43 protein-coding genes are annotated in these 51,082 nt (G+C 66.6%); 17 read left to right on the top strand and 26 right to left on the bottom strand.

Going from position 1 to position 51,082, the window contains the following annotated elements; genetic code table 11:
• The first annotated feature begins 109 nt into the window (after nucleotides 1–109).
• From benC to ACIPVK_RS15715, 5 genes are all read left to right on the top strand, one after another.
• Complete coding sequence (gene benC / locus ACIPVK_RS15735) at nucleotides 110–1,666, top strand: benzoate 1,2-dioxygenase electron transfer component BenC (RefSeq protein ID WP_407612923.1); 1,557 nt, start codon at nucleotides 110–112, stop codon at nucleotides 1,664–1,666.
• Nucleotides 1,666–2,505, top strand: coding sequence for a 1,6-dihydroxycyclohexa-2,4-diene-1-carboxylate dehydrogenase (locus ACIPVK_RS15730; RefSeq protein ID WP_407612922.1), 840 nt, complete (start codon nucleotides 1,666–1,668; stop codon nucleotides 2,503–2,505). Before benC ends, ACIPVK_RS15730 begins: the two co-directional genes overlap by 1 nt.
• A gap of 186 nt (nucleotides 2,506–2,691) precedes the next feature.
• Complete coding sequence (locus tag ACIPVK_RS15725; RefSeq protein ID WP_407612921.1) at nucleotides 2,692–4,050, top strand: MFS transporter; 1,359 nt, start codon at nucleotides 2,692–2,694, stop codon at nucleotides 4,048–4,050.
• A 99-nt stretch (nucleotides 4,051–4,149) separates the two neighbouring features.
• Nucleotides 4,150–6,828, top strand: a complete 2,679-nt coding sequence (locus ACIPVK_RS15720; RefSeq protein ID WP_407612920.1) for a LuxR C-terminal-related transcriptional regulator — start codon at nucleotides 4,150–4,152, stop codon at nucleotides 6,826–6,828.
• 38 nt (nucleotides 6,829–6,866) lie between these two features.
• Nucleotides 6,867–7,661, top strand: coding sequence for an alpha/beta fold hydrolase (locus ACIPVK_RS15715; protein ID WP_407612919.1), 795 nt, complete (start codon nucleotides 6,867–6,869; stop codon nucleotides 7,659–7,661).
• Between the two features lie 178 nt (nucleotides 7,662–7,839).
• Here ACIPVK_RS15715 and ACIPVK_RS15710 read toward each other — a convergent pair whose 3' ends face one another.
• The 13 genes from ACIPVK_RS15710 to ACIPVK_RS15650 form a co-directional block, all read right to left on the bottom strand.
• Nucleotides 7,840–8,028: a hypothetical protein gene (locus ACIPVK_RS15710; protein ID WP_407612918.1), complete on the bottom strand. Its 189-nt coding sequence runs from the start codon at nucleotides 8,026–8,028 to the stop codon at nucleotides 7,840–7,842.
• 71 nt (nucleotides 8,029–8,099) lie between these two features.
• The gene (locus tag ACIPVK_RS15705; protein ID WP_407612917.1) at nucleotides 8,100–8,660 is read right to left on the bottom strand and encodes a flavin reductase family protein; all 561 of its coding nucleotides are present in this window, start codon (nucleotides 8,658–8,660) and stop codon (nucleotides 8,100–8,102) included.
• A gap of 166 nt (nucleotides 8,661–8,826) precedes the next feature.
• On the bottom strand, nucleotides 8,827–9,681 hold the full coding sequence (gene catA, locus ACIPVK_RS15700) for a catechol 1,2-dioxygenase (protein ID WP_407612916.1): 855 nt from the start codon (nucleotides 9,679–9,681) through the stop codon (nucleotides 8,827–8,829).
• Between the two features lie 420 nt (nucleotides 9,682–10,101).
• Nucleotides 10,102–10,380: a muconolactone Delta-isomerase gene (gene catC, locus ACIPVK_RS15695; RefSeq protein ID WP_407612915.1), complete on the bottom strand. Its 279-nt coding sequence runs from the start codon at nucleotides 10,378–10,380 to the stop codon at nucleotides 10,102–10,104.
• Between the two features lie 34 nt (nucleotides 10,381–10,414).
• Complete coding sequence (locus ACIPVK_RS15690) at nucleotides 10,415–11,515, bottom strand: enolase C-terminal domain-like protein (protein WP_407612914.1); 1,101 nt, start codon at nucleotides 11,513–11,515, stop codon at nucleotides 10,415–10,417.
• Nucleotides 11,512–12,405 (bottom strand): LysR substrate-binding domain-containing protein, encoded by an 894-nt coding sequence (locus ACIPVK_RS15685; RefSeq protein ID WP_407612913.1) that lies wholly within the window; start codon nucleotides 12,403–12,405, stop codon nucleotides 11,512–11,514. Before ACIPVK_RS15685 ends, ACIPVK_RS15690 begins: the two co-directional genes overlap by 4 nt.
• A 174-nt stretch (nucleotides 12,406–12,579) precedes the next feature.
• Nucleotides 12,580–13,272, bottom strand: coding sequence for a phosphoribosylanthranilate isomerase (locus tag ACIPVK_RS15680; protein ID WP_407612912.1), 693 nt, complete (start codon nucleotides 13,270–13,272; stop codon nucleotides 12,580–12,582).
• Nucleotide 13,273: 1 nt separating this feature from the next.
• On the bottom strand, nucleotides 13,274–14,089 hold the full coding sequence (locus ACIPVK_RS15675) for a hypothetical protein (protein ID WP_407612911.1): 816 nt from the start codon (nucleotides 14,087–14,089) through the stop codon (nucleotides 13,274–13,276).
• A 326-nt stretch (nucleotides 14,090–14,415) separates the two neighbouring features.
• Entirely contained in the window at nucleotides 14,416–15,195 is a 780-nt protein-coding gene (locus ACIPVK_RS15670) for a hypothetical protein (RefSeq protein WP_407612910.1), read from the bottom strand.
• A gap of 111 nt (nucleotides 15,196–15,306) precedes the next feature.
• Nucleotides 15,307–16,737 (bottom strand): dihydrolipoamide acetyltransferase family protein, encoded by a 1,431-nt coding sequence (locus tag ACIPVK_RS15665; RefSeq protein ID WP_407612909.1) that lies wholly within the window; start codon nucleotides 16,735–16,737, stop codon nucleotides 15,307–15,309.
• Between the two features lie 62 nt (nucleotides 16,738–16,799).
• The gene (locus tag ACIPVK_RS15660; RefSeq protein WP_407612908.1) at nucleotides 16,800–17,780 is read right to left on the bottom strand and encodes an alpha-ketoacid dehydrogenase subunit beta; all 981 of its coding nucleotides are present in this window, start codon (nucleotides 17,778–17,780) and stop codon (nucleotides 16,800–16,802) included.
• On the bottom strand, nucleotides 17,777–18,925 hold the full coding sequence (gene pdhA, locus ACIPVK_RS15655) for a pyruvate dehydrogenase (acetyl-transferring) E1 component subunit alpha (protein ID WP_407612907.1): 1,149 nt from the start codon (nucleotides 18,923–18,925) through the stop codon (nucleotides 17,777–17,779). The genes ACIPVK_RS15660 and pdhA overlap by 4 nt, the downstream gene beginning before the upstream one ends.
• A 123-nt stretch (nucleotides 18,926–19,048) precedes the next feature.
• Nucleotides 19,049–20,170, bottom strand: coding sequence for a histidinol-phosphate transaminase (locus ACIPVK_RS15650; RefSeq protein ID WP_407612906.1), 1,122 nt, complete (start codon nucleotides 20,168–20,170; stop codon nucleotides 19,049–19,051).
• 119 nt (nucleotides 20,171–20,289) lie between these two features.
• Here ACIPVK_RS15650 and ACIPVK_RS15645 point away from each other — a divergent pair, with 119 nt between their 5' ends.
• A complete protein-coding gene (locus ACIPVK_RS15645) occupies nucleotides 20,290–20,682 on the top strand; it encodes a phage holin family protein (protein ID WP_407612905.1) in 393 nt (130 codons plus the stop codon).
• 42 nt (nucleotides 20,683–20,724) lie between these two features.
• Here the strand turns inward: ACIPVK_RS15645 and ACIPVK_RS15640 are convergent, their stop codons facing one another.
• Together ACIPVK_RS15640 and ACIPVK_RS15635 are read right to left on the bottom strand one after the other, a co-directional pair.
• Nucleotides 20,725–22,158, bottom strand: a complete 1,434-nt coding sequence (locus ACIPVK_RS15640) for a hypothetical protein (protein WP_407612904.1) — start codon at nucleotides 22,156–22,158, stop codon at nucleotides 20,725–20,727.
• 16 nt (nucleotides 22,159–22,174) lie between these two features.
• Nucleotides 22,175–22,495: a hypothetical protein gene (locus ACIPVK_RS15635; protein WP_407612903.1), complete on the bottom strand. Its 321-nt coding sequence runs from the start codon at nucleotides 22,493–22,495 to the stop codon at nucleotides 22,175–22,177.
• 180 nt (nucleotides 22,496–22,675) lie between these two features.
• Here ACIPVK_RS15635 and purB point away from each other — a divergent pair, with 180 nt between their 5' ends.
• The 4 genes from purB to ACIPVK_RS15615 all read left to right on the top strand — a co-directional run bounded on the left by purB (nucleotide 22,676) and on the right by ACIPVK_RS15615 (nucleotide 29,425).
• A complete protein-coding gene (gene purB, locus ACIPVK_RS15630) occupies nucleotides 22,676–24,085 on the top strand; it encodes an adenylosuccinate lyase (RefSeq protein ID WP_407612902.1) in 1,410 nt (469 codons plus the stop codon).
• Between the two features lie 271 nt (nucleotides 24,086–24,356).
• Nucleotides 24,357–25,751 (top strand): MFS transporter, encoded by a 1,395-nt coding sequence (locus ACIPVK_RS15625; RefSeq protein WP_407612901.1) that lies wholly within the window; start codon nucleotides 24,357–24,359, stop codon nucleotides 25,749–25,751.
• Nucleotides 25,752–27,920: a molybdopterin oxidoreductase family protein gene (locus ACIPVK_RS15620; RefSeq protein WP_407612900.1), complete on the top strand. Its 2,169-nt coding sequence runs from the start codon at nucleotides 25,752–25,754 to the stop codon at nucleotides 27,918–27,920.
• A complete protein-coding gene (locus ACIPVK_RS15615; protein WP_407612899.1) occupies nucleotides 27,917–29,425 on the top strand; it encodes an FAD-dependent oxidoreductase in 1,509 nt (502 codons plus the stop codon). The genes ACIPVK_RS15620 and ACIPVK_RS15615 overlap by 4 nt, the downstream gene beginning before the upstream one ends.
• Before the next feature lie 142 nt (nucleotides 29,426–29,567).
• Here ACIPVK_RS15615 and ACIPVK_RS15610 read toward each other — a convergent pair whose 3' ends face one another.
• On the bottom strand, nucleotides 29,568–30,347 hold the full coding sequence (locus ACIPVK_RS15610; protein ID WP_407612898.1) for a VOC family protein: 780 nt from the start codon (nucleotides 30,345–30,347) through the stop codon (nucleotides 29,568–29,570).
• Between the two features lie 302 nt (nucleotides 30,348–30,649).
• Here ACIPVK_RS15610 and ACIPVK_RS15605 point away from each other — a divergent pair, with 302 nt between their 5' ends.
• The 3 genes from ACIPVK_RS15605 to ACIPVK_RS15595 are packed head-to-tail and all read left to right on the top strand — an operon-like array spanning nucleotide 30,650 to nucleotide 33,251.
• Nucleotides 30,650–31,609: a metal ABC transporter substrate-binding protein gene (locus ACIPVK_RS15605; protein WP_407612897.1), complete on the top strand. Its 960-nt coding sequence runs from the start codon at nucleotides 30,650–30,652 to the stop codon at nucleotides 31,607–31,609.
• Nucleotides 31,606–32,349: a metal ABC transporter ATP-binding protein gene (locus ACIPVK_RS15600; RefSeq protein ID WP_407612896.1), complete on the top strand. Its 744-nt coding sequence runs from the start codon at nucleotides 31,606–31,608 to the stop codon at nucleotides 32,347–32,349. The genes ACIPVK_RS15605 and ACIPVK_RS15600 overlap by 4 nt, the downstream gene beginning before the upstream one ends.
• On the top strand, nucleotides 32,346–33,251 hold the full coding sequence (locus ACIPVK_RS15595; RefSeq protein WP_407612895.1) for a metal ABC transporter permease: 906 nt from the start codon (nucleotides 32,346–32,348) through the stop codon (nucleotides 33,249–33,251). The genes ACIPVK_RS15600 and ACIPVK_RS15595 overlap by 4 nt, the downstream gene beginning before the upstream one ends.
• A gap of 89 nt (nucleotides 33,252–33,340) precedes the next feature.
• On the opposite strand, the gene ACIPVK_RS15590 is transcribed toward ACIPVK_RS15595, so the two are convergent.
• A complete protein-coding gene (locus ACIPVK_RS15590; RefSeq protein ID WP_407612894.1) occupies nucleotides 33,341–34,624 on the bottom strand; it encodes a dicarboxylate/amino acid:cation symporter in 1,284 nt (427 codons plus the stop codon).
• A 141-nt stretch (nucleotides 34,625–34,765) separates the two neighbouring features.
• Nucleotides 34,766–35,440, bottom strand: a complete 675-nt coding sequence (locus ACIPVK_RS15585; protein WP_407612893.1) for a metal-dependent transcriptional regulator — start codon at nucleotides 35,438–35,440, stop codon at nucleotides 34,766–34,768.
• A gap of 327 nt (nucleotides 35,441–35,767) precedes the next feature.
• Here ACIPVK_RS15585 and ACIPVK_RS15580 point away from each other — a divergent pair, with 327 nt between their 5' ends.
• Entirely contained in the window at nucleotides 35,768–37,147 is a 1,380-nt protein-coding gene (locus ACIPVK_RS15580; RefSeq protein WP_407612892.1) for an MFS transporter, read from the top strand.
• 343 nt (nucleotides 37,148–37,490) lie between these two features.
• Here ACIPVK_RS15580 and ACIPVK_RS15575 read toward each other — a convergent pair whose 3' ends face one another.
• The 3 genes from ACIPVK_RS15575 to ACIPVK_RS15565 form a co-directional block, all read right to left on the bottom strand.
• Nucleotides 37,491–38,786, bottom strand: coding sequence for a CynX/NimT family MFS transporter (locus ACIPVK_RS15575; protein ID WP_407612891.1), 1,296 nt, complete (start codon nucleotides 38,784–38,786; stop codon nucleotides 37,491–37,493).
• A gap of 35 nt (nucleotides 38,787–38,821) precedes the next feature.
• Nucleotides 38,822–39,580 (bottom strand): SDR family oxidoreductase, encoded by a 759-nt coding sequence (locus ACIPVK_RS15570; protein WP_407612890.1) that lies wholly within the window; start codon nucleotides 39,578–39,580, stop codon nucleotides 38,822–38,824.
• A gap of 414 nt (nucleotides 39,581–39,994) precedes the next feature.
• Entirely contained in the window at nucleotides 39,995–40,837 is an 843-nt protein-coding gene (locus ACIPVK_RS15565) for an IclR family transcriptional regulator (RefSeq protein ID WP_407612889.1), read from the bottom strand.
• A 171-nt stretch (nucleotides 40,838–41,008) separates the two neighbouring features.
• On the opposite strand from ACIPVK_RS15565, the gene ACIPVK_RS15560 reads away from it, so the two are divergent.
• Nucleotides 41,009–41,962 (top strand): LysR family transcriptional regulator, encoded by a 954-nt coding sequence (locus tag ACIPVK_RS15560; protein ID WP_407612888.1) that lies wholly within the window; start codon nucleotides 41,009–41,011, stop codon nucleotides 41,960–41,962.
• A gap of 93 nt (nucleotides 41,963–42,055) precedes the next feature.
• On the opposite strand, the gene ACIPVK_RS15555 is transcribed toward ACIPVK_RS15560, so the two are convergent.
• The 5 genes from ACIPVK_RS15555 to ACIPVK_RS15535 all read right to left on the bottom strand — a co-directional run bounded on the left by ACIPVK_RS15555 (nucleotide 42,056) and on the right by ACIPVK_RS15535 (nucleotide 48,772).
• The gene (locus ACIPVK_RS15555) at nucleotides 42,056–43,477 is read right to left on the bottom strand and encodes an amino acid permease (protein ID WP_407612887.1); all 1,422 of its coding nucleotides are present in this window, start codon (nucleotides 43,475–43,477) and stop codon (nucleotides 42,056–42,058) included.
• A 590-nt stretch (nucleotides 43,478–44,067) separates the two neighbouring features.
• Nucleotides 44,068–45,408, bottom strand: a complete 1,341-nt coding sequence (locus tag ACIPVK_RS15550; protein WP_407612886.1) for an MFS transporter — start codon at nucleotides 45,406–45,408, stop codon at nucleotides 44,068–44,070.
• Nucleotides 45,405–46,451, bottom strand: a complete 1,047-nt coding sequence (locus ACIPVK_RS15545; protein ID WP_407612885.1) for an MBL fold metallo-hydrolase — start codon at nucleotides 46,449–46,451, stop codon at nucleotides 45,405–45,407. The genes ACIPVK_RS15550 and ACIPVK_RS15545 overlap by 4 nt, the downstream gene beginning before the upstream one ends.
• A 399-nt stretch (nucleotides 46,452–46,850) precedes the next feature.
• The gene (locus ACIPVK_RS15540) at nucleotides 46,851–48,086 is read right to left on the bottom strand and encodes an acyl-CoA dehydrogenase family protein (protein ID WP_407612884.1); all 1,236 of its coding nucleotides are present in this window, start codon (nucleotides 48,084–48,086) and stop codon (nucleotides 46,851–46,853) included.
• Between the two features lie 239 nt (nucleotides 48,087–48,325).
• Nucleotides 48,326–48,772 carry a MarR family winged helix-turn-helix transcriptional regulator gene (locus ACIPVK_RS15535; protein ID WP_407612883.1) on the bottom strand — a complete coding sequence of 149 codons (447 nt, stop codon included), beginning with the start codon at nucleotides 48,770–48,772 and terminating at the stop codon, nucleotides 48,326–48,328.
• A gap of 158 nt (nucleotides 48,773–48,930) precedes the next feature.
• Between ACIPVK_RS15535 and ACIPVK_RS15530 the strand changes: the two genes are divergently transcribed.
• Together ACIPVK_RS15530 and ACIPVK_RS15525 are read left to right on the top strand one after the other, a co-directional pair.
• On the top strand, nucleotides 48,931–50,124 hold the full coding sequence (locus ACIPVK_RS15530; protein WP_407612882.1) for an MFS transporter: 1,194 nt from the start codon (nucleotides 48,931–48,933) through the stop codon (nucleotides 50,122–50,124).
• 56 nt (nucleotides 50,125–50,180) lie between these two features.
• Nucleotides 50,181–51,020 carry an aldo/keto reductase gene (locus ACIPVK_RS15525; protein ID WP_407612881.1) on the top strand — a complete coding sequence of 280 codons (840 nt, stop codon included), beginning with the start codon at nucleotides 50,181–50,183 and terminating at the stop codon, nucleotides 51,018–51,020.
• The last annotated feature ends 62 nt before the right edge of the window (nucleotides 51,021–51,082 follow it).

The following is a 51,082-nucleotide window of genomic DNA, read 5'->3' as shown; positions in this document are numbered from 1 at the left end:
GCCCCGCGCCGGGGGGGGGGGGGGGGGGGGGGGCGGCCCCCCCCCCCCCCACCACCACCTTGCACCTCTTGCCGCACCACCCTGCACTATTTTGAAAAGAGCCCCCCTCATGACCTATCAGGTTGCCCTCGCCTTCGAGGACGGTATTACCCGGTTCATTAAAGTTGGACCCCGCGAAACCGTCGCCGACGCCTCCTACAAGGCACGGATCAATATCCCGCTTGACTGCCGCGACGGCGCCTGCGGCACCTGCAAGGCGTTCTGCGAATCCGGCAAGTTCGACGGCGGCGACTACATCGAGGAGGCCCTGACCGACGACGAGGCCGAGAAGGGCTTCTGCCTCCCCTGCCAGATGGTCCCCGAGTCCGACCTGGTGCTGCAGATCCCCACGACCTCGGATGTCGCCAAGACGACTGCCACCACCTACTCCTCGACGCTGACCGAGATCCGCCGCCTCTCCGAGACCACCTACGCGTTCAGCCTCGAGATCGAGAACCGCGACGAGCTCTCGTTCCTGCCCGGCCAGTACGTGAACATCGAGGTTCCCGGCTCCAATGGTCAGACCCGCTCGTACTCCTTCAGCTCCGGCCCGGAGGTCTCCACCCTTTCCTTCCTGATCCGAATCACCGACGGCGGATTGATGTCCACCTACATGCGCGACGTCGCAGCCGTCGGGGATGCGATCAACTTCACCGGCCCGATGGGCAGCTTCTTCCTGCGCGATCCCAAGCGCACGTCGCTGCTGCTCGCCGGCGGCACCGGACTGGCCCCGCTGCTGGCCATCCTGGAAAAGCTCTCGGGCATGGACACCCCCCACCCGACCCACCTGATCTACGGCGTCAACACCGACACCGACCTGGTCGAGCTCGACGTCCTGGAGGACTACAAGTCGCGCATCGACGGCTTCACCTTCGACACCGTCGTCGGGGACCCGAACAGCGACGCGGAAAAGAAGGGCTACGTCACCAACCACTTCGAGCCGCACCACCTGGTCGATGGCGACGTCGACATCTACCTCTGCGGCCCCCCGCCCATGGTCGAGGGCGTCCGCCGCCACCTGGAGGCCGAAGGCATCAAGCCGCAGAACTTCTACTTCGAGAAGTTCGCCTTGGCCGTGGCTCCCGCTGCCGAAGCCGCCCCCGTCGAGGCTGCACCGGCGGCTGCAGCTCCTGCGGCTGAGGCCGCCGAGGTTCCGGCAGCCCAGCCCGCCTACGAGATCGGCGAGGAGCACTCGACCTTCGAGGCCCAGTTCGACGCACGCATGGCCCTGGAACTGGCCGTCGTGGAACTGACCATGGGCAAGCTGACCGATGGCCAGCTGGGCGAATTCAAGGTCCTCGCGGAACTTGCGGGCAAGACCCTGGCCGGAGAGACGTTCGTGGACGCCGCGGCATTCACCGTGACCAACGACGCCTTCCACCAGTTCCTCTTCAACGCCGTCGGCAACGAGCACCTGCTGCAGGCCTACAACCGCCTGGAGGTCCCGTCCATCATGGCCAAGGTCCTGCGCCAGGAGCACTGGATCGACGGAGCCGTCGACGCGGACCACCTGGCCATCGTTGCCGCCTTCGAGCAGCAGGACATCGCCGCGGCCCGCGCCTCAATCGTTGCCCACAACGAGCACGCCAAGGCCACCATGGCCGCCGCCGAACGGGGCCAGGCCTGATGAGCGCGGACAACGCCCAGTCCAACGAGACCTTCGCGGCTCCACTGCCCGAGTCCTTCCATGCCGGACGCTTTGCCTCCAAGGTCGTTCTGATCACCGGTGCCGCCCAGGGCATTGGCTGGGCCGTGGCCCGACGGATCGCCTCCGAGGGCGGGGACCTGGTCCTGGTGGACCGCTCCCCGCTGGTCCACGACGTCGCCGAGGGTCTGCGGACCCACGGTGTCAACGCGCTGAGCGTGACCGCCGACCTCGAGGCCTTCGAAGGCGCGATGTCCGCGGTCACCGCGGCAGTGGCCGAATACGGCCGGATCGACGTGCTCATCAACAACGTCGGCGGGACCATCTGGGCCAAGCCGTTCGAGCACTACGCCCCGGAGGAGATCGGCAAGGAGATCCAGCGTTCGCTCTTCCCGACCCTGTGGATGTGCCGCGCCGCGTTCCCCGAGATGATCAAGGCCGGATCCGGCACCATCGTGAACGTCTCCTCGGTTGCCACCCGCGGTGTCAACCGCGTCCCGTATGCCGGGGCCAAGGGCGGGGTCAAGGCCATCACCTCGGCCCTCGCCATGGAAGGTGCCGCCTACGGGATCCGCGTGGTGGCCACCGCCCCCGGCGGCACCGAAGCCCCCGAGCGCCTGGTCAAGCGCGGCCCGTCCCCCGAGGGCGAGCAGGAAAAGGCCTGGTACCAGCAGATCGTGGACCAGACCGTCGATTCGACCCTGCTCAAGCGCTACGGAACCCTCGACGAGCAGGCCGGTCCCATCGCGTTCCTGGCCTCCGACGAGGCTTCTTACATCACCGGCAGCACCTTGCCGGTGGCCGGAGGAGACCTCGGCTAGATAGTTACCTTCTCTGGTGTGCAGGCGGCGGTTCCCCCCGCCGCCTGCGTGCTACCCACGGCCTGACGCCCGGTTTCCCCGGGTCACGGCTTCCACCCCGCGGCCCTTCCGCCGCGGTACTTGTCCGTGCCCCGAATACCCGCACATCGTCGTGCGCCCGGGGCCCATGAAAATATGGAGCAAATCGTGAAATCACCGGAAGCAAGCGCCACCAAGAAGCAACAAAGCACCGTTCGCTGGGTGGTGGCCATCGCGGCCATTGCCCTGATCTTCGACGGCTATGACCTGGTCGTCTACGGCACCGTCGTCTCCACCCTGCTCAACGACCCGACCCAGCTCGGTGCGATCGGCCCCGCCACCGCCGGCGTGCTCGGCAGCTGGGCCCTCTTCGGGGTCATGGTCGGCGCTCTGGTCACCGGCGCGATCGGTGACTACCTCGGCCGCCGGAAGATCATGATCGCCGGCATCATCTGGTTCTCCCTGGGCATGGGCCTGACCGCCATGGCCCCGAACGTGATCGCGTTCGGCGGGCTGCGCTTCCTCACCGGGATCGGCGTCGGGGCACTGGTTGCCACCGCCGGTGCCGTCGTGGCCGAATTCGCCCCCAAGGGCAAGCGCAACTACTACAACGCCATCGTGTACTCCGGCGTGCCCGTCGGCGGGGTCCTGGCATCACTGCTGGCCATCGTCCTGCTGGATCTTGTCGGCTGGCGCGGGCTCTTCCTCATCGGCGCGACCCCCATTCTCTTCCTGCTGCCGATGGCATTGGCGAAGCTGCCCGAGTCCCCCGAATGGCTGATGGCCCGCGGGCGCACCGAGGAAGCCCAGCGCGTCTCCATCCGCACCGGCGTCCCGATCACCGCACCGGCCCCCACCGGCGCCCACGTGCTGGTCCCCGAACCCGTTGACACCAAGATCGGTTTCCGCGCCCTGGCCTCGCGGAAGTACGCGCTGCCCACCTTGCTGCTGGGCCTCATGAGTTTCGCCGGCCTGATGCTGACCTACGGCCTGAACACCTGGCTGCCGCAGATCATGTCCCAGTTCGGCTACGGCAAGTCCTACTCGCTCGCCTTCCTGCTGGTGCTCAATGCCGGCGCCGTCTTCGGCGGATTGATCGCCTCCGTGAGCGCCGACCGCGTCGGTGCCAAGCGCGTGGTTTCCACGACGTTCTTCCTCGCCGCGGTGGCCATGGTGATGCTGACCCTGCACCTTCCCTTCGGAATCCTGCTCGCGCTGGTTGCCGTGGCCGGCGTGGGAACCATCGGCACCCAGGTGCTGATCTACGGGTTCGTGTCGAACTACTACAACTCCGCCGCCCGCGGCGCCGGTGTTGCCTGGTGTGCCGGGTTCGGCCGCCTGGGCGGCATCTTCGGACCCCTGATCGGCGGGCTGCTCATGGCAGCGGGCGTCCAGAACCACGTCGCCTTCTACGTGTTCGCCGGGGTTGCTATCGTTGGTGCATTGGTGACCGCCTGTGTGCCGTTGCGCAACTCGGAGACCCAGCTGGCTGCCGGCTACACGGCACCGGTCAAGATCGCCAAGTAACCATAGGCCGGGTGGACAACCGGTCACCGGGGGCTGCGTGAACAACGATGTTCGCGCGGCCCCCTCTTCTTACATTGAAAGGTTGGCTGGGGCGGATCCATGCATCAACAACGAACATTGGCCCTCTTGGCGCGGATGCTGCAGCTGGCCGAGGGCGGCAGCGCCCAGCTGGTGGTTGTCAGCGGCCCTGCCGGTTGCGGAAAAAGCACCCTGGTTCGACGCTTCATGGACAATAACAGGCACCTCGCCTCCTGGAGTACCGCCGGGGCGCGGTGGGAAAGGGACCTGGCCGGATCCGCCCTGCAGGAATTGCTCGGTCCAACCGATACGGCTGGTGGGGCTCCACTGCCCGAACGCCTGCTCGCCTTCATCCGCAACGCGGGAAAGCAGAGCGGAATCCTCCTGCTGGAAAACCTGCAGTGGACCGACGCCGCGTCCCTCGCGGCACTCCTGTTTGCCTGGCGTCGGCTTCGCACCGAAAAACTGCTGATCATCCTCACCCTCCGCCAGGAGGAAGCCGCCTTCCTGCCGCCGGGGGCCCGCGAGCTCCTCGAGTCACCACACAGCACCACGATCGAACTGGATCCGCCAACGGCAGCTGCCTTGAAGGAGATTTCCGTTTCCAGGCTTGGAGTGGAGCTCTCCGCGGCAGCGGCCGACCAGCTGGCCGCCTACACCGAGGGCAACATCCACACCGCCTTGGAGCTGATCCGCGAAAACCCCGATGAATCCTGGAACCACCTCAATAATCGGTTCCCGGCGCCCCGGGCAGTGACCGCAGATGTTGCCGAGCGCCTGGACGCCCTGTCGGTCCCGGCCCGGTCCCTCCTCGAGGCCGCCGCCATCCTGGGCCCCGGTCCGCGGCTGGACATGATCGTCGCACTGGCCGAGGTCGACGAACCACTGCCCCTGGTCGAAGAGTGCGTGGCTTCGGGTCTGGTGGAGGTTGCAGGCAGCGGCGGAAATCTTTCCTTGCAGTTCAAGGGGCACATCAGGCACATGGCCGTCTACCACCTGGTCCCCCTCTCACGGCGCCTGGCCCTGCACGCCGCCGCCGCCTCCCTGGGGGACAGTGCAGGCGACGCCCTGGCCCACCGCGCAGACGCCACGTTGCTCTCTGACCCGGCCCTGTCGCACCAGCTGGAGCTCTTTGCAGAGATGCAGGCCGGCAAGGGCGAGTGGTCATCCGCCGCCATTGCCCTGCACCGGGCGGCCCACCTCGCAACGAACGCTGCCGACCGCGAGCCGCTCCTTCTCAAGGCCGTCGATGCCACGGTGGCGGCCGGCGAGCTGCCCCGTGCACTGGCCTATTCAGAGGAGCTGGCCAGCCTGGCCGCCAGCCCCGAGAGCGACCTGCTCTCCGGTTACATCGCCATCCTCCAGGGACAGGCACTGACCGCCGACCGTTGGCTCTCCCGCGCGTGGACGGGTGCCGAGGAGGCCCGGCAAACCGAGATCATGGCCACCGTTTCCCAGCGCAGGGTCCTTGACTCGCTGGGCCGGCTGGATGGACTCAAGTTGGTGGAGTGGGCCGAACGGACCCTCGAGCTGGCAGATGAGGGAAGCCCCGTAGCCGTGGAATCCTCGGCCATCCAGGGACTGGGCCTGGGCATGCTCGGGCGCGGTCCCGAGGGCGAGAAGATCCTGGCACGAATGCTCGCCATCCTCCCCACCGGCGCCCAGCGCCAGCGCGCCGAAATGGCCATGGGATGGCTGCATGTGGCCGGCGACCAGGTTGAGCTGGCCAGGCACGAACTCATGATTTCCAGTTCCACCGACTACACCGAGGGTTCCCACCGGATTGCCCTGTGGGCCAGGGCGTGGCTGGCCCGGGCCGAATACTCGGCCGGGGACTGGGACCAGGCCCTGGAAACGGTGAGGGCAGGTGTCGCGTTGCAGGAACGATCCGGCATCGAGCTGGTTCGCCCGCTGCTGCACTACACCGCGGTGCAGATCCACGCCATGCGCGGCGAGCAGGAGGAAGTCGACGCCCATTTGGCCAAGGCCTGGGCCAGGACCGGCAGCTACGAGGTGATGCAGGTACCCTACCGGATGGCCAGGGCGGCGGCGGCCCGCGCCCGCGCCGACTACGACGAGGTAATCCTGGCGCTGGAACCCCTGTTGCTGCTGGACCGCTCGCGCGGGATCGACGAGCCGGGGTTCTGGCCGTGGCACGACATGTACGCCGATGCCTTGGTGCGCAAGGAACGCTTCGACGAGGCCCTGGAGTTCATGGATCCGCTCATGTCTGCTGCCCGCAAGCGTAAACACCGCTCAACCATCGCACGCTTCCTGGTGGTGCGCGGGCAGGTGCTCGGTTCGCGTGGCAACCTGGAGGGATCGCGCGACGCCTTCGAGGAGGCGTTGGCCCAGTTGCAGGGCCTCACGCTGCCGGTCCTTCGGGCAAACATCGAGTACGCCTACGGCCAATCACTGCGTCGTGCCGGAAAACGCGGTGAATCCGCAGCTCCGCTGACCCGGGCGCTGGCCGGCTACACCCAGTTGGGGGCCACGATCTACATCGAGCGTTGCAACCGCGAGCTGCAGGCCACCGGCATCAGTGTCCCGCGCCGGGATGCCGCCGACTGGTCGACGCTCACCTCCCAGGAAAAGGCGGTGGCCTCGCTGGTCTGTGCGGGGGCCAGCAACAAGAAGGCCGCCGAGGAGCTGTTCATCGGCGCGAAGACGGTCCAGTACCACCTGACCAGGATCTACGCGAAGCTGGGGGTGTCCTCGCGCACCGAGCTCGCCGCGCGGTACCGGGACTCCGACGGCTAGGCATGGGCAGCCGGGGCCCGCCGGCGTAACCTGAAACCATGGGATCCGAGGTCAGGAAGCTCAGGCTCGCCACGGGCATCGAGGTGCCGTGTTTCATCGACGGAGACGCGGATGCCAGGCCGCTGTTGTTGCTGCATGCGTGGGGAGAATCCTTCGAAAGCTTTGACCGCCTGGCACCCTTGCTCACCGGTTTCAGGGTCTACGCGCCGGACCTGCGCGGCCAGGGGGATGCGGACAAGCCGGCCGACGGCTACTCGCTGGCCGAACAGGCCGCGGATGCCGATGCGATCCTCGGGGCCTTGGACGTTGCCCGGACATTCGTCCTCGGCTCATCAAGTGGCGGGTACGTGGCCCAGGCGCTGGCCGTGGGCTACCCGGAACGGGTCGCTGCACTGGTGCTGGTGGGTGCGCCGCTGAGCCTGCGGGGGCGGCCCAGCTTCGCGGAGAAGGTCGAGGCCCTGACGGACCCCGTCAGCGCGGCGTGGGTCCGCGAATCGCTTTCCTGGTTCCCGCTGCTGCACGAGGTTCCCGCATGGTTCATCGATGACCGCGTGGACGACGGAACCAGAATGCCCGCACACGTGTGGCGGGCCATCCTGGACGGGCTGTGCGAGGCCACGCCGCCCACCGAATCGGGAACCGTGGATGCACCCGCGCTGATCCTGTGGGGCGGGCACGACCACTTGCTGTCACTCGCCGACGAGCAGACCCTGGCCGCACGCATCGCGGGATCGGTCCTGAAGGTCTATCCGGACGCCGGTCACCTGGTTCTGTGGGAATGCCCGGAAGAGGTGGCGGCAGACGCAACGGAGTTTCTTGCTGGCCTCGATTGAGTATCGGCGCTGCGACACGTGGCGAGAGCCCGTTCGGTAATTCCAGGCCCGTCGTCTCGGCCCGCCGCATCTCCCCCGACGTGCGGCTGGAACCCAGGGCAAGTACGCGAGAGGCCCAAGACAGCGTCGTTGCTGTCTTGGGCCTCTCGCAAGTGTCCGTGCTGCTCGGGACGGAAGTTTAGGCGGCAAGCATGGAGGTGTGGTGTTCCGTGGACTGCGGTCCGGATTGGGACAAATCGCGTTCGGATTCGGGCATCCACCCGGTCCAGGCCCAGTGGTTCAGTTCCCGGGCGGTTTCGGTGGTGCTCCGCAAGATGGTTGCGGGACGGTGTTCTCCTGCGGTCTTTCGCCGTGGTGAGACAAACATGGTGTGCTCCTTTGTGGCCAAGTAATGCATGGATTGATGGGTGGATGATCCGCGCCGTTGGGTGGCGAGGTTCAGTGGTTCTGCGGGATGAACGGCTGGAAGGACTTGGCGCCGGCGAACCAGCTTTTGTCTTGGCCGTCCTCGAGCCGCTCGCCAATGCGGTGGAATGCACCCGCGTGGCAGAGCAGGGGCTCCGCGGTTCCCACAGTCAGCGACCGCACTTCGCCAACCACGATGATGTGGTCGCCGCCGTCGTAGTTGTTCCATGCCCGGCATTCCAGCGTGGCTGCGTTGCCCACCAGCACCGGGACATTTCCGTGAAGGACCCATTCGGGCTCTCGGTCGATCGGTTGTCCTGAAAAGTGCCTGGCAACCTCCAGCTGGTCTGCCGAGAGGATGTTGATGGCGAAGGACGACCCGTCCAGGTGCTTGGCTGCCCTGGAACTGCGAGTCAGGGTGATCTGGGCCAGCGGCGGGTCAACCGACACCGCCGTGAACGCGGTCACCATGGCACCGTATGCGTTGCCGTCGGTTCCCTGGGTGGTGACCACCGTGACGCCGGTGGTGAATCGGCCAAATGCGCTCAGCAAGTCTTGGGCATCCGTCGACTTCAACATGGTTTCCTGGGTCATGGCGGGTTCTCTTTCAAATGAAGTACCGGGAATCGGGCACCGTCTGCGCAGTGCCTTGGGACCCGGCGGCGATGCCGCGGGCGGCATCGCGGAAAGTACGGTGGTACGACAACGGCGGGGCCCCGAATGCCTATCGGGGGCCCCGCCGCTGCGAGGTGGGGGAAACCTACTTGGCTTCGGGATCCAGCACGAAGTCATAGGTGGTCTGCACGCCGGCACCCTCGGTGGCCGGCTGGATCTCGAGCAGCAGTTCCGGCTTCACCGCGGTGGCGATGTCGTCGTCGTTGTGCGCGTCGCCCGGGAAGTACAGCTGGGCGGTGAGCAGCTCGTGGCCCGGGGCCGAGACCTTCAGGTGCAGGTGGGCAGGACGCCAGGCGTGCCAGCCGGCGGCGGCGATCAGCTGGCCGCAGGCACCGTCGGTCGGGATCTGGTACGGAGCCGGCTGCATGGTGTTGATCTGGAAGTTGCCTTCCGCGTCGGCGATGAAGCTGCCGCGCAGGTTCCATTCCGGGATGTTCGGTGCGAACTGCGAGTAGAAGCCCTCTTCGTCGGCGTGCCACAGCTCGATCTTGGCGTTCGACAGCGGGCTGCCGTCGGTGCTGCGGACCTGGCCCTGGAAGAGCAGCGGGGTGCCCTGCTCGTCGTCGCGCATCTGGATGGTGGCCGGGGACTGCTGCTCCGGGGCCTCCGGGATGTAGTACGGGCCCTCGATGGAGCCCTTGTTGCCCTCGCGGTGGTCGGTGGCAACCTCCTCGACGGAGTGCTCAAGCCACACGTCCAGGAACAGCGGCCATTCGCCGTCTTCACCGACCTTGATCAGCCATGCCTTCAGGGCGTTGAACTCGTCGTAGCTCACGCGCTCTTCGAGGACGATGTCGTTGGCGGCCTTGATCAGCTTGCTGGCCAGCAGGTTGACGCGCTCGACGTCGGCCTGGATGGCGGAGGTCTTGCCGGACTGGCGGAAACGGTCGGTGGCTGCGTTGCCTGAGGCTGCGGCGCTGGCGGTGGTTTCGGTGCTCACGAGTTGCTCCTTCTATCTCCTGTTGGAGGGGGTGTTGATGCGCTGGTTCGATATCACATGATGCGGTGATTGCAGTCACAGCGACTTTCCATGCATTCAATGTATGCCGGTTATTGAGAAGAGGGAAATACTTCTTTTCACTCCATTCAGAGCTTCAGCATATAAGTCGACGACTGCTCGGGTCGGATTTCAATCTCGGGCACGCGTAGTCGGCGTGCGGCACACCATCCTGATCACCACCCCCACCGGGGCCCAATACACTTCCACGGCCCCCGCCCTGCCCGGCTCCCCCGGCTGAACACCGCCCGGATCCGCCACCGCACCACGCCCACACCAAAAACGGTCCGCAGCACCGAAGACACGCCCCCTTGGCGTGCCTTCGGTGCCACGGACCGCGCGGCGTCCGAAAAGCGACCTGGTTTAGCGGATCGAGTTCGGGTGCTTAGCCAACGCCGTGACCTTGATCTTCATGTACGGGTACATCGGGAAACCGCTGAGGATCTGGTGCAGCTCGTCGTTGGACTCGACGTCGAACAGCGAGTGGTTGGCGTACTCGCCGACGATGCGCCAGATGCCTGCCATCTTGCCGCTGCTCTGCAGCTGGCCCGAGTATTCCTTCTCGCGGACCTGGAAATCGGCGATCTGCGCCTCGGTCAGGTGGGCCGGGAAGGTTACGTCCATGCGGGCGAGGAATATCATGTCTTCTCCTGGATTAGGCGTGATTGGTAAGGGACTAGTTCTGGCGGTAACGGGTGAGCTTGTCTTCGTCGATGGCAGCGCCGACACCCGGGACGTTGCGCACCGAGATGCGCCCGCCCTGGATGCGAATGGGTTCGGCCAGCAGGTCATCGGCCATGTCCAGGAAGTTGGACAGCTCGCCGGCGCGGCGGGTGGTGGCCTCGTGGGCAGCGCCGAAGGTCACTGTCGCCAGCGATCCGACTTGCGTGTCGATCTGGTTGCCCATGGTGACGTCCACGCCCAACCCGGTGCAAAGGCCCAGGATCTCGGTGGCCTCGGTGAACCCGCTGCGGGCGGTCTTGATGCAGATCGCGTTCGAGCCGCCGGAGAGCAGTTCGCGGGAGACGTCGCCTGCGGTGGGCACCGACTCGTCGCCCACGATGGGGATCGGGGACTTCTCCACGAGCCTGCGGCGGCTCATGGCTTCCTTGGCGTCGCAGGGTTCTTCCAGGGCGGTCAGGCCAAGTCCCTCGGTGCGGCGCAGAACCTCCATGGCCTCGTTGGCGCTCCAGCCGCGGTTGGCATCCAGGTACAGCTCCACGTCGTCGCCGAGTCCGGCACGCAGCACGTGGCAGGCCTCGATGTCCAGGGCCAGCGGGCGGCGCCCGACCTTCAGCTTGAAGGTGGTGATCCCGAATTCCTCGCCGAAGCGCAGGGCCTCGTCGAGCAGCTCCTGTGCCGGGCGGAAGCCAAGCATGTGCGAGACGCGCATCGAGTCGGTGTAGCCGCCCAGCAGCTTGTGCACCGGGGTGCCCAGCACCTTGCCCATCAGGTCCCACAATGCGATGTCGACGGCGCCCTTGGCCACCTGGTTGTGGATGGTCCGGGCCATGACCTCGTGCACCTTGCCGCGGTCGAAGGGATCGAGCCCGATCAGCTGCGGAGCGAAGACATTCTCGATGATGGTGATGATCGATGCCTGGGTCTCGCCATAGGTGTAGGGGCGCGGCGGGGCGTCCGCCTCGCCGACAAGCCCCTCGTCCGAGTGGATGCGCACCAGCACGTGCTCGGCGTCGGTGACCTGCCCGCTGGCGAACTTGAGCGGGTGGGTATAGGGAATCGAATAGGGGATCGCTTCGATGCGTAGGATCTTCACGCCGGGTTTCCTTCCGTGGGGGCTGGAGTCTCAAAGAGGTCCAAGAATTTTTTCAGCAGGGCTGTTTCGTTGTCCGTCTTCCAGGCGACCGCGAGGTCGACCGCCGGCGCGTTGCGCAATTGGCGGAAGACGATTCCCTGGAGTGCGAACATGCGCCGGGCGGTGGGGACCAGGGCAACGCCCATCCCGGCGGCGACGAATGAAAGCAGGGTCGAGGTTTCCTGGGTTTCCTGGACGATGTGGGGGCTGAAGCCGGCCTGGCGGCAGGCCTCGGTGGAGATGGCATTCACCGCGGAGGTCAGCGGGTAGGTGATGAAGGGTTCCTCGGCCAGGTCCGAGAGGTCCAGCAGCCCGCGCGAGGCCAGCACATGGTCCTCGGGCAGCGCGACGACCAGTTCGTCCTTCTCCAGGAACTTCAGGCTCAGTTGGTTCGACCGGATCGGCGGGCGCAGCACCGCGACATCCACGCGTTGCTCTTCCAAGGCGATTTCCATTTCGGGGGTGAGCATCTCCCCCTGCACGCTCAGGCGCAGGCCGGGCATGTGGACGCGGGCGGCCTGCACGATCATGGGCATCAGGCGGTAGGTCGCGGTGCCGGAGACGCCGACCCGGAGCACGCCGCTGGCACCCTGGCCCACGAGCTTGACGTCTTGTTCGAGCTTGTCGATCTCGGCGAGCAGCAAGCGGGCGCGGGTCAGGAGCAGTTCACCGGCCGCGGTGAGATCGACCTTGCGCGTGGTGCGCACCAACAGCTGGGTGCCCAGTTGCTCCTCGAGCGACTTGATCTGTTGGGACAGTGGGGGCTGGGCCATGTGCAGGCGTTGGGCCGCACGGCCGAAGTGCCTTTCCTCGGCAACGGCAATGAAGTAACGCATCTGACGTACTTCCACGTCGTCCACCTCCGGTCATGGGGCACCGATGTGCTCCACAGCCAGATTAGGACGCAAAGATTACTTATGGGAAATACATGTTCCAGCTTGATTCAGAGCTTACAAGTATCAGTGCGCGGCGCGAACGCCCCTCGGATGAGGCGCGGGACACGGAATTCGCCGCCGTTGCGGTGCCTAGGCGGTGGTCCAGGCGGTGGTCGAGTCGGAGGAACGTGCCGCCGAGATGAAGGCCTCGATCAGCCCGGCATCCTTGGTTCCGCGGCTGGATTCGACGCCGGAGGAGACATCCACGCCGGCCGGGTGCAGGATGCCGACCAGGTGCGAAACATTCCCCGGGTTCAGTCCCCCGGCCAGGATCCAGGTTCCGGCGGGGGGCGCCGCGAGAAGCTCCGAGGCGTCAAAGGTGACGCCGGCCCCGGGCTCGACCGCGTCCAGCAGGATCCGCCCGGATTCCCAGCGGTTTCGTTCGGCGTCGTCCATTGCGCGATAGTCGTCGATGGAAAGGGCACGCAGCGTCGCAAACCCCTGTGCATGGAGCGCCTCGAGATCCGCGTACGGTTCATTGCCGTGCAGCTGCACGGTGCCGACGCCCGCCCGGCGGGCGATGTCGATGACGTCCTGAACCGGCTGGTTGCGGAAGACCCCGACGGTTTCGACATGTTCGGGCACCTGCGCAACGAGCGTCTTCACGAGTTCCGGCTCGACGGTTCGCGGACTGCCGGGGGCAAATACGAAACCCACCGCATTGGCGCCCGCGTCAACGGCCGCCGCGACGGTCTCGGGTGTGCGAAGTCCGCAGATCTTTACATACAGCTCGTGATTCACTCGGTTCTTCCGCGTCGGCTCGTTGCTTGCGTTTGTCTCCATGCTACTTCTCAACACGCATGCTGAGCATCACTGCCCGCAACAGTCGGTAGTCCCGGCTCGCCATGATCTTCCTGGCATCCGCGAGGCTCACGTGGTCGTCGTCGAATCCCAGTTCCTCGGCCAGGTCGTCGGAACTTGTCATCTGGCTGCCGAAGTCCTTCTTCGGCCGGAAGAAACTCAGTGCGGGGCTCTCGTCCCGCGCCTTGGTTGCTGCCGCGTCATTGAGCATCAGCAGCACTTTCTGCTCGGTTTCCTTGCCGCGGGTGTGAAGGACGAAGTGTTCGAAGACCACCTCTGCGGGGGCGAGGAAGTCCGCCTTCACGGGCGTGGACTCCAGCACGGTGCGCTGGTAGGTGCTCATGTCCCCGTCGGTGTCCGTGGCCGAGTCGGCGCGGAACTCGGCGATCTCGTTGCCGTCCGCGTCCTCGATGTCCCACTTGGTGAACGGGTCCGCCAGCGGCTTGGCCGTGGCGTTGCAGTTGCTGCAGTCGTCCTCCTCGATGTTCCAGTCGGGAGGGTACTTGAAACTCAGGCCCTGGGTCGCGAAGGTCTTCCAGCCAGAGGTGTTGATCGCGTCGGCGGGTTTCGGGGACGGGATTGCCGACGGGTTGCCGCCGTCCCCCGCCACCGGCTGCTTGGACGGATCCTGCGGGGGGCCGAAGGGCGTCGAGTCGATGGTGCTGGAATCATCCGCTGCCCATGGCGCGACGTCAACGCATCCGGAGAGCAAGAGCATGCCCAGCAGCGAGGCAACACCCAATGCCCTGGCCATCGTCTTCGGCTTGCCGGCCGGGGTTGCATCGGGGCAATTGCTCATCGGTTGTCTCCTGGGCGCGAGTGCCAAATCGGACATCGATACCTTCCCCACTGTGCCCCATCCAGTGCACGCTTGCAAAGGCCGGCCATGCCCGGTGCGATGCGCGCACTGCGCGTGGCACCGACACTGGACACTTTCCCGGAAGTACCGACACGCATGTCAGTTAATCAGCAGTGCCGGCTCCCGCAAAATCGAGGCGACATTGGCCGCGAACCGCGCCGACAGGTCCGCCCGGCATGACCCCGGGCCGGACGCGGGCGGCAAAAGGGGGGCTTCCCGCCCGGAATCCCGACGATCCCGGACGGGTAGCCCGCGGCGGACGGGACTCAGAAGGAGCCGGCCCGGACCGAAAGCATGACCTGCTTCATCGTCCGGTAGCTCTCGCTGTCCATGAACTGCCTGGCCTCGCCCTTGGTGACGTGGTTCTGGTCCATGCCGCCGGTTTCCATGAACTCCGGCGTGGTTTGGATCCAGGTTGCTGCCCCGGCCCGCGGGTGGAAGTACGGGAGGAAGGGGTACTGATCACGCGTTGCCAGGTTGGCGTCCGAGGAGAGCATCAGCTTCGCTTGCTGCGCCTTGCGCTCGGTTCCCGTCACGGACGCCTGCGAATAATCGATCCGCACGTGCTCGAAGACCAGGCTGGTCGGCTCATAGCCGATCCCTTGGGCCGCGGCCGTGTCCAGGTCGGTGCGGCTGTACAAACCCATATCCCCGTCGGTGTCGCCCACGAAGTTCGGGAACACGTGGGCCACCCGCACCCCGTTCTCGTCCACGATGTTCCACGGCGTGTACTCGTTTTCCGGCAGCGGCGGATCATCGACCTCGCAGCCGTCGCAGGTGTAGCGCAGGATTTCCCAGTCGGCGGGATAGTCGAAGGCAATCCCGTACTTGTCGAAGGTCTGCCATTCCGACGTGTCGATGGACGCCGGCGCCTCGGGGGCAACGGCCGGGTTGGCCGAGGCCGGGCCGGGCGCGGTGAATGCGGGGACGATCCCCGGGCCGCCGATCAGCAGGGCGGAGGCCACGGCGCCGGCGGCCAACAGGAGGCGCCGGCGGCGGAAGGGCGGGTGGGCGGACAGGGTGGACGGTTTCGGTGCGTTCCTCACGGTGTGCTCCTTGGGCTCTGACTCCGGCATTTTGCCGGAAGGTACCAGTACCCCTCTTATGTCCGCCCCGTGATGCCCGGTGACCATCCGGGCATCACGAAAGGATAACGATCAGTCCAGCAGCAGCGCGGGCTCCTGCATGATCGAGGCGACATCAGCCATGAAGCGCGCCGACAGGTCCCCGTCGACCACGCGGTGGTCGAAGGATCCGCCCAGGGTGGTGATCCAGCGCGGCACCACGGCGCCGTCGACAACCCACGGCTTCTGCCGGATGGTGCCGAAGGCAACGATCGCCACTTCCCCGGGGTTGATGATCGGGGTTCCGGTGTCGATCCCCAGCACGCCGATGTTGGTCACCGTCAGCGTGCCGCCGGTCATGTCCGCCGGGGAGGTCTTGCCCGCGCGGGCGGTCTCGGCCAGGTCGTTGAGCGCAATGGCCAGCTCGCGCATGGACAGGTCCTGCGCTTCCTTGATGTTCGGGACCAGCAGGCCACGCGGCGTGGCTGCGGCGATGCCCAGGTTCATGAAGTGCTTGACCTGGATTTCCGCCCCGTTCTCCGTCTCCACCCAGGAGGCGTTGACCGAGGGGTTGCGTGCCGCGGCCCAGATGACGGCCTTGGCCAGCACCAGAAGCGGGGAGACCTTGATGCCCTCGAAATCGCGGCTCTTCTTCAGCCGGGCCACGTATTCCATGGTGCGCGAGGCATCCACGTCCACGAAGATCGACACGTGCGGGGCGCTGAAGGCGGATTCGACCATGGCCTTGGCGGTGGCCTTGCGGATGCCGCGCACCGGGGTGCGGACAACCCGGCCGTCCACTTCCTGGCCCTTGGCCGACCAGAACATCGGGGCCGCGTCGCGCTCGGCCTCGCGCTGGGCCTTGTAGGAGAAGACGTCGTCGCGGGTGATTTCGCCCTGGCCGCCGGTTCCGGTGACCTGGGCCAAATCCACCCCAAGCTCCTTGGCGACCTTGCGCACCGGCGGCTTGGCCAGGACGCGGTCCACGAATGCCGCCACCGCGGGCTTGGCGGCGGCCGTCAGGCGCGTTCCGGCATGGCCGAGTTCCGTGGCGCGGCGGGAGATCGTGTCGGCCAGCGCCGCCGGGATCGCCGGGGCGCTTCCCTGCGGGCCGGCGGCCTTGGCCGGCTTGATCGGGGCCGGGCGGTTGTTGCGGGCACGGCGCTTGACCGCGTCGGCCTTGGGTCCCGAGCCGACCAACGGGCCCGGTTCCTCGCTGGCAACGGGGGTATCTGACTCGGCGATGTCCGCCACCTCGGGCACGTTGGCCAGCGGGGCAGGGCGGGAACCGACCTCGTCCACGGAAAAGAGCGGGGCGCCTACGGCCAGGGTCTCGCCCTCGGCCGCATGCAGTTCCTTGACCACCCCGGCGTAGGGACTGGGCAGTTCGACCAGGGACTTGGCGGTTTCGATTTCCACGAAGACCTGGTTGACGACCACGGTGTCCCCGGGCTTGACTTTCCAACCGACGATTTCGGCCTCGGTGAGGCCTTCGCCGACATCGGGAAGGTTGAAGGTGCTCATCGTCTGACTCCTTTAAGAAACAATGCTGCAGCGGTGCGGTGGCGCTCGTGCGCACCACTCATTTAGTAGGCGAAGGACCGATCGAGTGCCTCGAGGACCTTGTCGATGTCGGGCAGGTACTGTTCCTCGACCTTGGCCACCGGGTAGGGCATGTGGAACCCGCCGACGCGGATGACCGGGGCCTCCAGCGAGAGGAAGGCGCGCTCGCCCACACGGGCGGCGATTTCCCCGCCGATGCCGCCGAAGGTCGGCGCCTCGTGGGTGACAATGAGCCGGCCGGTCTTTTCCACTGATTCGGTGATGGTGTCGAAGTCGATCGGGGAGACCGAGCGCAGGTCGATGACCTCCACGGAGCGGCCGTCCTCGCGGGCCGCCTCGGCGGCTGCCAAGGCGACGGGCACCAGCGGGCCGTAGGTGACGATGGTGGCGTCCTCGCCGGGCCTGATGACCTGGGCCTTGAAGGCGTCGGCGGCCGGGTTCTCGGTGTCGACCTCGCCCTTGAGCCAGTAGCGCTTCTTGGGCTCGAAGAAGATCACCGGGTCCTGGCAGGCTGCGGCCTGCTGGATCATCCAGTAGGCGTCGTGCGCGTTGGACGGGGTCATGATGCGCAGCCCGGCGGTGTGCGCGAAGAGCGCCTCCGGGGATTCGGAGTGGTGCTCGATGGAACCGATGCCCCCGCCGTAGGGAATGCGGATGACCACCGGTGCCCCGAAGCGGCCCTCGGAGCGGGCACGCATCTTGGCCAGCTGGGTGGTGATCTGGTTGAAGGCCGGGAAGACGAAGCCGTCGAACTGGATCTCGGCGATCGGCGAGTAGCCGCGGATGGCCATGCCGATGGACGTGCCGATGATTCCGGCCTCGCCCAGCGGTGAGTCGATCACGCGGTCCGCGCCGTAGGTGTCGATCAGCCCGTCGGTGATGCGGTAGACGCCGCCCAGGCGTCCGATGTCCTCGCCGATGAGCAGGGACTTGGGGTTGGAAGCCAGGACTTTGTCGAGTCCGGCGGTAATGGCCTTGGCCAGGGTCATCGTGGTGGTGCTCATCGGGTGGCCCCTTCCTCGGTGGTGTCGGCGAATCCGGCCTCGTATTCCAGGTGCCACTTGAGCTCTTCCTGGATCAAGGGGTGTGCCTCGGCATAGACGTTGGCAAAGGACTGGGCGAGTTCCGGATCCGGGAAGGCCATGGCTTCCTCGCGGACCCGGGTTGCCATCTCGTCGCCGTCGACGGTGACCTGCTTGAAGAACACCTCGTCGGCGAGCTTGTTCTCCTTCAGGTGCTTTTCAAGGCGCAACAGCGGGTCGCGTTCGACCCAAGCTTCCTCGTCGGCGCTCATCCGGTACTTGGTCGGATCGTCCGCCGTGGTGTGGGCGCTCATGCGGTAGGTGACGGCCTCGATCAAGACCGGGCCCTCGCCGCGGCGGGCACGTTCCAGGGCCCAGCGGGTCACGGCCAGTACGGCCAGAACGTCGTTGCCGTCAACGCGGATTCCGGGGAACCCGTAGCCGGCGGCGCGCTCGGCCAGGGGAACCTTGGACTGAACGTGGAACGGGACGGAAATGGCCCACTGGTTGTTCTGGCAGAAGAAGACCACCGGCGAATTGAAGCTGGCGGCAAAGACCATGGACTCGTGGACCTCGCCCTCGGTGGAGGAACCGTCTCCGAAGTAGGCAACGACGGCGGTGCCGTCCTTCTCCAGGCGTTCGGCATCCCAGCCGGCCTGGTCGCGCTGCACTCCCATGGCGTATCCGGTGGCGTGCGGCATCTGGGCTGCGAGCACCATGGTGTACATGTGGAAGTTGTTTTCCCGAGGGTCCCAGCCGCCATTGGAAATGCCGCGGAAGATCCGCAGCATCTGCGGGAAGTCGACATCGCGGGTCAGCGCGACGCCGTGTTCGCGGTAGGTCGGGAAGATGTAGTCGTTGGGCCGGGTGGCCCGGCCCGAGCCGATCTGCGCCGCTTCCTGACCACGCAGCGGAACCCACAGGGCCAGCTGGCCCTGGCGCTGCAGCGCCGTGGCTTCCTGGTCAAAACGGCGGGTGAGCGCCATGTCGCGATAGAACCCCCGCAACATTTCCGCGTCGACGTCCTGGATGTAACTGTCGTACTCGGCGTGCGAGCGACGTTCCCCCTCGGGGGTAAGTAGCTGGATCAGCGCCTGCTCCGAGGGCTCGTGCACGGTGTTGGTCATACCGAGGGCGTCCTTACGTACATGAAATATGCCCCGCACGGAATAGATTCCGCATGGGGCATATAGCGGGTTTGTCTGTTCTAGCCTAACGGTGGAAAGCCGCAAATCACGACTTACCCGCCCCTAGGAAAGCGTCGAGCCTTTTGGATAGTTCCGACAAAGCTCAAGGAAGCGGGTATTGGCCTCGTCTTCGCCGATGCTCACCCGAACGCCCTCGCCGGCGAACCCGCGCACGGCCAAGGCTTGCTCCGAGGCCAACTCCACGAATTCGGCGGTATTGGCTCCCAGCGGCAACCACACGAAGTTGCCCTCGGCCGCCGGAATCTTCCATCCAAGCTCCTCGAGGCCGGCCACCACGCGGGTACGTTCATCGACGATCTTTTGTACCCTTTCCACAACCTTGTCGTAGTGGGCCAGCGAGGCCACTGCCGCATCCTCGGCCACTGAAGAGACGGCGAACATCGTGGCGGCAACCCTGATGTTGCTGGTGACTTCCGGGTGCGATACCGAGTACCCCACGCGGAGGTTTGCCAGCCCATGCGCCTTGGAGAAGGTCCGCAGCACCATGACGTTGGGGTGGTTGCGGTAGGTGTCGATCCCGTTCACGGCTTCCGGATCCCGCACAAACTCCATGTAGGCCTCGTCGATGACGATCAGCACGTTGGAGGGAACCTTGGCAATGAAGGCTTCGACCTCGTCGCGCCGCAGCGCCGGACCGGTGGGATTGTTCGGGGTGCAGAGCAGGATCACCGAGGTGCGTTCGTTGACCGCTTCAGCCATGGAGTCCAGGTCGTGGCGCCCGTCTTCCAGCAACGGAACCTCCACCGGAAGGGCACCCGCCGTTTCGACCACGATCGGGTACGCCTCGAAGGAGCGCCAGGCGAAGATCACTTCGTCCTGGACCCCGTCGTCGTCCTGCCCAGCAAAGGTTGCCAGGATCTGGGTCAGGGCACCGAGCGAACCGGCACCGGTGACGATGTCATCGGCGGGGACCGACAGGAACTCGGCGAGCGCGGTGCGCAGCTTGGTCGACATCGGATCCGGGTAGCGATTGATGTCCAGTTGGGCGCGAATCGCATCCATGACCTCAGGGATCGGCGGCAACGGGGTTTCGTTCGAGGAAAGCTTGTAGGCATTCAGGCCCGGGATTTCCCGAGGCGGCTTGCCCGCGACGTACTTCGGCATTCGGCCAATGACGGTGCGGGGCTGGACCGGATCGAGGGGCAAGGGGTTTTCGGTGGTCATGTCCCAAAGCTTAGCCCTTGCCGTGCCGGCGGGCGCCAAGTGTTTCACCGCCATTCCCTCGGCCGGAAACGGCTGGCCCGCCCCGCCGTGGCACAGAAAGGTGTGCCAGTATTGGGTCCATGATTGCGTTCATCCTCCGGGTGGTGATCAACGCGCTGGCCCTTGCCGCCGCCGCGTGGGTTCTCCCCGGCATCACTGTCACAGCCGCTCCGTCCTCGGATGCCACCCTTGGCCTTGTCCTTGCCTACTTGGTGGTGGGCTTGGTCTTCGGGCTGGTCAACGCCGTGGTCCGGCCCATCGTGAGCCTGCTGTCGATGCCCATCACCTGCTTGACCCTGGGCTTGTTCACCTTGGTCATCAATGCGGCCATGCTGATGCTGACCTCTTGGTTGACCCAGTACCTGCCCTTCGGGCTGCACGTCGACAGGTTCTTCTGGGACGCCATCATCGGTGCCCTGGTCATTTCCATCGTCTCGGCCGTGATGGGTTGGATCGCTCCCAAGCAGCGCTAGCACCGCCCGGGTTTCCGGCGACGCGATGTACCCCGCCGCGCATCAGTGCGGCGGGGCGATCCGGTCCAGGCGCCCGCGCTTTTCATCTTTCGCGGGCAGTTTCATTTTGGGCCTGGGCTGGCGTGCCAATTGGAATGACCTGACCCTGCCTTGGCGGGATTGGCCGAAGAGCACTCCCAGCAGGCCCAGTGATTCAACGACGCCCGGGTCCGTTGCGCCGCGCAGCTGACGGGCGTGTGATTCGTAGTTCTCGAGGTTGTGGGCCTCGCCGAATCCTTCGTTCCCCAGCTCTTGTGTTCCGTCTGGACCGTCGAAGACCACCGTCAGCCTGTTGCGTTCGTCGGGGTTCCTGCCGCCGTCGGTGCCCGGCACCAAGTCGTTCTTGTCTTCCAGATGCAGCGCATGGGTGTCCTTCGGGACGGGTACCCTCCCCGTCGGGGACCCGAATGTCGATAGATGCGGAAAGTTGAAGAGCTCGTTGAGGTGTTCGTCGTTGGCAATGTTCGCAGCGTGGATCCCTCCCTGGCTGTATCCGGTCACCACCACGCGGTCCCCGTTCCGCGCCCCGGACTGCCTCAAGGCGTCCTCGATGGAGGGGATAAGGTTCTTCGATTCATTGCCCATCCCCTCGACGATTCCCACCCCGTCCCAGGGGTTGCCCAGCTCCCGTCCCGGCCCGGCACCCTTGATCCGGCGGAGGTTCTCATCGATGTCCTTCAATGGATCGGATTGGGTCCCGGGAAGCGTGAGCACGTAGACAGGACCTTCCGGGCCCTCGACCCGGGTGACCAACAGGCTTCCCGGGGGTTCGTGCTCGGCGAGCTTCTGGAGGTCCGTCAGGGACTCGATCGATCCGTCAAAGTCCACGACCCGGTCCGGCCTTCGACCGACTACCTCGATCGGTGTCAGGTGAACGAGGTTTTGGCCGAGCAGCAAGTCGGTGAGCCGAGGATAAAGCCTGTCGGGATAGGGCGATTCGAACAGCCCTCCGTGTTCGGTGTCCCGGAACAGGCCATAGGGCAGACCCAGGAAGCGGGGCAACTGGTTGATGATGTCCTCGGTGGTTTGGGTGCGAGGCCGCCCCTTGTTGTTGGCCAGATCCCACATCACTGTCAACGGCAGCAGGTCGCCGCGCGCCACGTTGATGGCGCGCTGTGCCTCCGCCTCGACCTGTTCATATCGGATGCGCGCGGTCGCCACATTCAAGGCCATCAATCCGGCTTCAGCCGCTCGTGCGGCGCACAAAGCCGCGGCCTCGCCCACGTCGGCCACCGCGCCGACCACTCGCAGGCGCAGCATCGTGGTGCCAAGTGCCAACATCGCGGCGGGGAATGCGGGGAATGCGGGGAACTGCGTCAGAAAGGCTGCGCCGTCCAACAGGTCCGCGCCGGCGCCCTTGAGCATGGTCGTGGTGCGTTCAAGTTCGGCGATGGAGTACCTGATCGATCCGGGTCCCCCGCGTACGTTGTATCCCATGGCGACCTCTCTTGGCCTAGAGCCCGCCGAACAGCCCGCGCGGCAGGCCCCGGGGTGTCAGGATGGGCCCCAGCGTGCCCATGGTGGAAAGGATCACTGCCTCAAGCTCGGCCAAATCGGCCCGGGCAGCCCAGATTTCCCCGCGGGCGGCCTCCAACCTGGTATCAAGATCCGCGACCTTGCCCGCAAGTTCCGCCGCCCGGTCACGGAACGCCCTGCCGGCCGGGGACTCCCATTCCAGGTTCATCACCATGTCCAGCTGTTCGCGGGCCCGATACACCGCGGCCTGGGCGGCAACCACCCGCATGAGCATTTCATCGGCAATTGCTTCCAACATGGTCTTTTTCACCGCACCCTTTCCGTGCCCACACCGGTTTCCCGGTGCCGTTGTCCTAAATCAACGGTGACGGCAACCGGTCCCGGCGGCGGGCGGGAGGCCACGGTGTGTGGATAAGCATGAAGTGGGCGGCGTCACGCTCTGGGCATGCTCGGGATGAATCGTGAAAGAATGGGCACCATGGCTGATTCCGCGCGCATTTCACTTGCATCCGAACCCCTCGCCCTTGGTGCCCTGGACGGTCGTTACCGTGCCGCCGTGGCCCCGCTGGTCGACCACCTCTCCGAAGCGGCGCTGAACCGCGACCGCGTCCACGTGGAAGTCGAGTGGTTGATCCACCTGACCGACAACTCCGTGCTGCCGGGCACCTCCCCGCTCACCGAGGCCCAGCGCACCGCGCTGCGCAAGATCGTCACCGACTTCAACGCCGCCTCCGTGGCCGAGCTGGCCGAGATCGAGGCCGTCACGGTGCACGACGTGAAGGCAGTGGAGTACTACATCGGCCGCCGCCTGGGGAACATCGGCATCGAGGACCTCACCGCGCTGGTCCACTTCGGCTGCACCTCCGAGGACATCAACAACCTCTCCTACGCCCTGGGCATCAAGGACGCCGTGCTGAACGTTTGGCTGCCCGCAGCCCGCACGCTGGTCGACCAGATCACCACCATGGCCACCGATTCCCGCGACGTGCCGATGCTCTCGCGCACCCACGGACAGCCCGCGACCCCCACCACCCTGGGCAAGGAACTGGCCGTGCTGGCCTGGCGCCTGACTCGCCAGCTGGACCGCATCGAGAAGACCGAGTTCCTGGGCAAGATCAACGGCGCCACCGGCACCTACGCCGCCCACTACGCCTCGGTTCCCTCCGCCGACTGGCAGGAAGTCTCGCGCTCCTTCGTCGAGGGCCTGGGATTGACCTGGAACCCGCTGACCACCCAGATCGAGTCGCACGACTGGCAGGCCGAGCTGTACGCGGACGTGGCACGCTTCAACCGGATCCTGCACAACCTGTGCACCGACGTGTGGAGCTACATCTCCATCGGCTACTTTGCTCAGATCCCGGTTGCCGGTGCCACCGGTTCCTCGACCATGCCGCACAAGGTCAACCCGATCCGCTTCGAAAACGCCGAGGCGAACCTGGAGATCTCCAACGGCCTGCTCGACACCCTGGGCTCCACCCTGGTGACCAGCCGCTGGCAGCGAGACCTCACCGACTCCTCCTCGCAGCGCAACATCGGCACCGCCTTCGGCCACTCGCTGCTGGCGATTTCCAACGTCGCCAAGGGCCTTGACCGCCTGGACGTTGCCGAGGCCGTGCTGGCCAACGACCTGGAGCACAACTGGGAGGTGCTCGGCGAGGCCATCCAGATGGTCATGCGCGCCGAGGCCATTGCAGGTGTCGAGGGCATGGAAAACCCGTACGAGCGCCTCAAGGACCTGACCCGCGGCCAGCGCGTCGACGCGGCCCGCATGCAGGAGTTCGTCTCCTCGCTGGGCCTCTCGGCCGACGCCGAGGCACGCCTGCTGGAGCTGACCCCGGGCAGCTACAACGGCATCGCCTCGAAGCTGGTCGACCACCTCAAGAAGTAGCCCGCACCAAGAAGTAGGGGGGCGCCGACCGGTGCCCCCAACGCCCGTGGCCTGCCCGGTTCCCTGTGGAACCCGGCAGGCCACGGGCCTTTAACACGGGACCCGGCAAGCGGGCTTGGGCCATGTTTCGGACAGGTTTCCGTTTCCTCCCCCTCCCGCCCGGCGCGGTGATGTACATGTTCGCTTCCCGCAACAACAAGTGCGGCCAAGTGAAACCTCCCTCGGGAATGCTTAAGGGCATCAACCACCAGGGACGAAGGGACGATCCGCCTTGAGCGCACAGCTAGAGCAGGAACAACATCGCACCGGCACGCCGAGCACGCAGGTGCGTCTCGAGGTGGGGCCGGGACGCTGGGTCAACAACTGGGACGCCGAAGACCCGGCATTCTGGAACGGCGTCGGACGCACCACCGCCCGGACCAATCTTTACTGGTCGATCTTCGCCGAATTCCTGGGCTTCGTCATCTGGCAGCTCTTTGCCGTCGTCGCGGTCTACCTTCCGGCGGCCGGATTCGACCTGGACAACAGCCAGCTTTTCTGGCTGATCTCGATGCCCAGCCTGGTCGGTGCCACGCTGCGGATTCCCTACACCTTCATGGTGGCGCGCTTCGGCGGACGCAACTGGACCATCGCCTCGGCGCTACTGCTGCTGATTCCCGCCGGCGGCCTGGCCCTGGCGGTCTCGAACCCCGCCACCCCCTTCTGGGTGCTGCTGACCCTGGCCGGGCTTGCAGGCTTCGGCGGCGGCAACTTCGCTTCGTCGATGGCGAACATCACCTACTTCTTCCCCGCCTCGCAGAAGGGCTGGGCGCTGGGCCTGAACGCGGCCGGCGGCAACCTGGGGGCCGCCGTGGCCCAGCTGCTGGTGCCCATCGCCATCACCGTCTTCGCCGCGGGTTCCCTGCAGCTGCCGCTGGCCGGGCTGATCTGGATCCCGCTGATCCTGCTGGCCGCCTGGGGCGCCAAGCGCAACATGCACAACCTGTCCAACGCCCGTTCGGATGTCCGCGGCGCACTGGCCTGCCTGAAGGAACGGCACCTGTGGATCATTGCCGCCCTGTACATCGGCACCTTCGGATCCTTCATCGGGTTTTCCGCGGTCTTCCCCAAGCTGATCCGCGACACCTTCCCCGATTACTCCTCCTTCACCCTGGGCACCGCGGCACTCTCCCTGGCGTTCCTCGGCCCGCTGGTCGGTTCCCTCGCCCGGCCCGCCGGCGGCAGGCTCGCCGACAGGCACGGCGGCGCGCGCATCACCCTGGGCGCCCTGGGTGTCATGGGCCTGGTGACCCTGGCCGTGGTCGTGATCCTTCCCGCGGCGAACTTCTGGGTCTTCCTGGCCCTGTTCCTGGTGCTCTTTGCCGCCAGCGGCATCGGCAACGGCTCGACCTACCGGATGATCCCCATCGTCTTCGCCCTGCGCGCCGGGAACGGCACCGGCAATGTCTCGGCGGCACGCAAGGGCGCCGCGGCGCTCGGGCTGATCTCCGCCATCGGCGCCTACGGCGGGTTCCTGATCCCGCAGGCCCTCGGGCTCTCCCTGTCCCGGAGCGGCTCCTACACCGCGGCCTTCATGGTCTTCGTGGCCTTCTACGCGGCGATGATGTTCCTGGTCTGGTTCTGCTACATCCGCCGCGGCACCGCCTTTGCAGCTCGGAGCATCTAGATGACAGCCACCGCCGTTGCTCCCACGACCACTCAAACGCACTGCCCCTATTGCGCCCTGCAATGCGGCATCAGCCTGGACCCGAGTCCCGGTGCCGGGGCCCGCGAGCCGGTGCTGCTGACCGGGCGCGACTTCGAGACCAACGGCGGTGCCTTGTGCCGCAAGGGATACAGCGCCGCCAACCTGCTGAACCATCCCGAACGCCTCCACTCCCCGCTGCGCCGCACCGCGGCGGGCAACCTGGAGCCGGTGGGCTGGGACGAGGCCCTTGACCTGCTGGCCTCGCGCGCGGCCTTGATCCGCAAGGAACACGGGGCCGACGCGGTGGCGGTCTTCGGCGCCGGCGGGCTGACCAACGAAAAGGCCTACCAGCTGGGGAAGTTCGCCCGGCTGGCCCTTGGCACCTCCCGCATCGACTACAACGGACGCTTCTGCATGTCCTCCGCCGCGGCCGCCGGCAACCGCGCCTTCGGCCTGGACCGCGGCTTGCCCTTCCCGTTGGTTGACCTGGATGCCGGCTCGATGATCCTGATGCTCGGCTCCAATGTCGCCGAAACCATGCCGCCCTTCGTCCGCCACCTGACGCACGCCCGCGATTCCGGCGGACTCATCGTGGTCGACCCGCGCCGCTCCCCCACCGCCGAGCTCTGCGCCAATGGATCGGGCTGGCACCTGCAGCCCACCCCCGGCACCGACCTGGAACTGCTGCTGGGCCTGGCACACGTGCTGCTGGCCGAATCCCTCATCGACGAGGACTACCTCGCTTCCCGCACCAACGGGTTGGAGGGGGTGCGCGCCTCGGTGGGTGCCTGGTGGCCCGAACGCGTCGCCTCGATCACCGGCGTGCCCGCCGCCGAGATCAGGCGCACCGCCCGCGCGCTGGCCGCCGCGGCCGCCGGCGCCAAGTCAGGGGGAGGGGGCGTGTTCATCCTGACCGGGCGCGGGGTCGAACAGCACGCCAACGGCACCGACACCACCACCGCCGCCATCAACCTCGCCCTGCTGCTCGGGCTGCCCGGCACCACCGGGGGCGGCTTCGGCACCATCACCGGGCAGGGCAACGGCCAGGGCGGGCGCGAGCACGGGCAGAAATCCGACCAGCTGCCCGGCTACCGCAAGATCACCGATCCCGCCCACCGCGCGCACGTGGCCAAGGTGTGGGGAGTCGACCCGGAAACCATTCCCGGCCCCGGCATCCCCGCCACCGAGCTCTTGCACACCCTGGGCACCGAATCCGGGGCGCGCATGCTCATGGTGCACGCCTCGAACCCCGTGCTCTCCTCCCCCGATGCCTCGAAGGTCCTGGCCGGGTTGCGCAGGCTGGACTTCCTGGTGGTCTGCGACTTCTTCCTCTCCGAAACCGCCGCCGAGGCCGACCTGGTGCTGCCGGTGCTGCAGTGGGCCGAGGAGGAGGGCACCATGACCAACCTGGAGGGCAGGGTGCTGCGCCGCCGGGCGGCACTTCGCGCGCCGGAAGGCGCGCGCGGCGAATTGTGGATCATGGCCGAGCTCGCCAAGCGACTGGACTCCCCCGGAACGTTCTCGGCCGATGCCCGCGAGGTCTTCGAGGAGCTGCGCCTGGCCTCCGCCGGAGGCCTGGCCGACTACTCGGGCGTCGACTGGGACGACCTCGATGCCGGGGCCGCGGTCTACTGGCCCTGCTCCACCGAACATGCGGTCTCGCGCGTTCCGGGGCAACGCTCGGGCACCCCGCGGCTCTTCCTGGACGGCTTTGCCCACCCCGATGCACGGGCGCGGCTCATTCCGGTCTACCCCGGCACCCCGCCCGAGGCCCTGCACACACGCAGGCAGCTGGCACTGGTCACCGGGCGGCTGCTGGAGCACTACCAATCCGGGACGCAGACCCGCCGGGTCGCCGAGCTGGCGGGTGCGGCCCCCGAGGTGCGCCTGGAAATCCACCCCGGCACCGCACGCGCCCACGGCATCGCCGAGGGCCAACGCGTCGCGGTGCGCAACGGGCGCGGGGAAGTCGTGGCCCGGGCTGCGCTGAGCAGCGCGCTGCGCCTGGACACCGTGTTCCTGCCCTTCCACTTTGCCGGGTCCCAGAATGCCAATCTGCTCACTTCTTCGGCCGTGGACCCGATCAGCGCCATGCCCGAATTCAAGAACGCACCGGTGTCCCTGCACCCGTTGGGAGATGAATCATGAGTGAGCCCATCCGCGAACGCATCCTCGTCATTGGCTTCGGCCCGGTTGCCGCTTCGCTGCTGGAGGGCCTGCTTCCGGGACTCGCCGCGGGCCTGTTCACCCTCGACGTCGTCTCCGCCGAGGACCACCCCGCCTACAACCGCGTGCTGTTGGCCGAGGTCGCCAGCGGCGCGACCTCCCCGGAGCACTTGGCCATGATCGATCCGCTGCGCCTGGCCAAGGCGGGCGTCGGCCTGCACCTGGGGGAAACCGTCACGCGGGTGGACCGCTCGCGGCGGTTGGTATCCCTGGGCTCGGGGCGATCGCTGGGCTATGACCGGCTGGTGTTTGCCACCGGCGCCCGCCCGGTGGTCCCCACCCTCAACGGCCTGGACTTTTCCCCGCACGCCGAGGCCAACCTGCCGGCCGGAGTCATGGCGCTGCGCACGCTCGAGGATGCCGCGGCGCTGAACCGGGTGCTCGTTTCCGGGGGCCGGGTGCTGGTGCTCGGCGGCGGCATCCTGGGCATCGAGGCGGCCCTGGCCATGGCCGAGGCCGGGCACCGCCCGGTGCTGGTCCACCACGGCCCGGCCCCGCTGGGCCGCGCCGTGGACACCGACGGCGGGATGCTGCTGGCAAGATCCCTGCGCGCCGCCGGCGTCGAGGTCGTTTCCGGGGTCCGGGCCACCGCCGTGCGGCGGGACGAAGCCGGGTTCACCGCGCTGGCGACCGAGGAGCACGGGGAGATCGCCGGGGATGCGCTGCTGCTCTCCTGCGGGGTGAGGGCACGCACCGAACTGGCTGCCGGCTGCGGGCTGAAGGTGGGCCGGGGCATCCAAACCAACGAGTATCTGGTGGCCGACACCGAGAACCGCGTCTTTGCCCTGGGAGACTGTGCGGAGGTGGCCGGCGCCGCCCCGGCCGGGTTGCTGGCCCCGGGCTGGGCCCAGGCCGCGTGGCTGGCCGACTTCCTGCTGACCCACCGGGCTCCCGCCCCCGACGCGGCGAGCCGCCCGCTGGCTCCCGGCACCGTGGCCCCCGCACAGGGGGCCTCGAACGTGTTGATGCTCAAGGGCCAGGGCCTGGAACTGGTCGTTGCCGGAAACGTGATGGCCGGCCCGTGGGACGAGGGCCGGGCGCGGGTAAGCGTGTTTGCCGATCCAAGGTCCGGCCACTACCTGAAGCTCGTGACCGAAGACGAGGTCCTGACCGGGTTCCTGGCGATCGGGCTGCCGCGCACCGGCGCCGAATTGGTGCTCGCCTTCGAGCGGGGAAGCACCTTGCCGGAAGACCGCTCCACGCTGCTGCGTCTCGATGACCCGGGCATGCCCGACTCGCTCGTTGCGGCGGGTGCGGATGACCAGCTATGCCGCTGCACCGGCGCCACGCACGGGCAGGTGGCGCATGCAGTGGACGAAGGCTGCACCACCGTTGCCGAGGTGGGTGCCGCCTGCCGGGCCGGCACCGGCTGCGGCGGGTGCCGCGAGAAGATCGAGGCGATGCTGCGCGTCGCCGTCCCGGCCTAGGCGCGGGCCCATGCCGGCGCAGGAGAGGGCCGGACGAACAGACGGGCATTGACGCCGGCGCCTCGCGCCCCAAGTGGCAAGGCGCCGGCGTCAATGTTTTTCCCCCCCGCCAGCCGGAACCGGTGACCCGGTCCCGGCACGATTAGCCCTGCCCGATGTCCTGGGTGATCCAGAATTCCGCGCCGGTGGGATCCTTCAGTGCGGCATTGCGCCCAAAGGGCGTGTCCTCCGCCGGCTGGATGACCGAACCACCCAGGGCCAGGGTCTTTTCGATGATGGCGTCGGCATTCTCAACCGCAAAGTACACATGCCAGCTGGCCGGTGCCCCCTCCGGCAGAAACGAGCTGGCGTCCATGATCCCGGCCTTCGAATCGTCCCCGGCTCCCAGCGTGGTGTACCGGAATTCATCGGTGTCTCCCACGACGGCCGTCTCCCAGCCGAAGACGTCCTGGTAGAACTTCACGGTCGGGGCGAAGTCCCGGGTGAAGAGTTCGTGCCAGGCCGGCGCCCCGTTTTCGGCTGCCACCTCGTATCCGGTGTGCCCGCCAAACTCCCAGATGCCGACGGCCGCGCCACCGGCGTCTCCGAACATCGCCATCTTGCCTTGCTCCGGAATGTCCATGGGCGGCAGGTAGACCTGCCCGCCGTGTTCGGCCGCGGCCTTCGCCGCGGCCTCGATGTCGTCCACGCGCAGGTACGTGGTCCAGACGTCCGGGGAGCCGGAGGTTCCGTCGTTGTCCATGATCCCGGCCACCATCTTCCCGTCCTTGGACGCGGTGATGTAGCCGCCGTATTTTTCCTGGTCCCCGGCCTCGTAGGTCCAGCCAAAGAGGGTGCTGTAGAACTCCTGGGATTTGCGGGGATCCGAGGTCAGCAGGTCGATCCAGCAGGGCGATCCGACGGTCAGGTCTGGCTTGGGCATGGTTCCTCCAACTGATATGTAGCGAGGTGTGCGAACATGGGTCCAGGCGTGAGTCTATGCCCGCGGACGGGGCACAGCAATGGCCAGCAGCCCGATACCCGGCAGTAGGTCGAGCGTTGCCTCCCTCCCCCGGGGTTCCCCTCCCCGGTGGCCGCTGCCGGCCCCGATTTCCAGGGTCCTCGCCGAGGCCCCTGACGCACGGATCAACAAAGTTACGCCGAGGCGTACATTCATCTACGTCATGCCGTACTATGAATTACCCGCTCTTTTCGCCGATCGACACCGCACCGCTTAGGACCTCAATGACGACTCCTTCCCGCACCCGAGCCCTCGCCCCCGTCTGGCGCCGCCTCTCGGCGGCCCTCGCCTGCATCGCCCTGGCAGCGACGCTTGCCGGATGCGACTCCCCCGGTGCAGTCTCCGGCCAGGGCGCCTCCGACCGCCCGGTCGTGCTGACCACCTTCACCGTGCTGGCAGACATCGCCCAAAACGTTGCGGGCGACAAGATCGCCGTCGAGTCGATCACCAAGGCCGGGGCCGAGATCCACGGCTACGAACCCACGCCGCAGGACATCGCCAAGGCCTCGCGCGCCCAGCTCATCCTGGACAACGGGCTGAACCTCGAGGCCTGGTTCGAGCAGTTCATCGTCGAACTCGACGTGCCGCACGTGGTGGTCAGCGAGGGCATCGAGGTCATGGACATCACCGAGGACGCCAACGCCGGGATGCCCAACCCGCACGCCTGGATGAGCCCGGTCAACGTGCAGCACTACGTGGCGAACATCCGCGACGCCTTCATCGAACTCGACCCGGAAAACGGCGAGTACTACACCGAGAACGCCCGCGCCTACACCGCGGAGCTGGAAACGCTGGAGAAGAACCTCATCGAGGGCCTGGCCGGGCTCAAGGAAAACGAGCGCGCGCTGGTTACCTGCGAGGGCGCCTTCTCCTATCTGGCCCGCGACGCCGGCCTGAGCGAGAAATACATCTGGGCCGTGAACGCCGAACAGCAGGCCACCCCGCGGCAGATCGCCTCGGCCATCGAGTTCGTGAAGGACAACGAGGTGCCCGCGGTGTTCTGCGAATCCACCGTTTCCGACGCCCCGATGCAGCAGGTGGTGCAGGGCTCCGGAACCACCTTCGGCGGCACCCTCTTCGTCGATTCCCTCTCCGAGGCCGACGGCCCGGTCCCCACGTACCTCGACCTCATCCGGCACGACACCGACGTGATCCTGTCCGCCCTGACCGGGGAAAAGCCGTGAGCATCCCCGCGGTCACCGTCACCGACCTCACGGTGCGCTACGGGGACGTGTTGGCGCTGAAGTCGGCCTCCCTGGAGTTGAACAACTCGCGCATCTGCGGGCTGGTGGGCATGAACGGGTCCGGCAAGTCCACGCTCTTCAAGGCCATCATGGGCCTGGTCAAACCCGATTCCGGGACGGTGCTCATCAACGGCGGCACCCCGGCGCAGGCCCGGAAGTCGGCCGCCATCGGCTACGTCCCGCAGTCCGAGGACGTGGACTGGGCCTTCCCGGTCTCGGTCCACGACGTGGTGATGATGGGCCGCTACGGGCACATGGGCTTCACCCGCCGCCCCTCCAAGGCCGACAAGTTGGCGGTGGAGGAGGCGCTGGAACGCGTGGAGCTCACCGGCTACGCGCACCGACAGATCGGGCAGCTCTCCGGCGGCCAGAAGAAGCGGGCCTTCGTGGCACGCGGCATCGCGCAGAACGCCACGATCCTGCTGCTCGACGAACCGTTCGCCGGGGTGGACAAGAGATCCGAGGCCACCATCACCCGGCTGCTGCGCGAGCAGGCGCGCACCGGGGCCGCGATCCTGATCTCGACCCACGACCTGCACGCCTTGCCGGAGTTGGCCGACGAGGCGGTGCTGCTGATGCAGCGCGTGCTCATGCACGGGGACCCCAAGACGGTCCTGCGCCCCGAAAACCTGGCCCTGGCCTTCGGCCTCGACGTCCTGGGAAGGGGCGAAAGCGCATGAACCTGCTCGATTTGGTCCTCGAGCCGCTGGGCTACGGATTCATGATCAACGCCCTGGCCACCGCGGTCACGGCGGCCGCGGTCTGCGCGGTGCTCTCCTGCTGGCTGGTGCTCATCGGCTGGTCGCTGATGGGAGATGCCGTCTCCCACGCGGTGCTCCCGGGCGTCGTGCTGGCCTACGTGTTCTCCGTGCCCTTCGCCCTCGGGGCGCTGCTCTTCGGCTTCCTGGCCGTGGCGCTGATCGGCGCGGTGCGCGACACCAGCCGCATCAAGGAGGACGCCGCCATCGGCATCGTCTTCTCCACGCTCTTCGCCCTGGGCCTGGTGCTGATCTCCGTCACCCCCTCGCAGACCGACCTGGGCCACATCATCTTCGGGAACCTCTTGGGCGTCTCGAAGGCCGAGCTGGTCCAGATCGTGCTGCTCGGCGTGCTGGCCCTGGCCGCGCTGCTGCTCAAGCGCCGGGACTTCACGCTCTTTGCCTTCGACGCCACCCACGCGCACGCCATCGGGCTGAACCCCCGGCTGCTGGGTGCTGCGCTGCTGGGCCTGCTCGCGCTGACCTCGGTGGTGGCGCTGCAGGCGGTCGGCGTGATCCTGGTGGTGGCGATGCTCATCATCCCCGGGGCCACCGCGCACCTGCTGACCGATCGCTTCGGGCGGATGCTGCTGATCGCCCCGGGGATCTCGGTGGCCTGCGCGGTCATCGGGCTGTACGTCAGCTACTACCTGGACACCGCATCGGGCGGCATGATCGTGCTGACCCAGGGCGCGGTGTTCGCCCTTGTCTACCTCTTCAGCCCCACGCAGGGGCTGCTGGGGCGCCGGATCGCCAGGTCGGTGCGCCGCTTGCGCGCCGCCGAGGGGATCCGGGTTCGCGACGCGGCGGGCAGCGGTCGCTAGGGCCGGTTCCCGGCCCACTGGCACAAATACGCGTGATGCCGATGCTGCAGTGCAGCATCGGCATCACGCGTATTTAGTCGGGCGCGGGTTTACTCGGCCAGGGTGTGCGATTCGGCCAGGGTGCCCTGCGCGGTCTCCAGCTTCTCGTCCGCCGGATCCTGCACCTGCGCGCCGAGGTGGCCGCGGGTGAGCTTGTTCATGATCAAGGCCAGGGCGCCGTCGCCGGTCACGTTGGTGGCCGTGCCGAAGCTGTCCAGCGCGATGTACGCGGCGAACATGAGGCCCACCTCGACCTCGCCGAAGCCGAGCATCTGCGCCAGCAGGCCCGCCGCTGCGGCAATCGCGCCGCCGGGAACGCCCGGGGCCGCGACCATCATGACACCGAGCATCAGGATGAAGGGCAGGTACGAGGCGAAGGAGACGTCGCCGCCGGTGAGCAGCAGCACCGCGATCGAGAAGCAGGTGATCTTGACCATCGAGCCGGAGAGGTGGATGGTCGCGCACAGCGGCACGACGAAGCCGGCCACCGAGTCGGAGACGCCGTTCTTCTTGGTCGAGGCGAGGGTGACCGGGATCGTCGCGGCCGAGGAGGAGGTGCCCAGCGCGGTGAAGTAGGCGTCGCGCATCCGCCACAGCGCCTTGAGCGGGTTTTGCCCGGTCATGGCGCCGGCCACGGAGTACTGGGCCAGCAGCACGACGAGCGTCAGGGCGAAGGACACCAGGGCGACCAGCAGGAACTTGGTCACGACGGTCACGGCCGCGCCGCTCGCGGCGAGGTCCATGAAGATGCCGAAGATGAACAGCGGCAGCGCCGGCACGATGATGCGGCGGATCACTGACTCGATGACCGTGCGGAACTCGACGGCCCCGCGGAAGATCACCTTGGAGTGGAAGGCGGTGATGCCGACGCCGATCACGAAGGCGAGCACCAGGGCGCTCATCACGTCGATGACCGGCGGCAGCACGATCTCGGTGGCCGAGTCGCCCGCGCTTCCCACGACGGTCAGGAACGGCTCGAAGCCCGAGCCCTCCTCCTCGCCGAGTGCCTCCAGCCCGCCGCCGGAGAGCGACGGGGTGAACAGCCAGCGGCTCACGAAGTAGGCGAGCAGCCCGGCGAGGATGGTGGAGCCGTAGGCGATGGCGGCCGTGACGCCGAGCCATTTTCCGGCGCCCTTGCCGAGCTCGGCAATGGCGGGGGTGACCAGGCCCAGGATGATCAGCGGCACGATGAAGCCGAGGAACCCCGAGAAGATCGAGTTGTAGGTCAGGAACACCCCGCCGAGCCAGGCGGGCATCACCGGTCCGGTCAGGATGCCCAGGACAATGGCCAGGAGTATCCAGCCAAGCAGGGGGATCGATTTCAACAGCTTCATGGGAAGGGTCCTCAAGTCGACGGGATCGGGTCGTGCCGGCATGCGCAAGCTGGTTGTGGCGCAGCGCACGCCTCAGTCATAGTAAGCGGTGCGGGCCATTGTTCGAAATCCGCCGGCGGCGCCCGTCGCGCCACCGCCGCGCTAGCCGCGAGAGACGTGCAACGCTTCGGTCGCCTGGCGGCCCAGGCTGACGGTCTCCGCAGCGTCGGCGACCCGCAGCAGCACCGCATCGGAGAAGGGTGCCGCCCCGGTGATGACCAGGCCCACCCCCGGCACGACGCCTTGGGCGCTGAGGTACTGCAGCAGTGCCGGGTCCTCGTCGTTGATCCTCTCCACGGTGACCCGCACCCCTGGTTCCACGGTGCTGAGCAGCACCGCGTCGGGCCGGGTCAGCACGCCCTCGGCGCTCGGGATCGGGTCGCCATGCGGGTCTCGTGCCGGGTGCCCCAGGAATGCGTCGAGGCGTTCGACCATGAAGTCGCTCATGGCGTGCTCAAGGTTTTCGGCCTCGTCGTGGACCTGGTCCCAGTCGTAGGAAAGGGTCTGGACCAGGAAGGTTTCCAGCAGCCGGTGCCGGCGCACCATGTCCAGGGCGTACTTGCGGCCCAACTCGGTCAGCTCGACGGCGCCGTAGCGGGCGTGGCTGACCAGCCCCTGCGCGGTCAGCTTGCGCACCGCGTCGGAGACCGAGGAAACCTTCAGCCCCGATTTCTGGGCAATGTCGGTTGCGGTGACGGGGTCGTCCGACCATTCGGACAGACCCCAGATGACCTTCAAGTAGTTTTGCGTGCTGACCGAAAGTTCCGAAACCGACATGTGTACGAGTCTACAGAGGACACCCGGACGCCCGATTCCCGCACGGGTGTGATGTCGCCTGGATCCAGCCCTGCTCGCGGGCCAGGTGCGCGGCCTCGATCCGGTTGGCCGCCCAAGCCTTCGGGCGCACCCCTACCAACAGGATTTCACCCGCGTGGATTTATCTTTGGAAAGCCGCTCGGACGCAATTGTTACAGCCACCCCTTTCATGAGCGACGTCACATGCCTTATGCTCATTGAACGGAATGCGAACAACTGTGCGCCTAGCGCACAACCGCGAACGCAAGTCTCCCCGCTACAAGGCCCGCAAGGCACCGGAGGATCCCCATGACCAACCAAAGCACGCTGGTTGCGCCCGGCGTTGACACCGCAAAGCACGAGTACCGCACCCAACGCGCCAAGAAGGCTGCCATCGCGGGCTTCCTTGGCGGCGCCCTGGAGTACTACGACTTCTTCGTCTATGCCACCGCGGCTTCGCTGGTCTTCTCCCACATCTTCTTCCCCGCGGGAAACCCCACCGTTGCGCTGATCGCATCCTTCGCCACCTTCGGCGTCGCCTATATCGCCCGCCCCTTCGGAGCACTGCTCTTTGGGCACCTGGGCGACAAGATCGGACGCAAGAACACGTTGGTCATGACCCTGGTGCTGATGGGCGGGGCAACGTTCCTCATCGGCCTCCTGCCCGATTTCAACACCGTCGGCTACTGGGCTCCGGTGCTGTTGGTGGTGATGCGTTTGCTGCAGGGCCTCTCCGCCGGCGGCGAAACTGCCGGCGCCGCCGCACTGGCCATGGAGGAATCCCCGGTCGGACGCCGGGCCTTCTTCCCGTCCTTCACCATGAGCGGGATCTCCGCCGGCATCGTGTTGGCCTCCCTGGTCTTCCTTCCGGTGGCCGCCATGAACGAGGCCGACCGCCTGGCCTGGGGCTGGCGCATCCCCTTCCTGCTCTCGGCCGTGGTGCTGGTGGTGGCATTCGTGGTGCGGCGTTCGCTTGAGGAGCCGGAGGTCTTCACGGAGGCCGCCGAGCAGCTCGAGAAAAACGTGCAGCACGAGAAGCCCAAGATGCCGTTCATGCAGATGTTCAGCACCCACCCGGCACAGTTCTTCCAGGTCGCCATGATGTCCTTCGAGACGGTCACCAACATTTTCATGCAGGCCTTCGGACTGGCGTTCGCCGTCTCCGTCGGGATCCCCGCCCAAACCATGCTCATCATCAGCATCGTCGGCAACGTCATCGCCATCGGTTCCCAACCGCTCATGGCCCTCTTCGCCGACCGGTACGGTCGCCGCCGGATCTTCATCGCGGGCGTGCTCGGCTCCGGGACCCTGATCTGGGTCTATTTCTGGGCGATCTCCACCGCGCAGATCGGGCTCATCTTCGTGGTCAGCACCCTGATCACCGCCGGCACCTACTCGATGTCCAATGCCATCTATCCGGCATGGTTTGCCGAGTTGTTCAACGTCCGTGTTCGTTACACCGGCATGGCGATCGGCTTGCAGGTCGGCATCCTGGCAGCCGGCTTCACCCCGCTGCTGGCCACCGCGCTGGTCGGCGACGATCCCTCGAACTGGGGACCGGCCGCCTGGATCGTGGCGGGCTCCTCGGTGATCGCCGTGGTCGGGGCGCTCTGGGCGCGCGAGACCTACCGGACCCCGATCAACGAGCTGGGCAACCCGATGGAAAACGAGCTGCGCACGAACGCCTAGCTCATTTGCTCCGGTAAACCGGACGGCGGTGGATCCCTGCGGATCCACCGCCGTTCGCGTTTGTCCTGCGGGCGCAACCCGTTGGCGGGCCAACCGAAATGGCCGGATGGCCTACGCAATGTCCGCACGCGACAAAGCGATCCGGGAGGGCGCCGTCCGTATTATCCTGACGGCACAGGAAAAACCGGCAAGAGATATCCCTCGCCTTGGACGCCCGCTGAACGGAATGGGAATCCATTTCAGTGAGGGGACGACGTGCTTTTGGTGGAAGCCCCCAATACACGCGAAGGGAACCGGTCGTGTGACCGGTTCCCTTTGGTTTGTGTGTAGCGTGCTTTGCGGGCTAGGCGCCGCCGGCGACTCCGGCCTTGTCCTCGACGTAACGGCCGTTGCGGGCCATCATCATTCCGCCCAGGGACATCGGGATGAACGTTGCCACGTACACCCACAGCGGGACGGTCCAGCCGCCGGTGGTGGAGAAGAGCCATCCACCCAGCAGCGGGCCAAGGGTGCCAAAGAGGTAGCCGACGCCCATGGCGAATCCCGCCATGGCCGCGGACCCTGCGGTGGTGCGGCTGCGCAGGTTGAACATCGCGATGGCCAGCGGGAAGGCGCCGCCCGCCAGCCCGGCCACCAAGGCCGCGAGCCAGAGCGGGCCGATGCCCAGGATCATGAGCAGGTAGCCCAGCGGGCCGGCCGCGGCCAAGATGACCGCGAGGATCGCCGGGTTGCGCATCTTGTTGGCAATCAGCGGGGTGATCACTGCCATCGGCAGGGTCATGAACGTGTAGATGGAGAACGCCGTGGCGGCCGATCCCTTGTCCAGCCCGAAGCCCTGTTGCATGATCGTGGGCAGCCAGGCCAGCATGGCGTAGATGTTCAGCGATGCCATGGCGTAGAACAATGCGATTCCCACCGCGACGGGGCTGGCTATCAACCGGCCCAGTCCCAGGTTCGAGCCGGCGGCTGCAGCGGCATTGGAGGTCTGTGCCGCGGTGGCCGCGCCGTTGCGGCGCTCCTTGAGCAGCACCAGCGTCCAGGGCAGGACGGCGATGAGCGAGAGCACACCCCAGGAGGCGAGCGAGAGCTGCCATCCACCGGCATTGGCCAGCGGCAGCGCCGTCATCGCCGGTAGGGTCGCCCCGGCCTGCATCAGCAGGGCGAAGACCGTGACCATGGAGGCCTGGCGGTCGGGGAAGTGCTTCTTGACCAGCGGGGCGCCTGCCACGTTGCCGAAGCCCATGCCGAGCAGGGCCACGAACGTGAGCGCCATGAAGATCGCCGGGCTGTCGCTGAAGGGACGCACCAGCGTACCGACGGCGGCCAGGATCACGGCGATCAGCGCGGTTGCTTCCAGCCCGATCTTGCGCACAATGACCGGGGCCACGAAGCCGCCGATGCCGAAGCTGAGCGTGGGCAGCATGCCGATGAAGGTGGCGCCGGCGGTGCCGATGCCCAGTTCGCCGGTGACGGTGGTCAACAGCGGGGAGAGCCCGGTGACCGCGTAGCGCAGGCCGATGCCCAGGAGCAACAGGCCAATGATAATGACGATGCGGCCCTTCCACAGCGCCTGGCGGGGATTGCCCGCACTGGCGGCTTGTGGAAGGTTTCCGCCGGAAGTGTTAGTCATGGTGGACATGTCCGGTCTTCGATTCAGCTAGGTTTTCGGAATGCTTAGGAGTGCTTCGAGTCGCCGTCGATCGGGAACATCTGTCCCGAGATCGTGCGGGCGTGCGGGCCGGCCAGGAAGAGGGCCAGCTGGGCAATGTCGTTGGGGTCGACGAACTTGCGGATCGACTGGTTGTCCAGTGCCTTGTTGGTTTCTTCCTCGACCGTGGTGCCATTGGCCTCGGCGCGGCCGGCCAGCACGCTACCCATCCGCGGACCGTCGACGGCACCGGGGTGGATGGTGTTGGCGGTGATTCCGTATTCGCCCAGTTCCAGGGCCAGGGTCTTGGCAAACCCGACCAGTCCCCACTTGGTGGTGGAGTAGGCGATGCGGTTCGGGTAGCCGAAGCGTCCGGCCAGCGAAGACATCACCAGGATCGAACCGGCGTCCGATTCCTTCAGCAGCGGGATGGCGCGCTGGGTGACCATGAGGGTGCCGGTGAGGTTGATGTCCACGACCGCGGCCCAGGTGTCGAGCGGGTACTCGGTGGCCGGGGCAGTTGCGCCGGCGATTCCTGCGTTGTTGATGAGCACGTCCAGCCCGCCCAGCTGCTCCTCGACGTCCCTGAAGAGCACCTCGAGGTCTGCGGCCTTGCTGATGTCGCCGACCGAACCGGTGATGTTTTCGTTTTCCGCGACGATGGCCGCGACGGCCTCGGCGTTGACGTCGGCGATGTGGACGCGGGCGCCGTTGGCAACGAATGCCTTGGCGATGGCCAGTCCGATTCCGCCGGCTCCGGCGGTGATGAGTACACGTTGTGACATGATTCGACTCCTTCTACTCGATGCCGTGTGATCACACGGCATCGGTTCGCATTGTTGTTTACGGTAAGGGCCGGGACTCTCGGGCCGGGTGGGTCCGGTGGGTGACGGTCCGTGCTTGCGCTCGTCCCACGATGCGGAATGTTCTTCTGGAATTCCGTTCCGTTTGTCGATGCACTTCATAGATTAGGCCTGGCCCAAAAGGTCGTCAACGGCCGTGGTCACGCCATAAATTGGGTTTTCCTGCTGCCGGAATCGCGGATTCTCACCCACGTAGAAATTGCATGCAAACGCATGTAATACAACCTTTAGGCCGGTATTTTCTGTAAGAGTTTCCGTCATGAGGAAAGTTGGGGCCAAGATTCCGTTCGTCACAATTCCCCGCCCGGATGGTGCCTGCGCCGAGCGCGCGGGCCATTACAGGGAACGCGTCAGTTCCGCGATGCGGCGCCCGGTGTACTCGGCGGCCTCCGTCAGCGCCTCCACATACCCTTGGATCTCGTCACGATGGAAGCGCGAGGCCGGCAGGACCACGGTGAAGGCTCCTAGCGGTTGGCCAGCGGTGGGAATCGCCACCCCAACGCCACAGATCCCCGGGGAGGTTTCCTCATAGTTCACCCCGTATCCACTGCGCCTCACCCCGGCCAGCTGGCGCTTTAGCGTTGCCAGGGTCACCCCGGTCACGCCGTTCAACTCGGGCCCTTCCTGCATGCGCGGGGAATCGGAAGTGGTGACGACCGCGGCCAAGTCATCGTTGCGCAGCTGGGCCAGCAAGGCCTTGCCCCCGGCTGAGTCGCTGGCAGGCAGCGTGTCTCCGACACGAATGACAACCCTGAGGTTCTGTTCCATTTCGTCGATGCCATCCAGGAAACGAACCGAACCCATTTCCAGCACCATGAAACCCACGGTTTCATTCAGCCGGGCATGCAGGCGTTCGAGCGCCGGACGCGCAAGATCGCGAAGGGAACTGCGGGCGATGGCCCCGACCGCCTGGGCCGCGAGGATGGGCCCGGCAACATAGCGACGCTCCCTGTCCTGGCTGGCAAAACCGCGGTAGGTCAAGGCCGCCAACAACCGATGGGCGGTGGAGACCGCGACACCGAGCCGTGCAGCGGCCTCGGTGACAGTCAGCGCACCGCCGAAACGGAGCAGGAGCGCCAACTGCAGAGCGCGATCGACGGACTCAACGGGAGGATGAGCCGTACTATCGGTCCAGGACTCGGCTTCGCTCGCAGCAGCATCGGGAGTTGAGTTGCTCATGGTCCAAGCATCGCACGGCATCCACCGACATGCCGGAGCCGAAGGTGGTGGCGTAGCCACCCTCCAACGCATCCGGCATTAAGCGGTCTACAGACTCGACGGTCGATGACTTGTTCTCCATGGTGAAATCATGGCCCAGCCCGCGAACGGCTTCCCAACCGCCACCACGCCATGACCCCGCCCATCACCTACGCTGGAGAAGTGGTCAACTACACCTTCAAGCAATTGCAGTACTTCGCTGCCGTGGCCGACTCGGGCACGATCTCCGGCGCGGCCGCGGCCTGCCACATCTCGCAGGCCGCCATGTCCCAGGCCATCGGGGAACTCGAGCGCATCGTCGGGTCCCAGCTGTTGGTGCGGCACCGGGCCCGCGGCGTCGTGCTGACCGCCGTGGGCACCCACTTCCTGCGCGACGCCAAGGAACTGATCCGGCACGCCGAAGAGGTCCAGGGCCTCATCGGGGAGCGGCAGAGCGGGCTGGTCGGGCCGCTGAACATCGGGATGTATTCGGGCCTCTCCTCGTTCTGGCTGCCGGTGATCTGCGAGCAGTTCACCAAGCCGAACCCGGGGCTCGAGGTGCGCATCACCGAGGGCGACGGCGCCGTGCTGCAGGAACGCCTGCTCGAGGGCTACCTCGACGCGGTGCTCACCCACACCCGGCACCTGCTGCCCCACGTGCGGCACACCCCGGTGATGAGCGGACGCCCCTACGTCCTGCTGCCGGCCGGGCACCGGCTTGCGGGCAACGGGAGCGTGCGGCTCGCCGAGCTGGCCGACGAGGACTTCGTGTCCCTGGACATCCCCTCGGTGCGCGACAACCAGCTGGTGAACCTGCGCATGTCGGGCCTGGACCCGAAGATCGCCTGGAGCAGCTCCAACTTCGAGGCCGTGCGGGGCATGGTGGCCCGCGGCCTGGGCTACACGGTGCTGGTGCAGCGCCCTCCGGTGAACCTGAGTTACGACGGGTTGCCGCTTGCCGTGCTGGAAATCGAGGGGCCGGTGGGCCACAGCGACATCTGCGTCGCCTACACGGCCGCGGAGCGGCCGAGCCTGCGCCTGCGCGCCTTCATCGAGTTCTGCGAACGCGTCGGGGCCGAACGCGAAGAAGGGATGGGCGGTTCCTGAACCGTTCCCCGGAAGCTGGACCGACCTGTTCGGTTCCTTGCTTCCGGGGAACGGCTCACGACCCGGGGTTCCCGGCCTTTTGCCGGCGCAACGTCAGGAGGCTGATGACATGGCCGCGTCGCGGACCGCAAGCTTCTTGCGGACCACGGGCCAGAAGGCAACCAGCACCACGGTGGCCAGCAAGCTGGTCCACACCTGGGTCCGGCCGGATTCGGTGGTCAACATGATGACCAAGACACCCGCGACGCCGGCAATCAGCAAGTAGTTCAACCAGGGGAAGAGCCACATCTTCAGCTTCAACCCCGCGACTTCCTCGGGGGACATGCGCGAGCGCAGGCGCATCTGGGTCACGGCGATGAAGACGTAGACAAAGAGTGCCACCAGGCCGGCGGAGTTCATGATGAAGTCGAAGATGCCCGAGTCGGGCAACGCGAAGTTGACGATGGTCGCCACGAAGCCGCCGACCGTCGAGGCGATCAAGGCAGCCAGCGGCACGCCGTTCCTGGATCGCTTGGTCATGATTTTCGGGGCGAAGCCCTGGTCGGCCAACGCGGCAAACATGCGCGAAGCCGAGTACAGGCCGGAGTTCAGCACCGAGCAGACGGCGGTGAAGATGATCAGGCTCATCACCATGTCGGCACCCGGCAGGCCAAAGAGCGAGAACACGTAGGTGAACGGGGCAATTTCGGCCGGATCGGGCAGCTGGTTCCACGGCACGATGGTCACGATCACCAGCACCGCTCCGACGAAGAACAGCAGGATACGCCAGATGATGGTGGTGCTGGCCTGGCGGATGCCCTTGGAGGGATCCTCGGATTCGGCGGCGGCCATGACCGCGATCTCGGTGCCGAAGTAGGAGAAGATCACGACGGCCACACCGGTGATGGAGATCCACACGCCGTTCGGGGCAAATCCGCCATGCTGCCACAGGTTCTCGACGGAGAAGCTGGAGCTAGGCCACATGCCTAGGGCAAAGAGCACGCCGACGGCCAGGAAGATAACGATGGCGATGACCTTGATGCTGGCCAGCCAGAACTCGACCTCGCCGAAGGTGCGCACCGAGATGATGTTGGTGCAAATGAAAAGGACCAACAGGCAAGCGGAGAACAGCCATGACGGAAGCTCGGGGAACCAACCGTTGAGCATCTTGCCGCCAAGCACCGATTCATAGGCCAGCACGCCGACCCAGAAGTACCAGTACAGCCAGCCGACGAGGTAGGCGGCCCAGTTGCCGAGACCCTGGCGGGCGTATTCCATGAACGAGCCCACGGTCGGGCGTGCGGCGGCCATCTCGCCGAGCATGCGCATGGCCAGGAAGACCAGGAGTCCGCCGATGAGGTAGGAAATGACGGCTGCGGGGCCGACCGTGCGGATGACGTTGCCCGAACCGACAAAGAGGCTGGCACCGATGATGCCGCCCAGGGTGATCATGGTGACGTGGCGCGAGCGCAGCTTGCTGCCTGCGGCACCTTGCGGGGACCGCTCCGTTGCCGTCGAAGTAGTGTGAATTGACATGTGAAACTTTCCGGGGACTGGCCAAGGACGTGTGGGTGCTTCGGCCGCCTGCCAGGAATGTGATCTGGCACATGGGCGAGAGCCGCCACGGAGAGACAATACCCCTCCGAGGGAGACGTGTTTGAGCCCGGGGTTCAGCGGGAAACACCCGGCGCACCCCGAAAAAAATGCCAGTTTCCGGGCGCTGCGGCCCCCTTCGATGTGGCGCGCGTGGCACATGCCAGTGACGGGGATCATACATGTCCGCGGTGGCATGGTCTCATCCGGCACAGTCCTGCAGGGGTGCGGCCGGCCCGTGGTCGAGACTGGGCCACGGCCCTGTCCACGGGAAACGCCGCGACTGAAAAGCAGGGGGCCGGACGCCGTTCATGCGTTCGAACAGTTGCGCAGCGCGTCCCCATTTGGTTGGAGAAATCCGTCGGCACCGCCGGCGGGGAGACGCGTGCCTGCGTGCCTCCCCTAAAGTGCTCTCCAATGTTCCCGGGCCAGTTGTGCCTGCGTCTTGATCGAATTCTGCAAGGGGAACTGCGCCGAACGCGAAGAAGGGATGGGCGGTTTCAAACCACCCATCCCCTCAAAAGCCAGCGGAACTACATGTTCTCGGCGCCCAGGTCCGCGTCCTTGCCTTCCTTGATGCTGCGCATGGCCAGCGCGGCGACGAGGAAGACCCCGGCCCACACGGCCCCGGCGATCCAGAGCGAGCCGCCACCCAGCAGCACCAGGCCGGTGACGATCATCGGGGTGAAGCCGGCACCGAGCGTGGAGGAGAGCTGGTAGACCAGCGAGGCCCCGGTGTAGCGGATCCGGGTGGGGAACAGTTCGGCGGTGAAGGCACCGAACGGCCCGAAGATGGTGCCCTGCACCACGCCATTGGCCAGGAAGAGCGCGATCGCGAAGAGCCAGAGCTCGCCCAGCTGCAGCATCCACATCATCGGCAGGGCAAGCACCGCGCCGGCAAGGATGCCGAACATCATGACCGGACGGCGGCCCAGCTTGTCCGAGTAGCGGGAGGCAAACCACACCGCGACGATGGTCAGGGTGGCACCGACGGCCTTGACGTTGAGCACCGCTGTGCGGTCCATGCCGGCTTCCTCCACGACGTAGGAGATCGCCCAGACGGTCATCAGGCCTTGCACGGTGTAGGAGCTCATGCCCACCAGCGTGCCCATGAGCACCGACTTCGGGTACTTGGTCAGCACCTGCATCAGCGGGATCTTCCGTTCCTCGGCCTTGTCCTCAAGGGCCAGGAAGAGCGGGGATTCGGTGACCTTCAGGCGGATGACCAGGCCGATGGCGACCAGGCCCAGGCTGGCAATGAACGGGATGCGCCAGCCCCAGGCCAGGAACTGCTCGGTGGGCAGCGTGGAGACCGCGGAGACCGCAAGGGTCGCCAGCACGGCGCCGGCCGGGCCGCCCATGTTTGCGAAGCTTGCCGCGAAGCCGCGGCGTTCCTTGGGCGCGTGTTCCAACGCCATCAGCATGGCCCCGCCCCATTCCCCGCCCACGGCCAGGCCCTGGATGATGCGCAGGGTGATCAGCGCGATCGGGGCGATGATGCCGACCTGTGCGGTCGGCGGCAACAGGCCGATGATCGTGGAGGCGACGCCCATCATCACCATGGAGGTGATCAGCACGCCCTTGCGGCCCAGCTTGTCGCCGTAGTGCCCGAAGACGATGCCGCCCAGCGGGCGGGCCAGGTAGCCCACCGCGAGCGTGGCGAAGGAGGCGAAGAGCGCCACCGCGGGCGGCAAATTGACGAAGAAGACCTTGTTGAACACCAGCGACGCGGCGGTGGCGTAGAGGATGAAGTCGTAGAACTCGATGGCGCTGCCGATGAAGCTTGAAGCCAGGATGCGTCGCATGTGCGGGGAGTTCAGCGACGGGACGACAATCTCGGAGGAATGTCCGGCGGGGATCTTGGTGTGGCTCATCGTGCAACCATCATTTCTGCATCTATGCGGCTAAAGGAAATGGTATCGAGATCCTCGGGAACCAGGAAGGTTCCGGAGAAATCCTTGGAGTGGGAGAGCCACGTGGACAGCGGCGTGGTCCCGGGCACCAGGTGGTGCAGGGCCAGGGTCCGGGCCCCGGCGCGTTCGGCCAGCTCGATGGCCTGGGCGGCCGAGGTGTGCGAGAGCCGGTGGTGGTCCATCGAGGCGGCGGCCGCCTCGGTGCCGATGCTGCCGTAGCTGCGCTGGACCCACTCGAAGTCGATGGCCTCGTGCAGCAGCAGGTCGGTGTCGCGGGCGAGCCGCACGAGGTTCTCGCACGGAGCGGTGTCCCCGGAGATCGTCACCGAACCCTCGACGGTGTCGAAGCGGAAGGCGAAGGCCGGGGCGATCGGCGGGTGCTTGACCAGGGTGGCGGTAACGGTGACCAGCTCATCCCGGTAGATCTCGAAGGGCTCGAAGTTCTCGGGCGTCGGGTTCGCGTTCGGGTGGTATCCGGTGCCCGCGGGGATCGCGATGTCCGAGGCGATGAAGTGGTCCAGCGGCGAGGGGCGCAGGGCGTCGATCACGCGGTCGTTCAAGTCGGTGCCGTAGGCCTGCATGAGGTGGCTGAACATGTCCGCGGTGCCCGGGGTCGGGTTCTTCGGGTAGAGCGGGGTGGGCGGAACCTGGGCCCGCGGGGAGGCCGGCGGCAACGCCCCGCGGTCCCCGGGGCCGATGATGTGGATCGGCGCCTGGCCGGGAGTGATGGTGAAGAGCCCGAAGATCGCCAGCGACGCGAGGTCGATGGTGTGGTCGGAGTGCAGGTGGGTCAGGAAGATGCCGCGGAGGTTCGCGGTGCTGAAACCGGCCTTCATGAGCTGGTTCCCCACGCCGGTTCCGGCGTCGACCAGGTACACCGCGTCGCCGACAACCACGGCGGTGGCGATGCCCGCACGCTTGCCGGCGTTTTCGCCGGTCCACCAGCGGGGACCGCCCGCTGTTCCCAGGGTGACTACATGGGGTTTGAGGGAAGTGCTGTGCACGTGAACTGCTCCTTGCGCGAGAAGAATGAGATGTCCTTCACACAAGGATGACGCGTCGCGGCACATACGTAAAACTGTTTTTATCGAATCAGTTCACTGGTTTTGCTTATATATCTGCCGGCCGGTTCCAGCCGACACGTGCGCCTGTACCTCGCGCAGATTCGCGCCATCTTGCGGCAACCAGCCATCGCACCGATCCGAGGGGTCCGGAGAGCGATTCGGCCAAGGGCACCGGGGAGGCAGCTCATGCATGCCTCCCCGGCGCCAGCTGGTTTTCGTCGACCTGGATGCCGCATGGATCCTCGATGGCCTGCCCGTATGGCAGTCGGTGTCTGTCCGGGCAGAGAGCGGTGCGACGCGGGCCTCAAGCCGGGCATGGTGCCCCGGTTGGCGATCCGCTTATGTGTAGAGCGAGAGCGGCGCCGTGGTTCCGTGCAGGTAATACGTGCCTACCTCGATCTTCTTGTAGTCCACCGGGTCGTGGAGCGAGTGTGTGCGGACGTTGCGCCAGAACAGGTCCAGGCCCACGTCGTTCTTGGTGGAGCTGGCGCCGGTGACCTCGTAGATTCGGTTGGCAACCTCGAGTGCGACCTCCGTGGTGACAACCTTGAGTTCGGCAATGGCCACCGCGATGTCCCCGCGCTGTTCGGCGCTGAGCTCGCCGGACCGGGCCACCTCGGCGTCGAAGCGGCGGTTGAGTTTCTCGGCCAGGGCCGCGGCCGCGGAGGCACGCGCCTTCAGCTCGCCTACGGCGCGCTGGAACACCGGGTCCTGGGCGTAAGTCTCCGACGTGGAGAGGAACCAGGAGTTCCTGCGCTCAAGCAGGATCCTGCGCCCGGCTGCCAGCGCGCCCTCGGCGATGCCGAGATAGAAGTTGCCAAAGGCCAGCTGCAGCCCGGGGGTCAGCAGCGTGGCAATCGGATCTGCCGTGACTTCGCCCAGCACGTCCTCCCCTGTCACCAGCACGTCGCGGTACTTCACAGAACCGGAGGCCGAGAGCCGCTGCCCCAGGTGGTCCCAGTCGCCGAGCAGTTCCAGGCCCTCGCGGGTGCGCTCCAGGACGAAGGCAATCACCTTGCCTTCCTGTTCACCGCCACTGACCGCCGCATTGATGACAATGACGTCCCCGACGCTGGATCCGGTGGAGAAACGCTTGAGGCCATTGAGCCGGTAGCCGTCACCATCGGAGGTGAGCACCAGGTCCGGGTCGACCGGGTTCACCGAGTCGCCCCACAGCCAGCCGTCGGCGGCGCTTCGGGCGAACCAGCGGCCCTGGGTCGAGGGTTCGGCGTAGAACGCGATGCTGGACTGGTTGGCATAGTGGTAGGCGAGCAGCTGGGCGATCGACCCGTCGGCCGAGGCAATGATGCGCACGGCGGCGAACGCCGATTCCCAGTGTCCACCGGCGCCGCCGAATTCGGTGGGCACCAAGAGGTTCAGCAACCCGGAGTCGCGCAACAGTGCGACCTCGGTGAACGGCTCCTGGTTGGCCCTGTCGCGGGCCAGCGCATCCACGGCGAGGGCGTCGGCGACGGACTTCGCGACGGTTTTCCAGTGCTCGAGTTCGGTTTCGTCGGCGTGGCCGCTCCATGGGGTGCGGGGCAGCGACTGGAGATCAAGCGGGGTGGTGCTCATGTGGGGCTCCTTCGAGGGTTCGCAGCGAATCAATGACTCGAGCCTAGGAACCGCCAAGGGTGTCGCGCATCTGGCACTTCACGGTGGGAAGCACGGTGTCATGCAGTGTCACCGGTGCCACCCGGGCATCGGCGGGGCCGTCACATGCGTCCATCCGGAGACATCCACGGGACACAAAAATACCCGGAACGCCATGTCGGTGAAGGTGCGCCAACGAGGGCAGGGTGCGGGGCGACCTGCTAGTTTTCGCCCTCGGGAGCCACCGCGGTGACCAGGTCCTGGAGTTCGGGCACCCGGGCCGCGCTTTCCAGCGCCGAGTGGAGCACCGCGTCGTGCGTCGGGTGGGCCTCGGCCAGGAGCTTCTCCCCCGCGGCGGTGAGCTCGGTGTAGATTCCGCGGCGGTCATCCGTGCACAGGATGCGCGTCAACAGGGCGCGGTCCTCGAGCCGCGTCACCAGGCGGGTCGTGGCACTGCTGGACAGGGCCGCAGCACGGGCCAGCTGGGCCATGCGCATGTGCCAGCCATCCTGCCTGCTCAGGGCGTCGAGAACGGTGAATTCCACGACGGACAGGCCGTGCTTGGCCTGCAGTGCGCGCTCCAGCTCCCCCTCAATGAGGTTGTGAAGTGCGGCGAGCGTGCGCCAGCCCTGCGCGCGGATCTGTACGGCATCGTCCTTGATCCCCATAGGTGCTTCTCCTCGTGTTTTCGTCCCCCTCAGCATATCACCTTGCGCTGATATAGCGCGTGTGCAATCATTGCGTTAGCAGTTAGTTGCATACGCAACGATTGGTTCGGGGAAACCCTCCGCACCTCATTTCAACCATCACACACCGAAGGTTCACCATGCCCGTAGCTCTTTACGCCCTCGCCCTGGGCGGCTTTGGAATCGGCTTGACCGAATTCGTCATCATGGGCCTCCTGCCCGAGATTGCCGCGGATTTCGGCGTCACCGAAACCGTCGCCGGCTACCTCATTTCCGGCTATGCCCTCGCCGTGGCCATCGGCGCCATCATCCTCACCGCGGTCTTCAGCCGGCTGGACCGCAAGAAGTCTTTGCTGTTCCTGATGCTGCTCTTCATCATCGGAAACCTCCTGAGCGCCACGGGCCCGACCTACGAACTGGTCATGGTCGGCCGCATTGTCGCCGCCCTGTGCCACGGTGCCTTCTTCGGCATCGGCTCCGTCGTTGCCGCCGACCTGGTGCCCTCGAACAAGCGTGCCGGCGCCATTTCCTTCATGTTTGCCGGCCTCACCATCGCCAACGTCCTGGGCGTCCCCTTCGGCACGCTGCTGGGCCAGGCCACCGGTTGGCGTTCAACGTTCTGGGCCATCACCGCCATCGGCGTCGTCGCCTTCGTCGGCATCATGGTCTTGGTCCCGGGCAACCTGGCCCGGTCGGGCAACAAGGGAATCTTCGGCGAGTTCAGCATCTTCCGCAGCCCGCAGGTCTGGCTGTCGATGTTCGTGACCATCCTGGGATACGGCGGCATGTTCGGCGCCTTCACCTACATCGCGTTCACGCTCACCGGTGTCAGCGGCTTTGCCTCCACCTCGGTTCCGTGGCTGTTGGTGCTCTTCGGCCTCGGGCTCTTCGTGGGCAACATCCTTGGCGGCAAGGCCGCCGACCGCAACCTGGCCGCCACGCTGATCGCAGTGCTCTCGGTCCTCGCCGTCGTCCTGGTGGCCTTCGCGCTCACCGCCGGCAATCAGATCGCCACCATCATCGCCCTGGTGCTCATGGGCGGCATCGGCTTCGCCACGGTCCCGGGACTCCAGATGCGCATCATGAACCATGCCGCCCACGCACCGACCCTCGCCTCGGGCGCCAACATCGCCGCCTTCAACGTGGGCAACGCGCTCGGCGCCTGGGTCGGCGGTCTGACCATCGCCGCTGGCCTTGGCTACACCTCGCCGCTGTGGGCCGGCGCGGCAATCACGGTTGCCGGACTCGCCGTCATGCTCATCGCGACCCGCGTCCGGGGCGGCGAATACTCCAAGTTGCACCCTTCCGCCTCGGTGCCCGTCACCGTCGGCTGACGCTGCAAACTCACCGTCTCCAACATCCCGTTACCTGTAATCCAAGGAGCATCCCCATGACCACCGCAACCAACACCATCCCCAACATCACCCTCAACGACGGAACCACCATGCCCCAGCTGGGCTACGGCGTCTTCCAGGTTCCGGATGACCAGACCACCGCAGCGGTGGCCACGGCACTGGAAACCGGGTACCGCAGCATCGACACCGCCGCCATCTACGGCAACGAGGCCGGCGTGGGCCGCGCCCTGGGCGAATCGGGCCTCAAGCGCGAGGAACTCTTCGTGACCACCAAGCTCTGGCTTGCCGACCTCGGCCGGGCCTCGGCCCGCGACGCCATGGGCGCGAGCCTGGACAAGCTGGGCCTGGACCACGTGGACCTCTACCTGATCCACTGGCCGGGCACCGACACGGACGCCTACCTCGAGTCCTGGCAGGCACTGGAGGAATTGCGCGCCGCGGGACTGACCCGCTCCATCGGCGTCTCCAACTTCCTGCCCGCACAGCTCGAGCGGCTCCTCGAGCTCGGAGGCGCGGTGCCCGCCGTCAACCAGGTGGAGCTCCACCCCTTCCTGCAAAACCGCGAAACCGCCGCGGTGAACCGCGCGCACGGCATCGCGACCGAGGCCTGGAGCCCGCTGGCCCAGGGTGCCGTGCTGGATGATCCGGCCGTGCTGTCCGCCGCGGCCGCCCACGGGGTGACCCCGGCACAGGTGGTCCTGCGCTGGCACCTGCAGGCCGGCAACGTGGTGATCCCGAAGTCGGTCACCGCCTCGCGCATGGCCTCGAACCTGGACGTGTTCGGGTTCGACCTGGACGCCGGCCAGGTCGCGGCACTCGATGCGCTGGATCGCGACGGGCGCACCGGGCCCTTCCCGGGCACCTTCAACGGCTAGGTCTCTGCCCAAGCGATCAACAACATGTGGCGCGGGGGGGGGGGGGGGGGGGGGGGGGGGGG

This window comes from Paeniglutamicibacter sp. MACA_103, assembly GCF_045798555.1.
Lineage (GTDB): Bacteria > Actinomycetota > Actinomycetes > Actinomycetales > Micrococcaceae > Paeniglutamicibacter.
The sequence above is the reverse complement of the archived record's forward strand: the minus strand, read 5'-3'. Positions and strand labels throughout refer to the sequence as shown.

Excerpts from the sequence above, each read along its gene's own strand:
- ACIPVK_RS15530 (WP_407612882.1), top strand. The coding sequence starts at position 48,931 with ATGCCCGTAGCTCTTTACGCCCTCGCCCTGGGCGGCTTTGGAATCGGC.
- ACIPVK_RS15705 (WP_407612917.1), bottom strand. The coding sequence starts at position 8,660 with ATGACCCAGGAAACCATGTTGAAGTCGACGGATGCCCAAGACTTGCTG.
- ACIPVK_RS15635 (WP_407612903.1), bottom strand. The coding sequence starts at position 22,495 with ATGTTGGAAGCAATTGCCGATGAAATGCTCATGCGGGTGGTTGCCGCC.
- ACIPVK_RS15615 (WP_407612899.1), top strand. The coding sequence starts at position 27,917 with ATGAGTGAGCCCATCCGCGAACGCATCCTCGTCATTGGCTTCGGCCCG.
- ACIPVK_RS15650 (WP_407612906.1), bottom strand. The coding sequence starts at position 20,170 with ATGACCACCGAAAACCCCTTGCCCCTCGATCCGGTCCAGCCCCGCACC.
- ACIPVK_RS15580 (WP_407612892.1), top strand. The coding sequence starts at position 35,768 with ATGACCAACCAAAGCACGCTGGTTGCGCCCGGCGTTGACACCGCAAAG.
- ACIPVK_RS15540 (WP_407612884.1), bottom strand. The coding sequence starts at position 48,086 with ATGAGCACCACCCCGCTTGATCTCCAGTCGCTGCCCCGCACCCCATGG.
- ACIPVK_RS15585 (WP_407612893.1), bottom strand. The coding sequence starts at position 35,440 with ATGTCGGTTTCGGAACTTTCGGTCAGCACGCAAAACTACTTGAAGGTC.
- ACIPVK_RS15575 (WP_407612891.1), bottom strand. The coding sequence starts at position 38,786 with ATGTCCACCATGACTAACACTTCCGGCGGAAACCTTCCACAAGCCGCC.
- ACIPVK_RS15675 (WP_407612911.1), bottom strand. The coding sequence starts at position 14,089 with ATGAGCAATTGCCCCGATGCAACCCCGGCCGGCAAGCCGAAGACGATG.
- ACIPVK_RS15620 (WP_407612900.1), top strand. The coding sequence starts at position 25,752 with ATGACAGCCACCGCCGTTGCTCCCACGACCACTCAAACGCACTGCCCC.
- ACIPVK_RS15605 (WP_407612897.1), top strand. The coding sequence starts at position 30,650 with ATGACGACTCCTTCCCGCACCCGAGCCCTCGCCCCCGTCTGGCGCCGC.
- ACIPVK_RS15645 (WP_407612905.1), top strand. The coding sequence starts at position 20,290 with ATGATTGCGTTCATCCTCCGGGTGGTGATCAACGCGCTGGCCCTTGCC.
- ACIPVK_RS15720 (WP_407612920.1), top strand. The coding sequence starts at position 4,150 with ATGCATCAACAACGAACATTGGCCCTCTTGGCGCGGATGCTGCAGCTG.
- ACIPVK_RS15550 (WP_407612886.1), bottom strand. The coding sequence starts at position 45,408 with ATGAGCCACACCAAGATCCCCGCCGGACATTCCTCCGAGATTGTCGTC.
- ACIPVK_RS15610 (WP_407612898.1), bottom strand. The coding sequence starts at position 30,347 with ATGCCCAAGCCAGACCTGACCGTCGGATCGCCCTGCTGGATCGACCTG.
- ACIPVK_RS15590 (WP_407612894.1), bottom strand. The coding sequence starts at position 34,624 with ATGAAGCTGTTGAAATCGATCCCCCTGCTTGGCTGGATACTCCTGGCC.
- catC (WP_407612915.1), bottom strand. The coding sequence starts at position 10,380 with ATGATATTCCTCGCCCGCATGGACGTAACCTTCCCGGCCCACCTGACC.
- ACIPVK_RS15565 (WP_407612889.1), bottom strand. The coding sequence starts at position 40,837 with ATGAGCAACTCAACTCCCGATGCTGCTGCGAGCGAAGCCGAGTCCTGG.
- ACIPVK_RS15555 (WP_407612887.1), bottom strand. The coding sequence starts at position 43,477 with ATGTCAATTCACACTACTTCGACGGCAACGGAGCGGTCCCCGCAAGGT.
- ACIPVK_RS15640 (WP_407612904.1), bottom strand. The coding sequence starts at position 22,158 with ATGGGATACAACGTACGCGGGGGACCCGGATCGATCAGGTACTCCATC.
- ACIPVK_RS15680 (WP_407612912.1), bottom strand. The coding sequence starts at position 13,272 with ATGGAGACAAACGCAAGCAACGAGCCGACGCGGAAGAACCGAGTGAAT.
- ACIPVK_RS15710 (WP_407612918.1), bottom strand. The coding sequence starts at position 8,028 with ATGTTTGTCTCACCACGGCGAAAGACCGCAGGAGAACACCGTCCCGCA.
- ACIPVK_RS15730 (WP_407612922.1), top strand. The coding sequence starts at position 1,666 with ATGAGCGCGGACAACGCCCAGTCCAACGAGACCTTCGCGGCTCCACTG.
- ACIPVK_RS15665 (WP_407612909.1), bottom strand. The coding sequence starts at position 16,737 with ATGAGCACCTTCAACCTTCCCGATGTCGGCGAAGGCCTCACCGAGGCC.
- ACIPVK_RS15570 (WP_407612890.1), bottom strand. The coding sequence starts at position 39,580 with ATGTCACAACGTGTACTCATCACCGCCGGAGCCGGCGGAATCGGACTG.
- benC (WP_407612923.1), top strand. The coding sequence starts at position 110 with ATGACCTATCAGGTTGCCCTCGCCTTCGAGGACGGTATTACCCGGTTC.
- ACIPVK_RS15525 (WP_407612881.1), top strand. The coding sequence starts at position 50,181 with ATGACCACCGCAACCAACACCATCCCCAACATCACCCTCAACGACGGA.
- ACIPVK_RS15535 (WP_407612883.1), bottom strand. The coding sequence starts at position 48,772 with ATGGGGATCAAGGACGATGCCGTACAGATCCGCGCGCAGGGCTGGCGC.
- ACIPVK_RS15560 (WP_407612888.1), top strand. The coding sequence starts at position 41,009 with ATGACCCCGCCCATCACCTACGCTGGAGAAGTGGTCAACTACACCTTC.
- ACIPVK_RS15595 (WP_407612895.1), top strand. The coding sequence starts at position 32,346 with ATGAACCTGCTCGATTTGGTCCTCGAGCCGCTGGGCTACGGATTCATG.
- pdhA (WP_407612907.1), bottom strand. The coding sequence starts at position 18,925 with ATGACCAACACCGTGCACGAGCCCTCGGAGCAGGCGCTGATCCAGCTA.
- ACIPVK_RS15715 (WP_407612919.1), top strand. The coding sequence starts at position 6,867 with ATGGGATCCGAGGTCAGGAAGCTCAGGCTCGCCACGGGCATCGAGGTG.
- purB (WP_407612902.1), top strand. The coding sequence starts at position 22,676 with ATGGCTGATTCCGCGCGCATTTCACTTGCATCCGAACCCCTCGCCCTT.
- ACIPVK_RS15660 (WP_407612908.1), bottom strand. The coding sequence starts at position 17,780 with ATGAGCACCACCACGATGACCCTGGCCAAGGCCATTACCGCCGGACTC.